Origin of the sequence: Luteitalea sp., assembly GCF_022842525.1 — a bacterium.
GTDB lineage: Bacteria > Acidobacteriota > Vicinamibacteria > Vicinamibacterales > Vicinamibacteraceae > Luteitalea.
The window spans coordinates 1-44224 of record NZ_JALHPM010000036.1 but is presented as its reverse complement, the minus strand read 5'-3'; the positions used below and the strand labels follow the sequence as shown (position 1 = coordinate 44224).

Here is a 44224-nt window from a genome sequence, read left to right as displayed (position 1 = left end):
CCGGTGGCGCTGGAGAAGGGCCTGCGGTTCGCCATCCGTGAGGGTGGGCGTACGGTGGGTGCGGGCACCATCACCGAGATCCTGGCGTAATACCCCGGGTAGGGCCGGCTCTCCGAGCCGGCCGGTGACGGACGCCTCGGAGAGGCGTCCCTACCCACGAAAGAGAACAACATGTCTGGATTTGGCGAAAAGATCCGCATCCGCCTCAAGGCGTACGACGCCCGGGTGCTCGATCAGTCCACCACGGAAATCGTGGACACGGCCCGTCGCACGGGAGCCCGCCTGGCGGGTCCGGTGCCGCTGCCCACCGAGAAGAACAAGTGGACGGTGCTGCGCTCGCCGCACGTGGACAAGAAGTCGCGGGAGCAGTTCGAGATCCGGACGCACAAGCGTCTCGTGGACATCTTCGAGCCGACCCCGCAGACGGTGGACGCGCTGATGAAGCTGGATCTGCCTGCGGGCGTCGACGTCGAGATCAAGGCGTTCGGCAAGGAACACGGCAAGTAAACGATTTCGGATTGGCGATCCGCCTGCCCCCCGGCCAGTGCTGCGAGGGCGTCGGCGAGATACGGATCCAGAGGGTGGTAGACACACGATGGTGACGGGAATCATCGGCAAGAAGATCGGGATGACGCAGGTGTTCGGCGCTGACGGCGTCGTGACCCCGGTCACCGTGATCAAGGCCGGACCCTGCGTGGTGGTGCAGACCAAGACCGCGCAGAGCGACGGCTATGCGGCCGCCCAGATCGGGCTGGTCGAGGACAAGCCGGCCAAGGTGAGCCGGGGCCTGCAGGGCCATTACGCCAAGGCCAACGTGCCCCCGACGCGCGTGCGTCGCGAGGTGACCATCACGGGCGATGGCGTGACCGCCGGCAGTGAAGTGCTGGCCTCGGCGCTGTTCACGGACGGCGAAGTCGTCGACGTGATCGGCACCTCCCGCGGCATGGGCTTCCAGGGTGTGATGAAGCGCCACGGCTTCGCCGGCGGCGCCGCCTCGCACGGCTCGATGTTCCACCGGGCGCCGGGCTCGATTGGTGCGTCGTCGTACCCCTCGCGCGTCGTCAAGGGCATGCGGGCAGCGGGCCACATGGGCTACGACCGCGTGACCGTGCACAACCTGAAGATCGTGCGCGTGGATGGCGACAACCACCTGCTGCTGATCAAGGGGGCCGTGCCCGGGCCGCGCAACGGCATCGTTCTGATCCGCAAGGCGCGCAAGGCCAAGCCGGTGCGTGTGCCGCAGGTCGAGACGAAGAAGGGGAAGAAGTAAATGCATCTCGACGTCGTCAACACCAGCAACCAGAAGGTCGGCGGGCTCGACCTGCGTGACGAGGTGTTCGGCAACCGCGTGCGCACGGACCTGATCTGGGAAGCCGTGCGGCACGAGCAGGCCGAGGGCCGGCGCGGCACGCATGCGACCAAGACGCGCGGCGAAGTCGCCGGGTCGGGGCGCAAGTTGTGGAAGCAGAAGGGCACCGGTCGGGCGCGCGTCAGCGACGTGCGCAATCCGATCTGGCGCAAGGGCGGCACGACGCTCGGCCCGCAGCCCCGCGACTACGGCTACGCCTTCCCGAAGAAGATGGCCAAGGGGGCCCTTCGTGACGCGCTGGCGGCCAAGATTCGCGACGGCCAGATGGTGGTCGTGGACGCGCTGGCGGTGAGCGAGCCGAAGACGCGTGCGGCGGCCCAGTTGCTCAAGGGCCTGGGGCACGTGCGCAAGACGCTCGTCATCGACGTGGAGCCCACCGATGCGCTGGTCCTGTCGACGCGCAATCTCGCGGGTGTCCGGCTGGTGCCGGCCAACCGGGTGACGGCGCGCGACGTGATGGACTGCGCGACGGTCATTGCGAGCCAGGCGGCGCTGACGCGCCTGCAGGAGGCGCTGGCCTGAGGCGCGAGCCGCAGACCCGCGACGAGGAATCATGAAACTCACCGACGTCATCCGCCGGCCCCTTGTGACCGAGAAGAGCACCCTGCAGCGCGAGCTGGGGAACGTGCTGGCCTTCGAAGTGCACATGGACGCCACCAAGGTGGAGATCAAGCAGGCCGTCGAGCAGCTGTTCGGCGCCAAGGTGGCGGCCGTCCGCACGGCGAGCCAGCGCGGCAAGCTGAAGCGCCAGGGCCGCTTCGTGGGACGCCGCAGCGACTGGAAGAAGGCCTACGTTCGACTCCAGGCCGACCAGAAGGTCCCCGAGATCCTGGAGATCGCGTAAGCGAGGACGACCATGCCAGTTCGCACGTACAATCCGACGTCGCCCGGTCGCCGTTTCCAGACGGTCCAGACCTTCGACGAAATCACAGCCACCGAGCCCTACAAGCCGCTCACCGAGCCGCTGAAGAAGTCGGGCGGCCGCAACAACCACGGCGAGTTGACCTCGTGGTGGCGCGGCGGTGGGCACAAGCGGACCTACCGCATCATCGATTTCCGCCGGGACAAGCGTGACATCCCGGCCAAGGTGTCGACGATCGAGTACGACCCGAACCGTTCGGCGCGCATCGCGCTGATCACGTATGCCGATGGCGAGAAGCGCTACATCCTCCACCCGGTGGGGTTGAAGGTGGGCGACACGATCATCGCGGGCGTGACGGCCGACATCCTGCCGGGCAATGCGCTGCCGCTGAAGAACATCCCGCTGGGCACGGTCGTGCACAACGTGGAGTTGCGGCCGGGCAAGGGCGGGCAGATGGCGCGCAGTGCCGGCGCGGCGGTGCAGGTGGTGGCGAAGGAAGGCGAGTACGCCACGCTGCGCATGCCGTCCAGTGAAGTGCGCCTGGTGAACATGGAGTGCTACGCCACGGTGGGCCAGGTGGGCAACGTGGACCACGAGAACGTGTCGATCGGCAAGGCGGGACGCAGCCGGTGGCTGGGCAAGCGCCCTCACGTCCGCGGTGTGGCCATGAACCCGGTGGATCACCCGCTCGGCGGCGGCGAGGGCAAGACCTCGGGCGGCCGTCACCCGGTGACGCCGTGGGGCGTGCCGACCAAGGGCTACAAGACGCGCAACCGCAAGGCGACCGACGCGTTCATCGTCACGCGCAGGCAGAAGTAGGCCGGAATCATGAGCAGATCGCTGAAGAAGGGCCCGTTCATCGACACGCCGCTCCTCGAGAAGATCGAGGCGATGAATGCTGCCAACGAGAAGAAGGTCGTCAAGACCTGGTCGCGGCGCTCGACGGTGATTCCCGAGATGATCGGGCACACGCTGGCGGTGCACAACGGCAAGAAGTTCGTGCCGGTGTACGTGACCGAGAACATGGTCGGCCACAAGCTGGGCGAGTTCGCGGCCACGCGTTCCTTCAAGGGGCACCCCCTGAAGGCCGAGAAGGCCTCGAGGTAGGGAGACGACGATGGTGCAAGCGACAGCGACCTCCCGCAGCGTCCGCACCTCGGCCCAGAAGGCCGGGCTGGTGCTGGAGCTGATCCGCAACAAGGACGTGACCAGCGCGCTGGCGACGCTCAAGTTCTCCACCAAGGGTGTGGCGAAGAGCATCCACACGCTGCTCAAGTCGGCGATTGCCAATGCCCAGCAGGCCGAGGGTTTTGGCGGCGACGTCGAGCGTCTCTACGTGTCGGCCGCGTATGCCGACCAGGGCACGTCGTTCAAGCGCGTCCGCCCGGCCCCGATGGGTCGTGCGTTCCGCGTCGTGAAGCGGACGGCGCACCTGACGGTGCAGGTGGCCGAGCGACCTGTGCGTCGCCGGGCCCCTCAGGCCCCCACCAAGCCGCGGGCGCGCAAGGCCGCTGGCTCCGACAGCAACTAGGAACGAGGACGAAGTTTCATGGGCCAGAAGGTTCATCCCTACGGGTTCCGGCTCGGGTTCAACAAGACCTGGCGCTCGCGGTGGTTCGCGGACAAGGACTACGCGAAGCTGCTCCACGAGGACCTCAAGCTGCGCGACGACCTGAAGAAGCGGTTCGCGCATGCGGGTGTGTCGAAGGTGGAGATCGAGCGGGCCGCCAACAAGTTGAAGATCGACATCCACACCAGTCGGCCGGGCATCATCATCGGCCGCAAGGGTGCGGAGGTGGACAAGCTCAAGGCGCAGGTGCAGAAGCGCACCAACCGCGAGGTGTTCATCAACATCCAGGAGATCCAGAAGCCGGAACTGGATGCGCAGCTCATCGCGGAGTCGGTGGCCATGCAGCTCGAGAAGCGCATTGCCTTCCGCCGGGCGATGCGCAAGGCGGTGGAGTCGGCCCTGCGGTTCGGCGCGCGCGGCATCAAGGTGCGCGTGTCGGGTCGCCTGAACGGCGCCGAGATCGCACGGTCGGAGTGGTATCTGCACGGCCAGTTGCCGCTGCAGACGCTGCGTGCCGACATCGACTACGGCTTCTCCGAGGCGCGCACCACCTATGGCGCCATCGGTGTGAAGGTGTGGCTCTTCCAGGGAGAGCGCCTCGTGCCCAAGTTCGGTCGCGAGGAGGAGCAGTACCGGTCGCCGCGGCGTGCCGCGGGTGGTCGGGGATAGGAACGATTCGCCATGTTGATGCCCAAGAAGGTCAAGTACCGCAAGCAGCAGCGGGGACGCATGACAGGCAAGGCCTGGCGCGGGTCCGATGTCTCCTTCGGTGACTACGGGCTGAAGGCGCTCGAGCCCTGCTGGCTGACGGCGCGCCAGATCGAAGCGGCACGTATCGCGATGACCCGCTTCATCAAGCGCGGCGGCAAGATCTGGATCCGGGTGTTCCCGGACAAGCCGATCACGAAGAAGCCGCAGGAAACCCGTATGGGTAAGGGCAAGGGCGCCCCGGAAGCCTGGGTGTGCGTGATCAAGCCGGGTCGCATCCTCTTCGAGATGGAGGGGGTGGACGAGGTGACGGCACGCCGTGCGATGGAGCTGGCGGCGGCCAAGCTGCCCATCCTCACCAAGTTTGCGACGCGGTTCGCAGCACAGCAGGAGCAGGCGTGATGGCCAAGGTAGCGGAGTTCAAGGACCTCGGCGTCGAGCAGCTTGAGCAGCGCGCGGCGGAGATCGACAAGGAACTGTTCACGCTGCGGATTCGCAAGGCGATGGGACAGCTGGACAGGCCGCTGCAGATCCGGGACCTGCGTCGGGATCTGGCGCGGCTCAAGACCGTGCTGCGGCAGAAGGCCGACGCCCGCTAGGGCGCGCCGCGGAGAGAGCAGGAAGCGAGCTATGGCAGCCAAGGCAGAAATCGTCGGTCGCGTCGTCAGCGACAAGATGGACAAGGGAGTCGTCGTCGCCGTGACGCGTCAGGTGCGTCACGAGGTGTACGGCAAGGGCCAGCGCAAGACGTCACGGTTCATGGCGCACGATGAGGCCAATACCGCGAAGGTCGGCGACACGGTCGCGATCGTCGAGAGCCGCCCGCTCAGCCGCCGCAAGCGGTTCGTGGTGACGCGCATCGTCGAGCAGGCGAAGGTCATCTAGGAGGAACGCGATGATTCAGATGCGATCGATCCTGGACGTGGCCGACAACTCCGGCGCGCGCAAGATCTCGGTGATCAACCCGGTGGGTGGGTCGACGGGACGGTATGCGCGGCTCGGTGACATCGTCACCGCGTCGGTGAAGGAAGCGGCGCCGGACGGCAACGTGAAGAAGGGGCAGGTGGTCAAGGCGGTCATCGTGCGGACGCGCAAGGAACAGCGCCGCAAGGATGGCAGCTACATCCGCTTCGACCGCAACGCCGCGGTGCTGGTGAAGGACGATGGCGAGCCGATCGGCACCCGTGTGTTCGGGCCGGTGGCGCGCGAACTGCGCGAGCGGAAGTTCATGAAGATCATCTCGCTCGCCCCAGAGGTGCTGTAGGCGATGGCTGGCTTGAAGCGGATTCGCAAGAACGACGAGGTCATCGTCATCGCCGGCAAGGATCGCGGCAAGCGTGGACGTGTGACCCTGGTGGATGCCGATCGCAACCGGGTGGTGGTCGAGGGCTTGAACCTCGCCAAGCGGCACACGAAGCCGAACCCCCAGAAGCAGGTGCAGGGCGGCATCGTGGAACAGGAGGCGTCCATTCACGCCTCCAACGTGATGCTGGTGGACCCGGCCTCGGGCAAGCGCACCCGCGTGGGGATGCGCATCGAGAGCGACGGTCGCAAGGTCCGTGTCAGCCGACGCAAGGACGGCGGAGTGATCGACAAATGAGCCGGCTGAAGGAGCGCTACACCGGTGAGGTGGCGCCCGCCCTGCAGAAGGAATTCGGGTACGCCAACGTGATGGCGATCCCGAAGATCACGAAGGTCGTGATCAACCTCGGGCTCGGCGAGGCCACCCAGAACGCGAAGATCGTGGACGTCGCGGCCGACGAACTCATGCGCATCGCGGGCCAGAAGCCCGTCGTGACGCGCGCGAAGAAGTCGATTGCCCAGTTCCGCGTCCGCCAGGGCATGCCCATCGGGACGATGGTCACGCTGCGTGGCGAGCGGATGTTCGACTTCCTCGATCGCCTGATCTCGATGTCGCTGCCGCGGGTGCGCGACTTCCGGGGTATCCCGACGAAGGGCTTCGACGGGCGTGGCAACTACACGCTCGGGCTGAAGGACCAGCTGCTCTTCCCGGAAATCGACTACATGCGCGTGGACAAGCCGCGCGGCATGAACATCACCGTGGTCACCACGGCGAAGACCGACGAGGAATCGCGGCGCCTGCTGCAGCTCCTCGGATTCCCGTTCAGGCAGAGCTGACATGGCGACAACCGCAAAGATTGCCAAGGAACACAAGGTCCAGAAGTTTCAGGTCCGCGCCCGCAACCGGTGCGGCCGCTGCGGCCGACCGCGGGCGTACATGCGCAAGTTCGCCCTGTGCCGTCTGTGTTTCCGTGAGCTCGCCCTGCGTGGCGAGGTCGCGGGTGTGACCAAGAGCAGCTGGTAAGCCACAGCAGGGCCGGGAGTGCAGGCCCGCGACGGTCGCATGACCGCCGGGAACCGCGCTGCCGTGGTGCGCAGGCCGAGGACCAGGGAGTCCCGTGCCGCGCCCGGCCCACCGAGGACAAGGTATGACTGACCCGATTGCCGACATGCTGACGCGGATTCGCAATGCCGTCCAGTCGCGCCACACGCGCGTGGACGTGCCCGTGTCGAAGCTGAAGCTCGAGATCGCCCGCATCCTGGAGGCCGAAGGCTACATCGGCGGCTTCAAGGTGATCGACCACCCGACCACCCCGGACTCGCCGCAGAAGGTGGTGCGGATCGCCCTCAAGTACGGACCGCGCGGTGAACGCGTCATCTCCGGGCTCGAGCGCGTCAGCCGCCCCGGCCGCCGCGTCTACTTCGGCCGCGAGGCCGTCCCCACGGTGCTCGGCGGGCTCGGCACCGCGATCCTGACCACGTCGCAGGGCGTGATGACGGGACGCGAGGCGACCAAGGCCGGCGTCGGCGGCGAAGTGCTCTGCAACGTCTGGTAAGGACTGAGGAACATGTCTCGAATTGGCAAGAAGCCGATCCCCGTCCCCAAGGGTGTGCAGGTCACGCTGAAGGACGGCCTGGTCGAGGTGAAGGGGCCCAAGGGCCAGTTGTCGCAGGTGCTGCCTCCGGGCGTCACGATGGTGCTCGAGGACGGCCAGATCGTCACGAGCATCAGCGAGGCGCGCGAGATGCGGAAGTTCCACGGCCTCGGCCGCACCCTGGTGGCCAATGCGGTCCAGGGCGTGTCGGAGGGGTTCAAGCGGGAACTCGACATCGTCGGCGTGGGCTACCGTGCCGAGGTGAAGGGCCGCGACGTGCACTTCGCGCTCGGGTATTCGCACCCGGTGGTCTTCCCGTTGCCGCAGGGCATCGACGTGGCCATCGAGAAGCTGACGCATCTCACGGTGACGGGCATCGACAAGCAGATGGTCGGCCAGGTGGCCGCCAACATGCGGTCGCTGCGCAAGCCGGACCCCTACAAGCAGAAGGGTGTCCGGTACACCGGCGAAGTGCTCAAGAAGAAGGCCGGCAAGGCCGGCGCGAAGTAACGCGCGCTGAAGCGGAGAAGCTGCCGTGAAGATCGAAACCAAGAAGGACCGACGCGAGCGCATCCGCCTGCGCCTGCGCAAGAAGCTGAGCGGTGAAGCGGTACGGCCGCGGGTCGCCGTGTTCCGCAGCGTGGCGCACATCTACGTCCAGGCCATCGACGATGCCAGCGGTACGACCGTGGCGTCGGCGAGCACGACCGAGGCGGCCGTGAAGGGCCAGCTCGCCGAGGGCGAGCGGGGCGGCAACGTCAAGGGGGCGGCCGCCATCGGCCGCATCCTGGCCGAGCGGCTCAAGGAGAAGGGCATCACCCGTGTCGTGTTCGACCGCGGCGGGTTCCTGTACCACGGGCGCGTGCGCGCCGTCGCCGAAGCCGCGCGCGAAGCCGGCCTCGAGTTCTGAGGACTGACATGTACGAATTCCGCGATCGCATCGACGCGAGCCAGCTCGAGCTGAAGGACACCGTCGTGTCCATCAACCGCGTCACCAAGGTGGTCAAGGGCGGCAAGAACCTGTCCTTCAGCGCCCTGGTCATCGTCGGCGACAATGCCGGCCACGTCGGCTTCGGCGTCGGCAAGGCCAAGGAAGTGCCCTCGGCCATCAAGAAGGGGATCGAGGCTGCCAAGAAGTCGCTGGTCCGGGTGCCGCTCAAGGGCACGTCGGTGCCGCACGAGATCACCGGCCGCTTCGGCGCCGGGCGCGTGCTGCTGAAGCCGGCGCCGGACGGCACGGGCATCATCGCCGGTGGCGCCGTGCGCGCCGTGGTCGAGGCAGCCGGGATCCAGAACATCCTGACCAAGTCGCTCGGCTCGGCCAACCCGCACAACGTGGTGCGGGCGACGATCGCGGGGCTCAAGGGCCTCAAGGACCCGTCGGCCATTGCCCGCCTCCGCGGCAAGTCGGTCGAAGAACTGCTGAACGCCTGAGGACGTGATGTCGGAAACCACTCCCCGTCGACAGAAGCCGGCCACGCTCGCCGCCCCCAAGGGCAAGACCCTCAAGGTCACCCTGGTGCGCAGTGTGATCGGGTACGACAAGAAGCAGGGCGAGATCGTCAAGGGTCTCGGCCTGCGCAAGATTGGGCACACCGTGGAGGTCCTCGATCATCCCGCCATGCGCGGCATGATCCAGAAGGTCCGCCACATGGTCACCGTCGAGTAGCCGGAATCAGATGGCCTTCGGCCTTCGGCCCTGGGCCTTGGGACATGCGAAGGCCGACGGCCGCGTGACGACGGTCGACAGGAAAGAGTCATCATGGATTTGAGCGATCTCAAGCCAGCCAAGGGTGCGACCCACGCCAGCAAGCGCGTGGGCCGTGGCCAGGGGTCGGGCAATGGCAAGACGGCCGGGCGAGGCCACAAGGGCGCCAAGTCGCGCTCGGGCTTCAAGCGCAAGCGCGGGTTCGAGGGCGGCCAGATGCCGCTGCACCGACGCCTGCCCAAGCGCGGCTTCACGAACATCTTCCGCAGCGAGTACGCGGTGATCAACCTCGACCAGCTCGAAGCGCTGTTCGAGGCCAACACCGACGTGACGCCGGAGGTCCTGCATGGTCAGGGGCTGGCGCAGGGCACCCAGAAGATCAAGGTGCTCGGCCGCGGCGAACTGACCAAGACGCTCAACGTCAAGGCCCACAAGTTCAGCGGGGCGGCCGCGCAGAAGATTCAGGCGGCCGGCGGCACCGTCGAGAGCCTGTAGGGCTCGCCGACGCCGCACGTCGCACGTCGAAGGTAGCGGGCGCCCCGCCGGGGCGCCCACGTCGGCCGGCTCGCAAGGCCGGCCCTACCCTCCGAAACATCGAGACCACGACCGATGGATAGCTTGAGGAACATCTTCGCCGTCCCGGAGCTTCGTACCCGGGTGCTGTTCACGCTGGCAGTGCTCGGCGTGTTCCGCATTGGCCACCACATCCCGACGCCCGGTGTGAACACCGAGGCGCTGGCGTTGCTGGCCGAGCAGGCGCGCAATACGATGTTCGGCCTGTACGACCTGTTCTCGGGCGGGAACCTGTCGCGCGTGACGATCTTCGCGCTCGGCGTCATGCCGTACATCAGTGCGTCGATCATCCTGCAGCTGCTGACCGTGGTGTGGCCGACCCTCGAGCGGATCTCGAAGGAAGGCGAACTCGGTCGCCGCAAGATCACGCAGTACACCCGCTACGGGACCATCCTGCTGTCGGTGGTGCAGGCGCTGAGCATCGCCATCTTCCTGGAGCGCCAGACCAACATCGCCGGTGGCCTGCCGCTGGTGTACGACCCGGGCTGGGGCTTCCGCCTGCTGACGGTGCTGACGCTGACGACCGGGTCGATCTTCGTGATGTGGCTGGGTGAGCAGATCACGGAGCGCGGGGTCGGCAACGGCATGTCGCTGATCATCTACTCGGGCATCGTCGTCGGCCTGCCGCGGGCCGTCATGACGACCCTCGATCAGCTGAAGACCGGCGAGATCGGCCTGCTGCGGCTGGCGCTGCTGGTCCTGGTGATGGTGGTGGTGGTGGCGGCGATCGTGTACGTCGAGCGCGCCCATCGGCGTGTCACCGTGCACTACGCCAAGCGCGTCGTCGGTCGCCGGATGTACGGCGGATCGAGCACGCACATCCCGCTCAAGGTCAACACGGGCGGCGTGATGCCGGTCATCTTCGCCTCGTCGCTGCTGGCGTTCCCGGCGACCATCGCCGGGATGTTCCCGCCGGAGAGCTGGGTGCAGCGCGCGGCGCAGCAGTTGATGTGGGGCATGCCGCTCTACAACCTGCTGACGGTCGCCCTGATCATCTTCTTTGCGTACTTCTACACCGCCATCGTCTTCAACCCGGACGATGTGGCGGAGAACATGCGCAAGTACGGCGGGTTCGTGCCGGGCATCCGCCCGGGCAAGCGGACGGCCGAGTACATCGACCTGATCCTGACGCGGATCACGCTGGTGGGGGCGCTGTACCTCGCCGCCGTGGCGCTGCTGCCGGAATTCCTGATCAGCGGCTTCAAGGTGGCGCCGATTCCCTTCATCGGGGAGTCGCTGGACGCCGCGCTGCCTGGCTGGTTCACCAACGGTCTCGGCGTGACGTTCTTCTTCGGGGGCACGTCGCTCCTGATCGTCGTCGGCGTGGCCATGGACACCGTGCAGCAGCTGGAGTCGCAGCTCATCATGCGGCACTACGACGGGTTCATGAAGAAGACCCGCATCCGCGGACGGAGAGGGTAGGCCGCCCGTTGGCTCGTCCAGGCCTCAATGTGGTGATGCTCGGTCCGCCGGGCGCGGGGAAGGGCACGCACGCCAGCCGGCTGGCGCGCCACTACCACGTGCCCAAGATTTCGACCGGCGACATTCTCCGGGAGTCGGCCGCGGCTGGCACCCAGCTCGGGCTCGAGGCCCGGGCGCGCATCGATCAGGGCCATCTCGTCAGCGACGAGGTCGCCATCGCCATCGTCCGGGAACGACTCTCTCGACAGGACGTCGCTTTAGGGTTTATCCTTGATGGTTTCCCGCGGACGGTCGGACAGGCCGCGGCGCTGGATGAGATGATGGAGGGACGGTCGCCGTTGACCGTCCTGCACATCGTGGTTCCGGTCGAGGTGCTGGTGGGCCGACTGCACGCCCGGCGCGTGTGCGGGGTTTGCGGCACCAACGCCGATCCGACCAAGCCGGATGTCGGGGTGTGCGCCAGTTGCGGCGGCGCGCTCGTCACCCGGGCAGACGATGACGAGCAGGTGGTGCGCAACCGCCTGCAGATTTACGAGGATCGGACGGCGCCGCTGGTGAACTACTACCAGGACCGCCCGACGTTCTTCACGATTGACGGCAACGTCTCGCCGGACACCGTGGCGGGCGCCATGAAGGACGCCCTGGCGTCGGCGATGGCGGTGGCTGAGGGGGGCACGCGGTGATCACCTGCCGGTCGGCGGAAGAGCTCGTGAAGCTGCGGGCCGCCAACCAGTTGGTGGCGCGGATCCTCGAGGACCTGCGGCGGCTGGTGGTGCCGGGGGCGACCACGGCGGGCATCGACGCCGAGGCCGAGCGCCTGGTGGGCGTGGCCGGGGCGCAGCCGGCGTTCAAGGGGTATCGCGGGTTTCCCGCGACCATCTGCGCGTCGCGCAATCACGAGGTGGTGCATGGCATCCCCTCGTCACAGGCGCTGGTGGAGGGCGACATCCTCTCGATCGACATGGGGGTGAAGCTCGACGGGTGGTATGGCGACTCGGCGGTGACGGTGGGTGTTGGGGCGATTGCCCCCGAGGCCCAGCGCTTGCTGGATGTGACCGAGGCGTCGCTGTACAAGGGCATCGACGCAGTGCGGCCGGGGGCGCGGGTGTCCGACATCGGCCAGGCCGTCCAGGCGTACGTGGAGGCCCAGGGGTTCACGGTGGTGCGGGAGTTCGTGGGGCACGGCATCGGCACGAAGTTGCACGAAGAGCCGCAGATCCCGAACTACGGCCCCGGGGGACGCGGGCCGCGTCTGGCGGAGGGCATGGTCCTGGCGATCGAGCCCATGGTGAACGCGGGACGCGCGGCGGTGCGGGTGTTGTCGGACGGCTGGACGGCCATCACGGTGGACGGGACGCTGTCGGCGCACTTCGAGCACACGGTGGCGGTGACCGCGGACGGCGTCGAGATTCTGACGCTGCGGCCGGCGGCGATGGCCAGCGGCCGCTGAGGCGGCATGAGTGAGGGACTGCGCGGCACGGTCATCGAGCAGTTGCCGCAAGCCCTGTATCGGGTGCGCCTGGAATCAGGGCACGTGATCATGGCGCACGGCACCGGGGACATCCGTCGCAACTTCGTGCGGATCCTGGTGGGAGATCGGGTGGTTGTGCGGGTGTCGCCGTTCGACGTCACGCGCGGCCGGATTATCGGGCGGCTCGCACCGGGTGGCCGCCGTCAGAACGGAAGCGACGGTAGCGAGACATGAAGGTCAGAGCATCGGTCAAGCGCATTTGCGTGAAGTGCAAGATCGTCCGGCGACGCGGTGTCGTGCGGGTGATTTGCGACAACCAGAAGCACAAGCAGCGGCAGGGATAGGGCATGGCACGTATCGCAGGCGTGGATCTTCCGCGGACCAAGCGCGTCGAGATCGGACTCACCTACATCTACGGCATCGGACGCAAGCGTTCCGGTGACATTCTCAAGGCCTCGGGCGTCAGCCCGGACATCCGGATCAAGGACCTCACCGAAGAGGACGTCCGGGCCATCTCGAAGGTCATCGAGGACGTGGGTGGCGTCGAGGGCGATCTCCGCAAGGAGATCTCGCTCAACATCAAGCGCTTGATGGAAATCGGCTGCTACCGCGGCCTGCGGCATCGCCGCAGCCTCCCGGTCCGCGGTCAGCGCACGAAGACGAACGCGCGCACGCGGAAGGGCCCGCGCAAGGGCGCCATCGCCAAGAAGAAGACGGTGTAGGACATGGCAGACGAGAAGAAGGGCGCGGCAGGCCGGAAGAAGGTCTTCAAGAAGCGCGGCGAGAAGAAGGTGGTCCACAGCGGTGTGGCCCACATTCAGGCGTCGTTCAACAACACGCTGGTCACGATCACGGATGTCGACGGCAACGTCGTGTCCTGGTCGAGTGCCGGGGCGATTGGCTTCAAGGGGTCCCGCAAGGGCACGCCGTTTGCCGCCACTCAGGCGGCCATGAATGCCGGCACGGCTGCGAAGGGCGTCGGGATGCGCTCGATCGAGGTTCGTGTGAAGGGACCGGGTGCGGGTCGCGAATCGGCCGTCCGCGCTCTTTCCAACGTCGGGTTGGATGTCAAGACCATCCGCGACGTCACGCCGATTCCGCACAACGGCTGCCGGCCGCCCAAGAAGCGTCGCGTCTAGCGCGCCGGGCGTCCACGGTCGTCAAGAGGGAGGGCACGCCCATTTTGCGTGCCGATCCGCGCGCTCCGGCGCGCGTCGTGAGAAGGACACGAAGGCTACATGGCTCGATACATCGGACCCGTCTGCCGTCTCTGCCGGCGAGAGGGCATGAAGCTCTTCCTCAAGGGAGAGCGCTGCTACACGTCGAAGTGCGCCATCGAGAAGCGCAACCTGCCCCCGGGCCAGCACGGCAAGGCGCGCAAGGCGAAGATGCTCGGCTACGGCCTGCAACTGCGCGAGAAGCAGAAGGTCAAGCGCACCTACGGCGTGCTCGAGAACCAGTTCCGCCGCTACTTCGAGGCGGCCGACCGCCAGCGCGGGATCACGGGCGAGACGCTGCTGCAGTTGCTGGAGCGCCGCCTCGACAACGCCGTCTACCGGCTCGGGTTCGCCTCGTCGCGTCCCCAGGCCCGGCAGCTCGTCAAGCACGGCCACTTCCTCGTCAACGGCAAGAAGGTGGACATCCCGTCCTACCAGCTGCGCCAGGGCGACGTCGTGAGCATCCGCGCCTCGAGCGAGAAGAATCCGGCGATTCTGCATGCGTTCGAAGAAGTGAAGGGCCGCGGCGTTCCCGAATGGCTGTCCGTCGACACGGCGGCCGGGACCGGGCGCGTGGTGTCGCTGCCGACGCGTGAGCAGATCAACCTGCCCGTGCAGGAGCAGCTGATCGTCGAGCTCTATTCGAAGTAGCTGCCGGACGCGTTCGGCACTCTGCCGAACGGTTCGTCAGCCTGCCGGGGCGACCGGCGGCGGCCAGGAGGGGCTCAGGCGCGCAGGCGCGGGGTCCCCGGCCCATTTTTGACTGGAAAGGACTACATCGATGCTGTGGAAGGGGTTCCAGCGCCCGAAGCGACTCAACGTTGAACGCGAGAGCCAGACCGGCCGGTTCGGGCGGTTCACCGCGCAGCCGTTCGAGCGCGGGTGGGGTACCACCATCGGCAACGCGATGCGCCGGGTGCTGCTGTCGTCCATCGAGGGCGCGGCGATCACTGCGGTGAAGATCGAGGGTGTCCAGCACGAGTTCTCGCCCGTCGAGGGCGTCGTGGAAGATGCCACCGACATCATCCTCAACCTCAAGCAGGTCCCGTTCAAGCTGCATGGGGACGAGACCAAGATGCTGTACCTGCGCATCGACAAGCCGGGGCCGGTGCACGCCCGCGACATCGAGGTCGACCACACGGTCGAGGTTCTCGATCCGGATGCGCACATCGCCACCGTCTCCGAGGGCGGCAAGCTGTACATGGAGATGCGCCTCAAGAACGGGCGCGGCTACGTGTCGGCCGACCGCAACTTCGACGAGGATCTCGGCATCGGCTGGATCCCCGTGGACTCGGTCCACTCGCCGGTCCGCAAGGTGAACTACCTGGTCGAATCGGCGCGCGTGGGCCAGAACACGGACTACGACAAGCTGACCCTCGAGGTGAACACCAGCGGGGCGCTGTCGCCGACCGAGGCCATCGAGCTCGCGGCCCAGTTGCTGCGCGATCACCTCTTCATCTTCGGCGGCGACGATGACGACGATGTCGTGGTCGGCGAGGGTGGCGACGCCACGCCTGCGACGCTCACCGAGGAGAGCAACGAGCACCTCGACAAGAGCATCGAAGAGCTCGAGCTGTCGGTTCGTTCCTACAACTGTCTGAAGAACGCCAACATCCGGACCATCCGGGAACTGGTGGCCAAGACGGAGAACGACCTGCTCAAGACCAAGAACTTTGGCCGCAAGTCGCTCAACGAGATCAAGGAGATCCTCCAGACGATGGGTCTCAGCCTCGGCATGAGCGTGGAGCAGCCAGCACAGTAGGGAACAGGCTCCAGCTCACGGCTCTCACGGCTCACGGCACGCTGCCGCAGCCTCTGGTGAGCCCTGAGCCATGAGCCGAGAGCCTGCAGAGAACGGACCATGAGACACGGTGTTGCCCATCGCAAGCTCGGACGCGTAACCGAGCACCGCATCGCCCTCCTGCGCAATCAGGCCCAGGCGCTGCTCCGCCACGAGCGGATCCAGACCACGCTGCCCAAGGCCAAGGAACTGCGCCCGTACGTCGAGCGCATCATCTCCATCGCCAAGCGCAGCCTCGTGACCGATGGCACCGACGAAGAGCGTCGGATCCGTCGCATGAACGCCGAGCGTCTCGTCGCCCGCGACGTGGCCGACAAGAAGGTCGTCACGAAGCTGTTCGACACGCTGGCACCGCGCTTCGTCGAGCGTCCGGGTGGCTACACCCGCGTCCTCAAGCTCGGGCACCGTCGCGGCGACGCGGCGGAGGTGGCGCAGATCGAACTCGTCGGCAGTGAGTTCGATCCCAACGCCGGCACGGTCGAGGCCGGCGAGACCGCCGAGCAGCCGACGGGCCTTCGCGGCCGCGCCCGCGCGGCGGTGAAGAAGCTGCAGGACGAAGGCGCCACGACGGGCGAAGACAAGCCCAAGCGCGCCCGGAAGTCGGCCAAGAAGGCCGAGTAACCGGCACGGTCGACGGGACCCCGTCCCGGCCGCCGTCTCGTTCGCTGGAAGACACGAAAGGGAGCCCCGCCGTCAGGCGAGGGCTCCCTTTTCGTTTGCTGGACGCCTCGGCGGGCCCTCCGCGGGCTCGGTCGAGCCCCGCCCCTCCCCCAGAGACTCCGATCCAGCCGGACGGCTCAGCCGTTCGACGCGCGCGCGGCCGTCGTTGATGAGGGCATGCCCCGACACCTCCGTGACAACGCCTGGCCGCAGCGGGTCCAGCGCGCGGAGCGGCTGACCTGATGGCCGGGGCCCTGGTGTCGTTGCTGGGCCGCGTGGGCGCTGGGCGTGGGGCCTGGGCGGTCGTCTCGTTCCTGTTTCCGGCGTTCGCCATCGTCGAGGACGGGCGCGTCGCCGTCGCGATGCTGCTCTTCGTGATGGAGACGCTGCTGGCCTCGACCCTGCTCGGCGTCCGGCTGGGGGTCGCGACCCGGCACGCCCAGGACGAGCCCGACGTGCAGACGCGCCTCCGTGAGGTCCGCAGGCTGCTGCTGATCCTGGTCGTGCCCTTCAGTCTCGTCTGTGGCGTGATGCTCGGCGTCGTGACGCTGATCGAACACGCCAACACCGGCCGCTTCGAGGGCGCGCTGGAGATCTTCACGTCGCGTGCGACGTGGATGGCGGGGGCGTTGCTGGCATCGGCGGTGCTGGACGCCGTGGTCGCACCGGTGCGGACCGTGCACTGGCTGGAGACGACCGCCGCCTGGCAGTGGAGCCGGACGGCCGTCCTCTTCCTGACGATGCTGATTGGATGGCCGGTGATGCTCTTCACCGGCACCTCGCAGGCCTTTGCGTGGATCTTCTTCGCGTTCCGGCTGCTCACGGACATCGGGTCGATGAGGCCCGGGGAACGCGAGCGCATCCGCGGGGTCGTGTTCGACGGGCCGACCACCCCCGACGGAGCCGTCAGAGACACGGCCAAGGCACCGCCACGCCACTCGGCGGCGCACGCACGCCATCGGCGTGGCCACGACGACCCGCGGCGCCTTCCCGACTGAAGCGCCCTGAGCCGTGAGCCCTGAGCCATCGGTGCCGAGCCGAGAGCCCTGAGCCCAGAGCCCTGGCTAGCGCCCGAGCATCACCGGCTGCGTCCAGGCGGCCTTGCCGTCCGACTGGGTGATCTTCGCGCGCACGTAGCCTTCGCTGCCCTTGACCGTGTACGTGGCGTCGGTCCCCTCGACGTCCTGCAACACGGCGCCACCCGTGCCGATGAACTGGATGCGGTAGCCCGCCTTCATGCTGTCCTCGGTGCCGTTGCCCCAGAACTTCTGCTTCACCTTCACGGTGATCGCCGCCGGCGACGCCTGGTAGTCCGCGAGTTCCACACCCGTCGACGCGTAGAAGTCCCCGCGGTCGAGCGCCTCGACGATGGCCTTCGCGTCGAGCGTCTCGGCGCGCACCATCACCCACCCCATCCCGGGGCGCGACGACGACAGGTCGTCGAGCTTCTTGAACTCGTGCGCGTCGTCGGTGGCCAGGCCGAAGAGGAGGATGCCGCGCGAGAGCAGCGCGTCCCAGGTCTGCTCGAGGCTCGGGTGCCCGGAGCCGCCGACGTTGTTGACCATCGGGTGCGCGTTGTAGATCTCGAACAGCTTGTTGTTGCGGACCTGTGCGAGGTCGTCCGCGGTGATCGCCCAGCCGAAGTTCGGATGGTTGATGTGCGGCACGCCGTTGGCCATGCGGATGGCATCGACGTTCTTCTGCACCACCTCGGCGACGCTTGCGCCCTCGCGGATCGGCACCACGAGCCGGTCCGGATTGAGGCCGTTGATGTGGAGCGGCTTCGCCTGGAAACCCGAGGACACCTCCTCGCCCTTGACGACGAGGAACTTGTCGTCGGCGCCATGCAGCGCGTTGAGTCCGTCGACCGAGGTCAGGTAGTTGTGGTCCGTCAGGACGACGAAGTGGTACCGGTGGTCGCGATACCAGCGCACGACCTCGTCTGGCGTGCTGTCCCCGTCGCTGTTCAGGGTGTGGGTGTGTGTGTTGCCCTTGAACCAGCGCAGGGTGGACGACTGGGTTGGCGCCGGCGCCTGCGCGCCGGTGGCGACAGCGAAGGCGGCGGCGCCCAGAAGGATCGACGAGAGCAGGAGGCGGCGAGTCATCGGCACCGGCTATGCGTCCGAGTGCTCGACGCCGTGGTCGGTCTTGTGGGCGGCCACGATCTTGGCTTGCTGATGCGCCGGCACTTCCTCGTAGTGGGAGTGGGTCATGCGGTATGAGCCGCGTCCGCCGGTCGCCGAGGTCAGGTGTTGTTCGTAGGTGAGCATCTCGGACATCGGCACCTGCGCCTTGATCGTCGTCGCGTGGCCGCGGGCTTCCATGCCGCTGATGCGTCCGCGTCGGCCGTTGAGATCGCCCATGAGGTCGCCGGCACACTCGTTCGGCGCGTAGACCTCGACCTGCATGATGGGCTCGAGCAGCACCGGCCTGGCCCTGGTCATCGCGTCACGCAGGGCGAGCGAGCCGGCCATCTTGAACGACATCTCGTTGCTGTCCACCGGGTGGAACGATCCGTCGAACACGGTCGCCTTGAAGTCGACGAGAGGGAAGCCGGCCAGGAAGCCGCGCAGCCGCGCTTCCTGGATGCCCTTCTCGACGGCGGGGACGAACTGACGCGGGATCGAGCCACCGAAGATGTCGTCCTCGAACTGGAAGTCCGAGCCGCGCGGCAGGGGTTCGACGCGGATCTTGCAGTCGCCGAACTGGCCGTGGCCGCCGGTCTGCTTCTTGTGCCGTCCGTGCGCCTCGGTGCTGGCGGTGATCGTCTCGAGATAGGGGATGCGCGGCAGCTTGAGCGTGACGTCGACGCCGAAGCGCCGCTTCAACTTCGCGACGGTCACTTCGAGATGCAGCTGACCCTGGCCCGAGATCAGCTGTTCGTGCGTCCGCGGGTCGCGGTCGGTGCGAATCGTCGGGTCTTCTTCCTGGAGGCGATGCAGCGCCGTGCTGATCTTGTCCTCGTCGCCGCGCGTCTTGGGCTCGAGGGCGTACGACAGGAGCGGCGCCGCGAACGCGATCGGGGGGAAGGTCAGATCGGTGGCCTTGTCCGACAGCGTGTCGCCGGTCTGGGCCTCCTTCAGCTTGGCGATGGCGCCGAGGTCGCCGGCGTGCAGTTCGTTCACCTGCGCCTGCGTCTTGCCCTGGAGGGCCATCAGGTGGGCGATGCGCTCCTGGGATCCTCGCGTCAGGTTGGACAGCGTGGTGTCGTTGCGGATGACGCCGGTGACGACCCGGAACAGCGAGATCCGGCCGGCGAACGGGTCGGCCACGGTCTTCCACACGAACACGCGGGTCGGCGCCGTGTCGTCGGCGCTGACGGTGACCGCTTGCGCGTCCGCCGCCTGGATCGCCGGCAGGGGCCGCTCCACCGGGGAGGGGGCGTATTGCGTCAACGCCTCGAGGAGGCGATCGGCACCGATGTTCTCGGCACCCGCCGCGCAGAACACGGGGACCACGGCGCCCTTGCCGACCGCGGTGCGCAGGCCGGTCACGAGTTCGTCGTCGGTCAGCGTGCCTTCATCGAAGAAACGCGACATCAGCGCATCGTCGGCCTCGGCGACCAGTTCGACGAGGGCCTCGCGGGCGTTCCTCGCCTCGGCGGCGATGCTTTCGGGGATGGCGACGGCCTTGCCGCGGCCGGTGCCGCCGTCATAGGTGTAGGCGCGCTGGCCGACGAGGTCGATGACGCCCCGAAAGCCCTTCTCCTCGCCATAGGGCAACTGCACCGGCACGAGCGTGCGGCCGAAGGTGGCGTGCAGGTCCTCGAGGGCGGTGGCGAAGCTGGCGCGCTCGCGGTCGAGGCGATTGATGACCACGAAGCGGGCGAGCTGCTGGTCGGACGCCAGGCCCCACACGCGCTCGGTCTGCACTTCGACGCCGGCGACCGCATCGACCACCACGAGGGCCGCGTCGGTCACCCGCAGGGCCGCGCCCGTCTCGCTGAGGAAGTTGCCGAACCCCGGCGTGTCCACGAGGTTGACCTTGGTGCCCTGCCACTCCAGCCAGGCCGGCGTGGCGGCGAGGGTGTGCTTGCGGGCGATGGCTTCGTCGTCGAAATCGGTCGGCGCGGTGCCGTCGTCGACGCGTCCGAGGCGAGTCGTGGCCCCGGCGGTGAACAGCAGGGCGGAGATGAGCTGGGTCTTGCCGGAGCCGTTGTGGCCGACGACTGCCACGTTGCGAATGGTCGCCGCTGCATAGGTGGGCATGAGCACCCTCGAGGGGGAAAAGAGCTACACGCCCGCGATGCTATGCCAGAGCCGTGACGCGAACAAGGGGCGGACGGCTCGGCATTCGCCAGGCCGCCCGCCCCCTGGTCGCGAATGCCGCGATGCCGCGAATGCCGAATGCCGGAAGGACGAAGGCCCAAGGCCCAAGGCCCAAGGCCCAGAACCCAAGGCCCAGGCGCCGAAGGCCGTCCCTACTCGTACCGGAGCGCTTCGATGGGATCGAGCTTGGCGGCCTTGATGGCGGGCAGCATCCCGAAGAGGATGCCGACAGTCGCCGAGAAGCCGACGCCGATGGCGAACGACCACAGGGGAAGCGCGACGGGGAAGCCGGCAAAGACGTTGATGGCGTACCCGATGGCGGCGCCCAGGGCAATCCCCAGCAGTCCGCCCAGCATGGTCAGGAAGACCGCCTCGATGAGGAACTGGATCAGGATCTCGCGCCGCCGCGCCCCGAGGGCCTTGCGGACGCCGATCTCCCGTGTCCGCTCGGTCACCGAGATGGTCATGATGGCCATGACCCCGATACCGCCCACCATGAGTGCAATCGACGAGATGACGAAGAGCGCGAGCACCACGGCCTGCGTGAACTGCCGCAGGAAGCCGACGATGAAGTCGGCCGTCACCGTGTCGAAGTCGTTCTCCTCCCCGAGCTTGAGGCGATGTCTGGCCCGCATGATCGTCTCGATCTCGGTGAGCAGAGCCTCCACCTTCACGCCGGGCGCCGCGGCGACGACCAGCGTGAGGGGACGGAACACGATGCCGCGCAGCCGCGGGGTCGGGTAGCGCTTTTCGTACGTCGTCCACGGGATGACGGCAAAGCCATTGGCGTCGCCAAGGGCGGCCGGCCGCTTGTCCATCACGCCGACCACCGTGTAGTTGTCCCGCCCGACTCGCACGACCTTGCCGATCGGATCGATGCCGCGCGTCAGGAACAGCGCCTCGGCAGGGGAGTAGCCGAGCACGATGACGTTGCGCTTGGCCTGGACCTCGAAGTCGCCGAAGAAGCGGCCGGCCAGGAACGGGATGAAGTTGAGCTCGCCGAAGTTGGACGTCGCGCCGATCACCGCAAACGGCTTGGTGGCCTCGCCGGCGAAACTCATGCGCTCGATGGCGGCAAACGGCCCCCCGCCGCCCAACTGCAGCCCGACGTCCGCCACGAGCGGCGACTCGGCGATTGCCTTGGCATCGTCGTTGGTCAGGTTGGGGCGCTTGATGACTTCGAGGAAGCTGCGGCCGCTCGAGAAGCTCTGGAAGCCCAGCTTCTGCACGAACACGGTGTTGCTGCCGAAGGCGCGGATCTGGTTCTCGAGCGAATCGCCGAAGCCCTTGATCAGGGCCGTCATGGCCACGATCGACATCACGCCGATGACGACGCCGAGGATCGTCAGCGCCGAGCGCAGCTTGTTGGCGCGCAGCGTATCGACCGCGATACGGAGGATTTCCCAGAGCATGCCGACGCGAAGAGCCATGTGTCTACTCGCGCCTCAGCGCTTCGATCGGGTCGAGCTTTGAGGCCCGCACCGCCGGGTACAGGCCGAAGAAGAGCCCGACGATGGCCGTGATGCTGATGCCCATCACGACCGCCCAGAGCTCGATCTTGGCCGGAATGGGCGAGAAGTACGCCACCAGCGAGGCCACCACGAACCCGAGCACGGTGCCGATGATTCCGCCGACCACCGACAGCGTCGTCGATTCGGTCAGCACCTGCCAGACGATGTCGCGGCGCCGCGCGCCGAGCGCCTTGCGCAGGCCGATCTCTCGCGTCCGTTCGCTGACGACCATCAGCATGATGTTCATGATGACGATGCCGCCGACCAGCAGCGACAGCGAGACGAGCCCGATCAGCACGGCGAAGGCACCGGAGCTGAAACTCTTCCACAGCTCCATGAAGGTGTCGGAGGTGACGATGCCGAAGTTGTCCTTGTCGCGCGGCTTCAGCTTGCGCGAGATGCGCAGGGCGAGCCTGGCCTCTTCCATCGCCTGGGGCACCAGCGACGGATCGACGGGCTTGACCGTGATCTCGAAGCTGCGGCGCGACCCGAACATCTTCTGGAAGGCGCCGAGCGGGATCAGCACGAAGTCGTCCTGCGAGTTGCCGAACAGGCTGCCCTTCTTCTCGTTGACGCCGGCGACGCGGAAGTGCACCCCGTTGACCATGATCACCTGGTCGAGGGGGTTGCGGCCCTTGAACAGCTTCACGGCGGTCTCGTTACCGATGTAGGCCAGGGGACGTGACCGCTGGATCTCGATGCGGCTGATGGTGCGGCCCCGCTCGGCCTCGTAGCCGCCGAACTGGTCGTAGTCGGCCGACACGCCGCGGACGCTGACGCCCTCGAGCGTCTCGCTGCGGAAGGTGACGTTGGCCTGGCTGTTGGCCTGCGCCATCACGGCGTCGATGGTGCCGCCGCTGCCCCGGATCGCCCGCAGGTCGATCATGGAGACGTCCGGATTGCGCCGGCGCGCCTCCTCTTCCTCTTCCTCGTCGGTGATGACGCCGACCCGCGCCACCTGGAACGTGCCGACGCCCACCTCCTGCACGATCGAGTCGGCGACGTAGCCGTTCATGCCCTGGATGAGGGCGACGACGGCGATGATCGAGGTCACCGCCACCACGTTGCCGAGCACCATCATGAACGACCGGAGCTTGTTGGCCCAGATCGAGGAGAGGGCGAGGCCGACCGCGTCGAGGAACTTGTTCATGGTGCCTGCGACTTACGACTTCTTCTTGGCGGCGTCGGTCTCCGACAGTCGCACTTCGTCGCCGTCCTGCAGGTCGCGCACCGAGTTGAAGGGCCCCGTGATGACCTTGTCGCCGACCTTGATGCCCGACAGCACCTCGAAGTAGCGCTCGCCGGCGATGCCGGTGCGGACGGGAATGAACTCGGCGTTCTTCTCGCGCATCACGAAGACGCCCTCGGTCTCCTTGCGGGTCTGGCCCTCGGGCAACTCGGCCATCGGCGTCGGCGTCGGGGCCTTCGTCCTGCCGTCCTGCTTGGGCGGCCGGACGATGGCGCCCGCCTTGTCGTAGACGAGGTCGCGCACGGCCATGGCCTGGATGGGCACGGCGACGGCCTTGCTGCGCGTCGCGGTCTCGATCTCGGCCGAGCACGTGAAGCCGGGGCGCACTTCGTCGATCGTCTGATCGAGCTGGATCGTGACCTTGAAGTTGGTCGCGGCCTGGCCGGCGCTCGCGGCCGCGCCCGTCGCGTTCTGGATCGGGCTGTTGCCGATCTCGGTGACCTTGCCGGTGTACTCCTTGCCCGGCAGCGCGTCGATGGTGACCTTGGCCACCTGGCCGAGCCGGACGGTGGGGATGTCGGTTTCGTCCACCTCGACTTCCGCCTCGATGATCGACATGTCGGCGATCGTCAGCAGCACCGTGCCGGCGTTGTTCATCGTGCCGATGACCACGGTCTCGCCCTCCTCGATGTTGCGGCGCGAGACGATGCCGTCGATGGGCGACTCGATGCGGGCGCGGCTCAGGTTGTACTGCGCCTGATTCAGGGTGGCGCCTTCCTGACGGATGCGCTGCTCCTGCGTCTTGATGTCGACTTCGCGCTGGCGGAGCTCGGCCTCACGGACGGTGACGGTGTTCTCGGCGCGATCGAGCTCCTGACGCGTGGTCAGCTGCTGCGCCCAGAGCTCCTGCTGGCGCTTGAGTTCGGCGCGGGCCAGGGCCAGGTTCTCGCGCGCCGTGACGATCGACAGGCGCTGCTGCTCCAGCTGTGACCGCGCGGCCGACTGCCCGGCTTCACCGGACTGCACGGCAGAGGCCAGGTTGCGGGGGTCGATCTGCATGAGGAACTGGCCGCGCGTGACGCGATCCCCTTCCTCGACCGACAGCTGCGTGACGCGGCCCATGTTGTCGGCGCTGATGTTCACGGTGCGCTTGGCCTGGATCTTCCCCGAGGCCGCGACGATCGCCGTGAGATCGCGCGCCTGGATGGCCTCGACCGTGACTTCCTTGCCGGTCTTCTTGCGAAACGCGAAGTTCGCGTAGGCAAGGCCGGCGACGATCGCCAGCACCACGGCGGCGCCCAGCCACCGCTTGGTCGAACGTTTCATCTTCCCCCCAGGACCGCTTTGATGGCCGCAATGGCCAGACCGATGACGATGTAGACGACGAACAACCCACCCGCGATCGGCGTCCACTTGCGGCGATAGACCGCCGCCAGCCCGATGGCGAGCACGACCAGATACCAGACGATGAACAGATCGATGAAGCCCAGCAGCGACGCGAGGAACGAACCCTCGGCGAGATCCGGGAAGAACACGGCCAGGTTCGTCGCGCTGCTCATCGACTGCCGCATGTAGTTCATGGGCAGCGCGAAGACCTGCTGCAGCACGGTGATGACGCCCGCGTGGGCCACCACGGCGACGACCTGTTTGAACGTCGCCTCGCCGCCGAGCACCGTGAACACCCCGAAGAAGATGCCCGCGAAGATCGCGGTGAACACCGGCCCGATGAACAGCATCGACAGGCCCTGCACCACGGGCGCGTAGGCGGCCTGCTGCTGCATGCCGGCGTACATCTCGGGCGTCACCGTCCGCCCGAACGACTCGATGGTCGCCACGCCCTGGTCGACGTAAGCGGTCTGCCCGATCTCGGTCGAGAAGAACAGGGCGAAGCCGCCGGCGACCAGCATCGTCGTGAAGATGAGCACGTCGACCCAGCGGGGGGTCGCGGCAACCCGCGCCATGGTCTCGCCTGGAGAGACCACCACGCCGACGATGCGCTGGACGAACGAGAGCGGCGGGGCCGCGGGAGACGACGAATCCTGAGACATGAAGAGAGACCGATGTGACCAACGGGATGCACCCGGCGAGGCGGCGCCTCGTCCAAGTGCTCCGGTCGTCACGCGTATAGTACGCAACCCATGTGGCGGATGTTCGGAAGCGGACACCCGCACAGGGGGCGGGCCGGCTCTCCGAGCGGGCTGGGAAGGGGAGGTCCCGCTCTCCGAGCGGGCCGTCACCGGCCAGAAGGTACACTGACCCGATGACTGTGGCCCGAGTGTTCCTGTCGGGGTGTGCTCTGCTCCTGTTGCTGCCACGGCCGGCTCTGGCGCAGGGCATGGAGGTGGTGGGCATCCGGGCCCTCGGCATGGGCGGCGCCTTCGTGGCGGTGGCCGACGACGCCACGGCCACCTACTGGAATCCGGCCGGGTTGGTAACGGGGTCGCTGTTCTCGGCGGTCGCCGAACTGGGCCGGGGCGATCGCGAGATCACGCGCGCCGAGGCGGGCGGTCCCGGCACCTTGCTGGCGTCGGGAGCCGGCACGGGCACGCTCGTGGCCGTCGGCACCTGGCCCGTGGGGGCGACGTTCTATCGGCTCTCCTCCGCGTCTGCCCTTGTGGACACGCCAACGGCGGACGGGCGACCCGTGCGCCCGGGAGCGTTCCTCGACCGCCTCACCACCACCCATGTCGGCGTCAACCTGCTGCAGACCATCGTCTCGGGCCTGCATGTCGGGACGACGGTCAAGTACGTGTACGGCAGTGCGGCCTTCGACGCCGTGCAGCCGGTGCCGGGTGACCCACTGGGCGCGGCCGGCGACCTCCCGACGCGCGGCAGCCACCGGTTCGACATGGACGCCGGCGTCATCGCGGACTTCGAGACCGTCAAGCTCGGGTTGACCGTCCGCAACCTGTTCGAGCCCGAGTTCGACACCCCCGTCGAGGGCGCGCGAAGGCAATTGACCCGCCTTGCGCGCGCCGGCGTGGCGATTCGCCCCGCCAATGGGCTCATCGTCTCCCTGGATGCGGATCTGACCCGGACCCCGGACGTCACGGGCGAGTGGCGGTCGCTGGCCGCGGGGGCGGAGCAGCGGTTCTGGCAGGATCGGGCGGCGGTCCGCGGCGGCTTCCGGATGAGCACGACGGGGGAGACCCGTCCGACGGTGACGACGGGCGGCAGCCTCAGCCTGCGCAGTGGAATCTTCGCCGATGGCTACGTGGCGCTCGGGCTCGGTGCCGCGTCCTCGGACAGCCTCGGTGTCGGGCTCCGGATCGTCTTCTAAGTTTCTGCGCGTCGCCTGCCGATTGACATAGCGGAGAATGCACTCCTCCGACCGGGACAGCCAGGTTCCGGCGTGCCTGCGGCATCCCACCGCTCGGCATTCGGCGTGCATGCTCGTCAGGGGAACATGGCGGTCAGAATCGGTGAACTCCTCCTGAAGGAGAAGAAAATCACGCCGACGCAGCTGCAGGAGGCTCTGGGCTACCAGAAGGCCAACGGCGGCAAGCTGGCGATGAATCTCGTCAAGCTGGGCTTCGTGCGCGATGAGGAAATCACCGCGCTGCTGAGCCGGCAGTACGGGGTCCCGTCCATCGATCTCGGCAAGTTCGAGATCGATCCGGCGGTCGTGAAGCTGATTCCGGCCGAGACCGCCCAGAAGTACCAGGTGGTGCCGCTCAGCCGCGCCGGCGCGACGCTGACGCTGGCGATGACCGATCCCACCAACGTGTTCGCCATGGACGACATCAAGTTCATGACGGGCTACAACGTGGAGCCGGTGGTGGCCTCCGAGCAGGCGGTCGGCGACGCCCTGCTGAAGTACTACACGACGCCGACGCGCGTGACCGCGCTGCCCAATACCCTCGAACTGGCCAATCGGGCCCTCGAGGATGCCCAGCAGGCGTCGGACCTGGCGGGCGAGGCGGTCGAGGTCCTCGACGACCTCGAAGAGATCGACGTCAACGCCCTCGAGAAGCAGACGGGCGAGGCGCCGGTGATTCGCATGGTGAACATGGTGCTCACGTCGAGCATCCAGAAGGGCGCCAGCGACATCCACATCGAGCCGTACGAGCGCGAGTTCCGCATCCGGTTCCGCGTCGACGGCATCCTCTATCCCGTCATGCAGCCGCCCATGAAGTTCAGGGACGCGATCATCTCGCGCCTGAAGATCATGGCCAAGCTGGACATCGCCGAGAAGCGGCTGCCGCAGGACGGCCGCATCAAGATCCGCATCAACGACCAGGGGCACAGCAAGGAGATCGACTTCCGCGTGTCCTGCCTGCCGACGCTGTTCGGCGAGAAGGTGGTGCTCCGCCTCCTCGACAAGGACAAGTTGATGCTCGACATGACCAAGCTGGGCTTCGAAGCGAGCTCGCTGGCCAAGTTCAAGACCCAGATCGAGAAGCCGTGGGGCATGGTGCTGGTCACCGGCCCGACCGGCAGCGGCAAGACCAACACGCTCTATTCGGCCATCTCGCAGCTGAATACGCCGGAAACCAACATCATGACCGCGGAGGACCCGGTCGAGTTCAACCTCGCCGGCGTCAACCAGGTCAACGTGCGCGACAACATCGGCCTGACCTTCGCGGCGGCCCTGCGGTCCTTCCTGCGGCAGGACCCCAACATCATCCTGGTGGGCGAGATTCGTGACTTCGAGACGGCCGAGATCGCCGTCAAGGCCGCGCTGACCGGGCACATGGTCCTCTCGACGCTGCACACCAACGACGCGCCGAGCACGGTCAGCCGGTTGATGAACATGGGCATCGAGCCCTTCCTGGTCGCGAGCTCGGTCAACCTGATCTGCGCCCAGCGTCTGGTCCGCCGCATCTGCACCAAGTGCAAGGTGCCGCATCCGCTCCCGCCGCAGGCGCTCATCGACATCGGCTTCACGCCCGAGGACGCCGCCACCGTCGTGCCGATGCGCGGCACCGGGTGTGACGGCTGCAACCACACCGGCTACAAGGGCCGTGTCGGTCTCTATGAAGTGCTCGAAGTGACCGACGACCTCCGCGAGCTGGTGCTGACCGGGGCCTCCGCGCTCGACCTGCGCCGCAAGGCCATCGAGGAGGGCATGATCACCCTCCGCCAGAGCGGCCTCCTCAAGGTGAAGGAAGGCGTCACCACCACCGAGGAAGTCACCCGCGAGACGGTCAAGTAGCCGTCGGACGTCGGGGCGTCGGGAGTCGGACACGGTTGCAGAACTGTCGATCCTCCGTCAGCCCCGGCACGCAATTCCCGCACTCCTCGCGCCACGGCGCGCCCGTCCGGTTGTGTCGCCGGTCTCGTAAGTCCAATCTGGACAACATTTTGTGAGGATCGTTCGGTGTCGGGCCCGGGGCCGCCGATGCTGGCGTCGAGGTTGCACTTCCCGGCGGCAGACGTTCACGCCCTCCTCCCGGCCTGCCGATTAGCAGGCCGGCGCGTGAGCGCTGTGAGCGGTCCACGGCCGGATGTGCCGGGACCGCACATTCCTGTCTGCGGCGCGTCCGCAGGCGCGTCCGCTGACGGCACTGGAACACCATGGCCTCACTGCCCGAACTGCTGAAGACGACGGTGGAGCTGGATGGCTCCGATCTGCACCTGACGACGAGCGCCCCGCCGACCGTGCGGGTGCACGGCAAGCTGGTGCCGCTCAAGCTGCCGCCGCTGACGGCCCCCGAGACCAAGCAGCTGGCCTACAGCGTCTGCACCGACGCGCAGAAGAAGCGGTTCGAGGAGAGCCAGGAACTCGACTTCTCGTTCGGCATCCGCGGGGTCGGCCGCTTCCGCTGCAACATCTTCAACCAGCGTGGCGCAGTGGCGTCGGTCTACCGTCTGATTCCCGAGAAGGTGCGCAGCTTCCAGGAACTGAGCCTGCCGCCGATCCTCGCCAAGCTCTCGGAGCGCCCGCGCGGCCTGGTGCTGGTCACCGGCCCCACCGGCAGTGGCAAGTCGACGACGCTGGCGGCGATGATCGACAAGATCAACACCGAGCGGAACGAGCACATCCTCACGATCGAGGATCCGATCGAGTACATCCACCAGCACAAGGGCTGTCTGGTGAACCAGCGCGAAGTGCACAGCGACACGCAGGGCTTCGGTCTGGCGTTGCGCGCCGCCCTGCGCGAGGATCCGGACGTCGTCCTGATCGGCGAGATGCGCGACCTCGAGACCATCGAGTCGGCCCTGCGCATCGCCGAGACGGGCCACCTCACGTTCGCGACCCTGCACACCAACTCCGCCGCGCAGACCATCAACCGCATCATCGATGTCTTCCCGGCGCACCAGCAGTCGCAGATCCGCACGCAGTTGAGCCTCGTGCTCGAGGGCATCGTCTGTCAGACGCTGCTGCGCAAGGCCAACGGGCCGGGCCGCATCGTCTCGCTGGAAGTCCTCGTGCCGACCCCGGCGATCAGGAACCTGATTCGCGACGACAAGGTGCATCAGATCTACTCGATGATGCAGGCCGGCCAGGAGAAGTTCGGCATGCAGACGATGAACCAGAGTCTGGCGTCGCTGTACATGTCGCGGCAGATCTCGCTCGAGACCGCGATGCTGGCGTCCTCGATGAAGGAAGAACTGCAGGAGATGATCGCGCGCGGCAGCGGCATCGTGCCCGGTGCCGGGCTGAACCGCGCCTCGGCCGGCGTGCCGGTGCGGCGATAGGTCTCAGGGCTCAAGTCTCAAGTCTCGGGGTTCAGGACGATCGGTGTGTTGACGAAGGCCCACGGCCCAAGGCCCACGGCCCACTGTGAAGGATGACGTGATGCAGGCTTTTGCATTTTCCGGACGGACCCGCGCGGGTGAGACCGTCAGCGGCGAGCGGCAGGCCGATTCGCTCGAGGCGGCAGTCGCCTCGCTGCGCCGCGAGCAGATCCTGATCACGCGCATCGACCCGGTCAAGGCCAAGGCCGCCAAGGCCGCGGCCAAGCCCGGGGGCAAGGTGCCGGCCAAGAGCCTGGCCATCTTCACGCGTCAGTTCAGCGTGATGATCGATGCCGGCCTGCCGCTGGTGCAGTGCCTCGACATCCTCGGGCGGCAGGAGCCGAACCCGAAGTTCGCCGCCACCATCCTCAAGACCCGCGAGGACGTCGAGAGCGGCATGTCGCTGGCCGACGCGATGCGCAAGCATCCGCGCACGTTCGACGCCCTGTTCACCAACATGATCCAGGCGGGCGAGGCCGGCGGCATCCTCGACACGATTCTGAAGCGGCTGGCGACCTACATCGAGAAGAACGTCAAGCTGATCTCGCAGGTCAAGTCGGCGATGATCTACCCGGTCGCGGTCATCGTCATCGCCGCACTCGTGGTGTCGGTGATCCTGTGGAAGGTCATCCCGACCTTCGCGCAGATGTTCGCCGGTCTCGGCGCCAAGCTGCCGCTGCCGACCCGCATCGTCATCGCGATGAGCAACGGGCTGGTCACCTACGGTCCGATCATCATCATGGCCATCGCCGCGGTCATCTTCGCGGTGCGCACGTACTACAAGACCAACCAGGGACGGCATGTCATCGACGGGCTGCTGCTGCGGGCGCCCATCCTCGGCCTGATCCTCCGCAAGGTGGCCGTGGCGCGCTTCTGTCGCACGCTGTCGACGCTGATCAGCTCCGGCGTGCCGCTGCTCGATGGCCTCGAGATCACGGCCAAGACCGCCGGCAACGCCATCATCGAGGACGCCATCATGGAGACCCGCTCGAGCATCGAGCGCGGCGAGACGGTGTCCAAGCCCCTGCAGGACACCAAGGTGTTCCCGCCGATGGTCACGCAGATGATCGGCGTCGGTGAGGCGACCGGTGCACTCGACATGATGCTGGCCAAGATCGCCGACTTCTACGAAGACGAGGTCGACACCGCCGTGGCCGGCCTGCTGACGCTGCTCGAGCCGATCATGATCTCGTTCCTCGGCGTCATCGTCGGTGGCATCGTCATCTCGATGTACCTGCCGATCTTCGACCTCATCTCGCAGCTGACCTAGCGATGGCGATGCCGCAGATGGTGCCCGTCCCACCTGGTACCCCGGCGCCCTGGCCACCGCGGCCAGGGGGGCCGGCCCTCGTCTGGCTGGCCGGGCTTCGCGCCCTCGTGGCGGTGGCGCTGCTGGCGCCCCTGGCGGCCTTCACCGCCGGGCAGGGCCAACTCTCGCAGGCTGCCTGGCTGGCGCTGTTGCCGCTGGCGCCCCTCGCCAACAGTGCGCTCGGGCTGTTGCTCGGGCCCCGGCTGTCGCCGCGGGGCCTCACCCTGCAGTTCCTCGCCGATGCCCTCGTGGTGCTGGCGGTGGTCTGGAGCACGGGGGGCCTGCTGAGCGCCTACACGCCCCTGATGCTCCTGCCCGTGCTGGCCGCCAGCGTGCTCGGTGGCCGGCGTGCCGGCATGCGTGCGGCCGGCGTGCTCGGCACCGGGGTCGTGGTGCTGTCGGCCGTGCAGTACGGCTGGCTGCCCGCACCGACGGCGCTCCGTGATCCGCTGCAGGTCGCGCTGTTGCCGCCGCTCCCACTGACGGCCTATACGCTGGCCGCCAACGTCGGCGGCTTCGTGGCCACGGCCCTGCTGGTGGGGCATCTGTCCGAGTCGCTCAGTCGCACCGGCGCCGACCTGGCGCGAGCGACCACGAGCCTTGCCGATCTCACCACGCTGAGCCAGCGCGTCATCGACAGCATGACCGGCGGGCTGATCGTCACCGACGCGCACGGTGGCGTCGTCCTCTTCAACAGGACCGCCGAGACCATCACCGGCCGACGCGCCGAGGATGTCCTCGGCGAGCCTGTCGACCGCGTCCTGCCGCTGCCGGCGGGCGAGTCCGACGGTGGGATCCCGGTTCGTCTCGAGTGCTCGTTCACGCGCGTCGATGGCAGCGTGATCGAACTCGGCGCCACGGTGGCCCCGCTGCTCGGCGGCGGGGGGCAGCGTGCGGGGCAGCTGGTCACCTTCCAGGACCTCACGCTGATCAAGCAGCGCGAGGCGGAGCGGCAGCGGCAGGAGCGTCTTGCCGCCGTCGGCGAGATGGCGGCCGGCATCGCGCACGAGATCCGCAATCCGCTGGCGTCGATGAGCGGGTCCATCCAGTTGCTGCGTCACGAGCTGACGCTGCGCGACGACCAGGCGACGCTGCTGGACATCGTCATGCGCGAGTCGCAGCGCCTCAACGACATCATCAAGAACTTCCTGTCGTATGCCGGACCGCAGCGCGTCAGCCGCTCGCGGGTGGACGTGGCCTGCCTCGTCACCGAGGTCGGGGCGTTGCTGCAGCAGCAGGCGCAGGGGCCCGGGGTCGTCACCATTCGCGTCGATGCGCCCGCACCGGTCTTCCACGACGTGGACGAGTCGCAGCTGCGCCAGGTGCTGTGGAACCTCGCCACCAACGGCATCAAGGCGATGCCGGAGGGGGGCGTGCTCCATCTCGGCGTGGTGGCCGTGCCGGACTCGGGCGGTGCGTCGCTGCAGGTGTCGGTGCGTGACGAAGGGGTCGGCATGGCGCCGGCCGACATCGAGCGCATGTTCCAGCCGTTCCAGAGCGGCTTCCGGCAGGGCAGCGGTCTCGGCCTGGCGATCGTCCGCCGCATCGTCACCGATCACGGCGGTCGCGTCAGTGTGCGGTCGACACCCGGGGCAGGCACCGAAGTGACGGTGTCGCTGCCGGCGCCGGTCGCGCGTCCCCAGATCGTGCCCATCCTCAGGAGTGCCTGAGACATGGCCGCCCCGGCACCGCAGGTCCTGACGCCCACACCCTCCCGCATCCTCGTCGTCGACGACGAGCGGTCGATGCGCGAGTTCCTCGCGATCATGCTCACGCACGAGGGGCACGAGGTGGTGGCGGCGGCCAATGGGGCGCAGGCCATCGCCGCGCTGCGCCAGCGACCGTTCGACCTGCTGATCTCCGACATCCGCATGCCCGACTGCAGCGGCATCGATGTCCTGCGCGAGGCCAAGGGATTGCAGCCGGACCTGCCGGGCATCCTGATGACGGCCTTCTCCTCGACGCAGACCGCGATCGAGGCGCTGCGATCCGGCGCGCTCGACTACGTCAGCAAGCCCTTCGACATCGACGAGATGAAGCGCGTGATCGCCCAGGCGCTGGAGCGTCGCCACCTGCGCGACCTCGCGCCGGCGCCAGGCGACGTCGCCACCGGGGCCGACGACGGGCGCCCGCACGCGTGCGACTCGATGATCGGGCGCGGCCCGGCCATGCAGCGCGTCTTCGCCCTCATCGAGGCCATTGCCGGGACGTCGAGCACCGTGCTGGTGACCGGTGAGTCCGGCACGGGCAAGGAGATGGCGGCGCGGGCGATTCACCGGCTGTCGCAGCGTGCCGAGCGGCCATTCGTGGCCATGAATTGCGGCGCGCTCACCGAGACCCTGCTGGAGTCCGAGCTGTTCGGGCACGAGAAGGGCGCCTTCACGGGCGCCATGCACACGACGCGGGGCCTCATCGAGCAGGCCGACAAGGGGACGATCTTCCTCGACGAACTCGGCGAGATGAGTCCGCTGATGCAGGTCAAGCTGCTGCGGGTGCTGCAGGAGCGACGCTTCCGTCGCGTCGGCGGCCACGAGGAACTCGCCGCCGACATCCGCATCATCGCCGCCACCAACCGCGATCTGTCGAAGATGGTGGCCGAGGGCACGTTCCGCGAGGATCTGTACTATCGCGTCAACGTGATCCCGGTGGCGCTGCCGGCCCTGCGCGAACGCCGCGAGGACATCCCCGTGCTCGCGCGCCATTTCGTGCAGCGCTTCGCGCGGGAGATGCGCCGGCCCGGCGCCGAACTGTCGGCCGATGCGCTCGAGGCCCTGCTGCGCCACGCGTGGCCCGGCAACATCCGCGAACTCGAGAACGTCATCGAGCGCGCCGTGGCCCTCGAACCCAGTGCGTCGATCACGCTGGCCAGCCTGCCGGACCACATCCAGCACGTCGCGCCAGCCAGTGCGCCCCCGATGACCCTGGTGGCTGGCCCCACTCCCACCGGCTCGTCGTCGACCGCGACGGCGTTCCCGGCCCAGGGGTTCGATCTGGAACGCCACGTCCAGGACATCGAACGCGAGTACCTCGCCGAGGCGCTGCGCCGCGCCGACGGCGTCAAGATGCGCGCCGCCGAACTGCTCGGCATGAGCTTCCGCAGCTTCCGGTACTACGCCAAGAAGTACAACCTCTAGGGGCGGGAACCGGGAACCGGCAACCGGCAACCGGCAACCGGCAACCGGGAGTCGGCAACCGACTCGGGAGTCGGGAGTCGCCGTTTCTCGTCCGCCGTCCTCGCCCGCCCCCCCTCCTCGCTCCTACCTCCGCCCCCCCTCCTCGGTCCTCCGTCCTCTCTCCTACCTCCGTCCTCCCTCCTCGATCCTCGGTCCTCCGCCCTCTCTCCTACCTCCGTCCTCTTTCCTCGGTCCTCCGTCCTCCTCCGTCGCTCTCCTGGCTGACAACTTCCGGCACTCCAGGGACCGTGAGTTGTCGCTCCTGACAGGATTCGTCACCGGTTCACCGATACTGGTGAGGGCCGTTGACGGCCAGCCGACCCTGACTATCGTCAGATTGAGTGGTTTTCGGCCGGTCTGGGCCGATCCGCGCGTTTGGGCACGAGTGGCACCGCGCTTGCTATAGGGAATGGCACGCAGGTTACGGGGGAAGCGGGTTGCGACCTCCACACACGGGCCACACGCAGGACGCTCAGAGGAGACAGGACATCATGAAGATTCGGAACACCAAGGGCTTCACGCTCATCGAACTGCTCATCGTCGTTGCCATCATCGGCATCATCGCCGCCATCGCCATCCCGGGCCTGCTGCGCGCCCGCATGTCGGGCAACGAGGCCTCGGCCATCGGCTCGCTGCGCTCGATCAACAGCGGCCAGGCCACCTACGCCGCCAGCTGCGCGGCCGGCGGCTTCGCGCAGGACCTGAACGACCTGGTGCTGGCCCCGGTGGGCAGCACGGCGGCCTTCATCAGCCCCGACCTCGACCCGGCCAACAACGCTGCGGGCGGTGCCATCGGCGCCCTGCCCAACAGCTCGGGCAAGAGCGGCTATGACGTCGGTCTGCAGGGCTCGGCAGCCGGTGTCCAGGTGACGCTCGCGGCCAACACCTGCAACAACTCGGGTACCGCGGCGTGGTCCGGCTACTACGCCCTCGCGATTCCGCAGCAGGTCGGCTCGACCGGTCAGCGCTCCTTCGGGACCGACGAGCGCGGCACGGTGTTCCAGGACACGTCGGGCGCGGCCATCGCGGAAGGCTTCGCGGTTGGCGGCACGGTGACCCCGGTCGAGTAACACGGGACGCCCCCTCGGATGGACCAGAAGGCCGGCCTTGCGCCGGCCTTCTGGCGTTTGAGGGCGCCGCATCTGCGGCAGGGACGGCGGCGAATGCGCGCCTGCATCAGCGCGAGGCGGCTCGTCCTTGGCGTACTTCTTGCTTTGAAAACGAGCATGACGCCAGGAGGGCTCTGTCCCATGCATGCCGCTCGTCGCACCCGAGGATTCACGCTCATCGAACTGCTGATTGTCGTTGCCCTCATCGGCATCCTGTCGGCCATGGCCGCGCCCTTCCTCATCGCGGCCCGCTCGTCGGCCAACGAGGCTTCGGCGATTCAGTCGCTGCGCACCCTCGTCAGTGCCCAGACCACGTTCTCCAACGTGTGCGGCAACGGTGGCTACACGACGTCGCTGAACACCCTGGTCACCGAGCAGTTCGCCTCGCCCAATCTCGACATCACCCCCAAGAGCGGCTACAACTTCCAGCTCGTCGCCGCCCTCGGCTCCAACGCGGCCCCCGCGGACTGCACCGGACAGCCGACACAGACGGGGTATTACTTCCGGGGGGAGCCGCTGGCCGCCAACTCGGGCCGCCGCGGGTTCGCCACCAACCACGTCGGCACCATCTGGCAGGACACCACGGGCGTCGCGCCGCCGGAGCCCTTCGCACCAGCGGCGACGATCTCGCCGCTCGACGCGCACTGAGGCCCTCGGCGGCCGTCGCCGAGGGACGCGCGCGACCGCCCGAATCGCTCGGGCGAGCGTGCTAGGATCCAGCCGATCCCATGTCTTCGCGCGCCCACACTGCCGCTCTCGTCTGCGTTCTCGTCGGTCTGGTCGCCTCCCTCGCGGCGGCCGTCGTGCACTTCCAGCTGGCCACGACGCCGGGGTACGAGAGCTTCTGCGACGTCAACGCGACGTGGAGTTGCACGCAGGCCTACCAGAGCGCGTACGGCCGCCTGTTGGGCGCTCCCGTCTCGATCCTCGGTGCCGGCTACTTCGCCGCGCTGCTCGCGCTGCTGACCCTCGGCCGCCGCCTCGAGACACTGGCCAGCTATCTGCTCGCGGCCTCGGTCATCGGGCTGGCCTTCGTCCTCTATCTCGCGTGGGCGACGATCTTCGTCCTGGGCACGTTGTGCCTCCTGTGCCTGACGACCTATGCGGCGGTCGTCGGCCTGTTCTTCATTGCCGGTGCCGCGGCGACCGTTCCGATGATTGACGTGCCCGACCGCCTGTCGAGAGACCTGCGCCGCCTCGGCGCCAACCCGATGGCCCTGGCCGTCATCGCCTTCGTGCTCGGGGGCACCGTCGCGTCCGCCGCTTTCTTCCCCCACGATCCCGAGACCGCGGCGTCCCCGACCGCCACCGGCACGGCGCGGGCCCAGGCCCCGGTCGAGCCGCCCCTGACCGACGAGCAGAAGGCCCAGCTCCGGGCGTCGTTCGATCAGCAGCCGCGCATGATCGTCCCCGCCGACGCCGAGGGCGCCGCCGTCGTGGTCGTCAAGTTCAACGACTACCAGTGCCCGCCGTGTCGGCAGACCTTCGAGCTGTACGAGCCCATCTGGGAGAAGTGGGCCCAGAAGGCGCCGGGCAAGGTGAAGTACATCTCCCGTGATTTCCCGCTCGAAGGCGAGTGCAACGCCAGTGCCCCCACGGGCCAGCATCAGGCGGCCTGCGAGGCCGCGGCCGGCGTCCGCATGGCCCGCACGGTGGGGAAGTCGAAGGAGTTCGAGCGCTGGCTGTTCGCCAACCAGTCCACGCTGTCACCCTCCTCGGTGAAGGCCGGCCTGCAGGAGGTCGCCGGGATCGGCGATTTCGACGCCCGCTACGCCGCGACGCTCCCGGGCGTCAAGAGCGACACCGCCCTCGGCGCGAGCCTCGGCGTGCAGTCCACCCCGACGTTCTTCATCAACGGGGTGCGCATCCCCGGCGGGATCGCGCCGCAGGTGCTCGACTACATCCTCGAGTACGAGCTCGAGAAGGTCGCGGCCCCCGCCGTCAAGTGATCCGCGTCGGCGGCCGATAACGCAGGCGCCTGGCTCCGTGCCGCCGGGCTCTGCTGGCACACATGACGGAACCGGTCATCGTCGTCGATCGCCTCACGAAGGACTACCCGGTCGGATTCTGGCGACCGCGTCCCTACCGCGCCCTGGACGCCCTCAGCCTCGAGGTCGCCCCGGGCGAAGTCTTCGGATGCCTCGGACCCAACGGCGCCGGCAAGAGCACCACGCTCAAGTTGCTGCTCGGACTCGTCACCCCGACGTCCGGCACGGCGCACATCTTCGGCCGCCCCGTGTCGAGCGTCGCCTCGCGCGAGCGGGTGGGGTTCCTGCCGGAGAATCCGGTCTTCTACGACTACCTGACCGGTGAGGAGTTGCTGACCTACTTCGGGCAGCTGTGCGGCCTGCGCGCCTCGGAGGCCCGCCGTCGCGGCACCGCGCTCCTGGATCGCGTCGGCCTCGGTGCGGAACGCCGCCTGGCCATCCGCCGCTACTCCAAGGGCATGGTGCAGCGGCTCGGCGTCGCCCAGGCGCTCGTGCAGGACCCCGACCTCGTCATTCTCGACGAGCCCATGTCGGGCCTCGATCCGATCGGCCGACGCGACGTGCGGGCCCTGATCCTCTCGCTGCGCGATGAGGGCAAGACCGTGCTCTTCAGCAGCCACATCCTGTCGGACGCCGAGACGCTGTGCAGTCGTGTGGCCATCCTCGCCGCCGGTCGGCTCCAGGCGCTCGGCAGCATGACGGACCTGGTCCAGTTCTCGGTCCGAGCCTGGGAACTCCTGCTCGACGGCGTCGATGCCACGCTCGCGCATCGCCTTCGCGAGACGGGCGCGACGATGACGACGCTGTCGCCGGGACGGGTGCAGGTGCACCTGCCGGGCACGCAGCCCCCGGAGCCGCTGCTGCAGTGGGCCAACGGCGCCGGCGCCCGCGTGCTGGCCCTGCAGCCGGTGCGCGAGACCCTCGAGGACGTCTTCCTGAAGCACGTCGAAGGCAAGCGCCGCGACGTCCCGGGGACGACGGGAGGCGCATGACCATGGGACTGCTGCGTGCCGTGGCCCTCAACACGTTTCGCGAGGCCGTGCGCGATCGCGTCTTCTACAACCTGCTGCTCTTCGCCGTGCTGCTGGTGGGGACGTCGCTGATCATCGGGCAGCTCGCCGCCGGGCAGGACGTCAAGATCATCAAGGATCTCGGCCTGGCCGCGTCGCTGCTCTTCGGTGTGGGGATTGCCGTGTTCCTCGGCATCCAGCTGGTGGCCCGCGAGGTCGAGCGGCGCAGCGTGCACGCGACGCTCGCCAAGCCGGTGAGTCGCCCGGTCTTCCTGCTCGGCAAGTACGTCGGGTTGCTGCTCACGCTCGGCGTCAACATCACGGTGATGGCGGTGGCCCTGTTCGCCGTGCTGGCCGTCTACCAGTCGGTGACGCCCGCCGGCGTGCAGGCCACGTGGACCGCACCCGCCCTGGATCCACGACTGCTCATCGCGCTGGGGTTGATCTACGTCGAACTGGCCGTGGTCACCGGCGTGGCGCTGCTGTTCTCGACCTATTCGTCGGCGCTCCTGTCGGCGACGTTCACGACGGCGATCTGGGTGGCCGGACACTTCGTCGGCGACTTGCGCACCGTGGAGCAGATTGGCGCCTCGGGCACGACGGTCTGGGTGGCGCGCCTGGTGTCGTGGGTGCTGCCCAACCTCGCCCTCTTCGACGTCAAGGCCGAGGTGGTCCACGGCCTGCCGGTCCCGGCCGGGCAGGTCGTGGCCGCCGTCGGCTACGGCGCGGCGTACGGCGCGGCGATGTGGCTCATCGCCGTGGCCATCTTCCAGCGACGGGACTTCAAGTGAGCGGTCTCCGGGCGCGCGCGCGTGGCGGACGGCTGCCGTGGCTGCTGGCCGCCGCGGCCCTGCTGGTCGCGGCCACCGGCTTCCAGATGGCGTCGCTGTCGCAGCGGCCCGTCCGCGACCTGCCGGCCGTGCTCTACCTGCAGTCGCCGACCGTGGCCCGCCGGGCCGTGCTGTCGTTCGACATGCTGGCGGCCGACCTGTACTGGCTGCGCGCGCTGCAGCACTTCGGGGCCACACGCCTGCAGACGTCGGGGCCGCGCACCTTCGAGAACCTGTATCCGTTCCTCGACCTGGCGACGTCGCTGGACCCCAGGTTCGTCGTGGCGTACCGGTTCGGCGCGATCTTCCTCTCCGAGTCGCCCCCAGGCGGGCCGGGCCGACCCGATCTGGCCGTGCGGTTGCTGGAGAAGGGCGTCGCCGCGACGCCAGACCGCTGGCAGTACTTCCAGGACATCGGCTTCGTGCACTACTGGTGGACGGGCGAGTACGACAGGGCCGCCGACGCCTTCTCGAAGGGCGCGGCGATCGAGGGCGCGCCGTGGTGGATGCGATCGCTCGCGGCCGTGACGCTCAGCGAAGGCGGCGATCGCCAGACCTCACGGCTGCTGTGGCGGTCACTGTCGCAGACCGCCGAGAACGACTGGCTGCGGCGCGACGCGCAGCGGCGCCTCACGCAGCTCGATGCCCTCGATCACCTCGACCAGTTGCAGGCCGTCGTGGCGCGCGGTCGCCTGTCCGGGCTGTCGGCGCCGTGGTCGTGGGCGCAGCTGCTGCAGGCCGGACTGCTGTCCGGCGTGCCGATCGATCCGACAGGAGTACCTTACGTGATTGACATCAACACGGGCCGGGTCGACCTCGACCGTCGCTCGACGCTCTGGCCCCTGCCCACCGAACCGCGGGGCCTGCCCGGCCTGGCCCGGGAGCCGCGATGAGCCCGGACCTCGGCCTGCTCGTCGTTCTCGGGGTGCTGGGCCTGCTGGTGGGCAGCTTCCTCAACGTCTGCATCTACCGGTTGCCGCGTGATCGCTCCGTGGTCTTCCCGGCGTCGCACTGCCCGAGCTGCGAGCATCCCCTCCGCTGGTATCACAACGTGCCGGTGATCAGCTGGCTGCTGCTCGGCGGGCGGTGCGCGTTCTGCCGGGCGCCGATCGCCTGGCGCTACCCCGCGGTCGAACTGCTCAATGCCGGGCTCTGGGTTCTCCACGGGCTGCTCTTCCCGCTCGAACCCCTGCTGTTCGTGCGGATCGCCTTCGCCTCGGCGCTGCTCGTCCTGTTCTTCACCGATCTCGACTGCCGGATCCTGCCCAACGAACTGACGGTCGGCGGCACGGTCGCGGGGTTGGTGGCCGCCGCGTTCGTGCCGCCGGGCCTGCGCTCGGCCGTCATCGGCGTCCTGCTGGGCGGCGGTGTGCTCTGGGCCACGGGCGCGGCCTACGAGCGGCTGCGCGGCGTCGAAGGGATGGGGATGGGCGACGTGAAGATGCTGGCGATGATCGGCGCCGTGCTGGGCTGGCCCCTCATGCTCCTGACGCTGGTGTGGTCGTCGATCGCCGGCGGACTGCTCGGCGCGGTGCTGCTGGCCTTCAAGGCGGACGCCCGCACCACGGCGCTGCCGTTCGGCTCGTTCCTGGCGCCGGCCGCCCTGGCGGCCTCGCTGGTGGGACAACCCGTCGTGGACTGGTATCTTGGGTTCTATCGCTGATGCCGATCGTGACCTTCATGTGGCTGGTAGGCCCCCTCGTGCTGTTCTGCTTCGTCCTGGCGTACTCGATGCGCCGGGCATCGAGGCGGCAGGAGCAGCTCGAGACGGCGCGCTTCCGGGGGCGCACCGGTGAGACGGGCCTCGCGTCGGCCATGACCGATGCCCTCACGCGCATGCGCGGGCAGGAACTCGCCAATCAGGCGCGGTACGAGGCCCTCGACGAGTTCCTCCGACAGGTGGTCGAGAGCCTGCCACACGGGCTGTTCGTCCTCGGCCGTGACGGCAACCTCCGCGTCGCCAACGGCGAAGCCCTCCGCTGGCTCGGCCTTCACGACTCGGTCGAAGGGCAGGTCCTCTGGACGCTCGACGGCACGGAGCCCCTGCGCGCCGTCGCCCAGGCCTGCCTCGAGGCCGATGCGCGTCGCGACGTGTCCCTGGTCGGGCCAGGCGCCCCGGGGGCCGCCGTCCCCGTCACGGCGCTGCCGCTGCGGGCTGCCGACGGCGATGTCGACGGGGTGCTCTACCTGGTCCACGTCGAGCGCGTCGCGTAAGCATCGTCCTCCACATGCCCCAGGGGGGCGGTGGCAGAAGTTGCCGTGTGCCTGAAGCGCCTCGATCGCGCTTTTCGCCATCCGCGCGGGACTCCCGCCTGAAATCGCGTGTCCTGGCGCCTGTGTGGCGCTGGCGTGGCGCTTGCCTGCATGGCAGGCATGTCTGCACGAGTGCTCCACGCCACCCGCGGATCGTCGCTGCTGGAAGCCGTCGTGGCCGCCGGTCTGCTGGCCACGGTCCTCACCGCCATCCTGCCGCTGGTCACCGCCTCGGTCTCTGGCACCGCGGCCTCGCGGGGGGACCTGATGGCCGCACACCTCGCGCGACAGCGCCTCGCGCACCTGCAGGCGCTCACGCACGTCCGCACGCCCGCCGGCGTGCTGGTCGACCAGATGTCGAGGCTCGACGACGCGAGTCCGTTCGGCGTGGGCGGGCCAGGGCTGACGGCGTCTGGCCTGGGGCCTCTTCAGGCCTCGGCCCCGCTGTGGGTGGACTGGCTGGACGCTCACGGCGCCTGGCAGGGCGGAGGCGCCATGCCCCCGGCGCGGGCACGCTATCGCCGGCGGTGGGCCATCCTGGCGACCGGGCAGGACACGTGCGTGCGCCTGTGGGTCGAGGTCGTGCCGCTCGGTCCGTCCGTCGGTCATCGCACGTCGCTGGCGGGTGGCATCCAGTGCCCTTGGGGCGTCACGCCATGAGTGTCGTCTTCATGCCGGAGTCCGATCCGCCACGCTGGACAGACCGCGCCGGCCTGACGCTGCTCGATCTCCTCGTGGCCACCTGTGTGGCGCTGGCGACGATCGCGGCCGTGGGGATGGCGCTGCCGCCGGTCCTCGACGTGGCGCGCGCCGTGCCCGAGGCCACGGACCTGCAGCAGCGGGCGCGTGCCACCGAAGTCGTGCTTGCCGGCCTCATCGGCAGCGCCGGCGCTGGCGCCGACCTGCTGGGCCACGGGCCCCTGCCGCAGGCCGTCCCCGCCGTGTGGCCCCGCCGTGTCCTCGTTGGCGCCGACGCGCCCGACACGGCATGGGCGGATCGCCTGTCGCTCTGGCAGGTCGAGGCCCGTGCGGCGCAGGCACCGGTCGCCAGCGCCATCGCCGCAGGGACCCAGTCGGTCTCGATCGTCTGGCATCCGGCGTGCGGCACGCATCCCTCCTGCGGCTTCCGGCCGCGGGACCTCGTTCTCGTCCATGGCCGGAACGGCGCGATGGTGGTCACCAGCCTCGCCGACGTGCAGGGCCTGCTGCTCACGCTGGCAACGCCGCCTGACCAGACCATCGACCTGCCCGCCACCGCCGCGGCGCTCACTGCCCGGACCCTCAGCCTCGACGCCGCTCGTCGTCAACTGCGGCGTGCAGACGATGACGGGACCTGGCAACCGGTCACAGACGATGTGGTGGGGATGCGGGTGAGGTACTACGGCAATGCGGCGGCACCGAGGTGGCCGGCCGTGCCGGGCGTGGACACCTGCGCCGTCGCCGCCGATGGCCTGCCGAAGCTCGGGCTGCTGGGCCCAGTGCCTGGCCCGCCGGTGGAACTGACCGCGGCGGACTTCATCGACGGGCCGTGGTGTGGATCGGGCCGGTGGCGCTTCGACGCCGACCTGTTGCGGGTGACGGCAGTCCGCGTCGCCCTGCGTCTGCAGGCCTCGTCCGCGGCCGTGCGCGGGGCGTCGGTCGAGTGGTTTGCGCAGCCCGGCGAGGCACGCCGGGCCGGACAGGAGGTGCGTGATGTGGAACTCGACGTGTTCGTGGCCGCGCCGAATCTCTCACGCGCGCAGTGATCGAGGGATCGCCTTGCCGGGCGTGTTGCTGTTGGCCGCCTTCCTGGTGGGCGTGACCGGGTGGCTCGTCGGCCACGTGCGCACGGACCTGGCGTTGGCGTCGGCGCAGGAGGACGCGACCACCGGCGTGCTGGTCGCGGATGCCGCTCTCCAGGCCGCAGCCGCAGCGCTCGGAGACCAGGTCGACTGGACGCAGGTCGCCGCCCTCGCGCCACCCGTGGCCTGTCCGGGCGTGCCGGCGGCGCTGGCCTCGCTGGACGAGCCGACCGAGCGGGCCTGGCTGCAGGCCGAGGTGGATGCGGGCAGTCGGTGGGCGGCGGATACGCCACAGTGGCAACTGCTGTGGGTGTGTCATGGTCCGGGCGTCCTCGGGCACTGGGCGGGGCGCGGCGCGGTGCCCGCGGTGGCTGTCTGGGTGGCCGACGAACCGGAGGGCGACGGCCAGCCCCTCGTCAGCACGAATCAACGCCTCCTGCTCGCCTCGGTGGCCCGGGTGGCCGGCGACGCGCGGGGCGCCGTGAGTGCCACCGTGGTGCGTCAGGCGCCGGGCGCCCCCGTCGAGCTGGCCGCGTGGAGGGCCTCGCCGGGGTGGTGACTCAACCCGTGGCGATTTTGGCCGATCATCCGTGGAAGGACTGCCCGGGGCACGGCTCGCCCCGGTGACACAGGAGGCGTGCGATGACTGGACGGATCGCCGGCGTACTGGCCGGCATTCTCGTGGGCGTGATGGCAGGACCGGCGACGGCGCAGTCGCTCGGCGATGTCGCGCGTCAGGAGGCGGCGCGCCGGGAGCAGGTCAAGGCGGGCAGCAAGGTCTTCACCAATGCGGATCTGCCGCCCTCGGCAGTCCTGGCCCCCGCCCGCGACACGACATCAGCGGGCGACGAGGCGCCGGCCCCC

Annotated in this window: 57 protein-coding genes; 51 read left to right on the top strand and 6 right to left on the bottom strand. The window is 68.4% G+C overall.

The window, feature by feature from the left end; translation table 11 throughout:
* The 33 genes from Q0C41_RS10005 to Q0C41_RS09845 form a co-directional block, all read left to right on the top strand.
* The coding region (locus Q0C41_RS10005) for a hypothetical protein (RefSeq protein WP_367079191.1) at positions 1 to 90 on the top strand (90 nt) is incomplete at its 5' end.
* A gap of 81 nt (positions 91 to 171) precedes the next feature.
* Entirely contained in the window at positions 172 to 507 is a 336-nt protein-coding gene (rpsJ, locus tag Q0C41_RS10000) for a 30S ribosomal protein S10 (RefSeq protein ID WP_110173163.1), read from the top strand.
* 88 nt (positions 508 to 595) lie between these two features.
* Positions 596 to 1270, top strand: a complete 675-nt coding sequence (gene rplC, locus Q0C41_RS09995; protein ID WP_291983380.1) for a 50S ribosomal protein L3 — start codon at positions 596 to 598, stop codon at positions 1268 to 1270.
* Entirely contained in the window at positions 1271 to 1891 is a 621-nt protein-coding gene (gene rplD, locus Q0C41_RS09990) for a 50S ribosomal protein L4 (protein WP_291983378.1), read from the top strand.
* A 31-nt stretch (positions 1892 to 1922) separates the two neighbouring features.
* Positions 1923 to 2213, top strand: a complete 291-nt coding sequence (locus tag Q0C41_RS09985) for a 50S ribosomal protein L23 (RefSeq protein ID WP_291983376.1) — start codon at positions 1923 to 1925, stop codon at positions 2211 to 2213.
* 12 nt (positions 2214 to 2225) lie between these two features.
* Positions 2226 to 3050: a 50S ribosomal protein L2 gene (gene rplB / locus Q0C41_RS09980; RefSeq protein ID WP_291983374.1), complete on the top strand. Its 825-nt coding sequence runs from the start codon at positions 2226 to 2228 to the stop codon at positions 3048 to 3050.
* A 9-nt stretch (positions 3051 to 3059) separates the two neighbouring features.
* The gene (gene rpsS, locus Q0C41_RS09975; RefSeq protein WP_291983372.1) at positions 3060 to 3338 is read left to right on the top strand and encodes a 30S ribosomal protein S19; all 279 of its coding nucleotides are present in this window, start codon (positions 3060 to 3062) and stop codon (positions 3336 to 3338) included.
* A gap of 10 nt (positions 3339 to 3348) precedes the next feature.
* Positions 3349 to 3762 (top strand): 50S ribosomal protein L22, encoded by a 414-nt coding sequence (rplV, locus tag Q0C41_RS09970; protein ID WP_367079190.1) that lies wholly within the window; start codon positions 3349 to 3351, stop codon positions 3760 to 3762.
* A gap of 18 nt (positions 3763 to 3780) precedes the next feature.
* Entirely contained in the window at positions 3781 to 4470 is a 690-nt protein-coding gene (rpsC, locus tag Q0C41_RS09965; RefSeq protein WP_291983370.1) for a 30S ribosomal protein S3, read from the top strand.
* A 12-nt stretch (positions 4471 to 4482) separates the two neighbouring features.
* The gene (gene rplP, locus Q0C41_RS09960; protein ID WP_291983367.1) at positions 4483 to 4911 is read left to right on the top strand and encodes a 50S ribosomal protein L16; all 429 of its coding nucleotides are present in this window, start codon (positions 4483 to 4485) and stop codon (positions 4909 to 4911) included.
* Positions 4911 to 5108: a 50S ribosomal protein L29 gene (gene rpmC, locus Q0C41_RS09955; protein ID WP_291983365.1), complete on the top strand. Its 198-nt coding sequence runs from the start codon at positions 4911 to 4913 to the stop codon at positions 5106 to 5108. Before rplP ends, rpmC begins: the two co-directional genes overlap by 1 nt.
* 31 nt (positions 5109 to 5139) lie before the next feature.
* Entirely contained in the window at positions 5140 to 5394 is a 255-nt protein-coding gene (rpsQ, locus tag Q0C41_RS09950) for a 30S ribosomal protein S17 (protein WP_291983363.1), read from the top strand.
* A gap of 10 nt (positions 5395 to 5404) precedes the next feature.
* Positions 5405 to 5773, top strand: coding sequence for a 50S ribosomal protein L14 (gene rplN, locus Q0C41_RS09945; RefSeq protein ID WP_291983362.1), 369 nt, complete (start codon positions 5405 to 5407; stop codon positions 5771 to 5773).
* Between the two features lie 3 nt (positions 5774 to 5776).
* Positions 5777 to 6109, top strand: coding sequence for a 50S ribosomal protein L24 (gene rplX / locus Q0C41_RS09940; RefSeq protein ID WP_291983360.1), 333 nt, complete (start codon positions 5777 to 5779; stop codon positions 6107 to 6109).
* The gene (gene rplE / locus Q0C41_RS09935) at positions 6106 to 6648 is read left to right on the top strand and encodes a 50S ribosomal protein L5 (RefSeq protein WP_291983358.1); all 543 of its coding nucleotides are present in this window, start codon (positions 6106 to 6108) and stop codon (positions 6646 to 6648) included. The genes rplX and rplE overlap by 4 nt, the downstream gene beginning before the upstream one ends.
* Before the next feature lies 1 nt (position 6649).
* Positions 6650 to 6835, top strand: a complete 186-nt coding sequence (locus Q0C41_RS09930; protein WP_291983356.1) for a type Z 30S ribosomal protein S14 — start codon at positions 6650 to 6652, stop codon at positions 6833 to 6835.
* 124 nt (positions 6836 to 6959) lie between these two features.
* A complete protein-coding gene (rpsH, locus tag Q0C41_RS09925) occupies positions 6960 to 7367 on the top strand; it encodes a 30S ribosomal protein S8 (protein WP_291983354.1) in 408 nt (135 codons plus the stop codon).
* 12 nt (positions 7368 to 7379) lie between these two features.
* Positions 7380 to 7916 (top strand): 50S ribosomal protein L6, encoded by a 537-nt coding sequence (gene rplF, locus Q0C41_RS09920; protein WP_291983352.1) that lies wholly within the window; start codon positions 7380 to 7382, stop codon positions 7914 to 7916.
* Between the two features lie 25 nt (positions 7917 to 7941).
* Positions 7942 to 8316 (top strand): 50S ribosomal protein L18, encoded by a 375-nt coding sequence (gene rplR, locus Q0C41_RS09915; protein WP_291983350.1) that lies wholly within the window; start codon positions 7942 to 7944, stop codon positions 8314 to 8316.
* Positions 8317 to 8324: 8 nt separating this feature from the next.
* On the top strand, positions 8325 to 8840 hold the full coding sequence (gene rpsE / locus Q0C41_RS09910) for a 30S ribosomal protein S5 (RefSeq protein WP_291983349.1): 516 nt from the start codon (positions 8325 to 8327) through the stop codon (positions 8838 to 8840).
* 82 nt (positions 8841 to 8922) lie between these two features.
* Entirely contained in the window at positions 8923 to 9075 is a 153-nt protein-coding gene (rpmD, locus tag Q0C41_RS09905; protein ID WP_291983386.1) for a 50S ribosomal protein L30, read from the top strand.
* Positions 9076 to 9168: 93 nt separating this feature from the next.
* Complete coding sequence (gene rplO, locus Q0C41_RS09900) at positions 9169 to 9609, top strand: 50S ribosomal protein L15 (RefSeq protein WP_291983347.1); 441 nt, start codon at positions 9169 to 9171, stop codon at positions 9607 to 9609.
* Between the two features lie 114 nt (positions 9610 to 9723).
* Entirely contained in the window at positions 9724 to 11109 is a 1386-nt protein-coding gene (gene secY, locus Q0C41_RS09895; protein WP_291983345.1) for a preprotein translocase subunit SecY, read from the top strand.
* A 35-nt stretch (positions 11110 to 11144) separates the two neighbouring features.
* On the top strand, positions 11145 to 11792 hold the full coding sequence (locus Q0C41_RS09890; protein WP_291983344.1) for an adenylate kinase: 648 nt from the start codon (positions 11145 to 11147) through the stop codon (positions 11790 to 11792).
* Positions 11789 to 12559: a type I methionyl aminopeptidase gene (map, locus tag Q0C41_RS09885; RefSeq protein WP_291983341.1), complete on the top strand. Its 771-nt coding sequence runs from the start codon at positions 11789 to 11791 to the stop codon at positions 12557 to 12559. The genes Q0C41_RS09890 and map overlap by 4 nt, the downstream gene beginning before the upstream one ends.
* A 6-nt stretch (positions 12560 to 12565) precedes the next feature.
* Positions 12566 to 12814: a translation initiation factor IF-1 gene (gene infA, locus Q0C41_RS09880; protein WP_291983339.1), complete on the top strand. Its 249-nt coding sequence runs from the start codon at positions 12566 to 12568 to the stop codon at positions 12812 to 12814.
* Complete coding sequence (gene rpmJ / locus Q0C41_RS09875) at positions 12811 to 12924, top strand: 50S ribosomal protein L36 (protein WP_110173142.1); 114 nt, start codon at positions 12811 to 12813, stop codon at positions 12922 to 12924. Before infA ends, rpmJ begins: the two co-directional genes overlap by 4 nt.
* Positions 12925 to 12927: 3 nt before the next feature.
* The gene (gene rpsM, locus Q0C41_RS09870; protein ID WP_291983334.1) at positions 12928 to 13302 is read left to right on the top strand and encodes a 30S ribosomal protein S13; all 375 of its coding nucleotides are present in this window, start codon (positions 12928 to 12930) and stop codon (positions 13300 to 13302) included.
* A 3-nt stretch (positions 13303 to 13305) separates the two neighbouring features.
* Positions 13306 to 13719: a 30S ribosomal protein S11 gene (gene rpsK, locus Q0C41_RS09865; RefSeq protein WP_291983332.1), complete on the top strand. Its 414-nt coding sequence runs from the start codon at positions 13306 to 13308 to the stop codon at positions 13717 to 13719.
* Positions 13720 to 13818: 99 nt separating this feature from the next.
* Positions 13819 to 14448 (top strand): 30S ribosomal protein S4, encoded by a 630-nt coding sequence (gene rpsD, locus Q0C41_RS09860; protein WP_291983330.1) that lies wholly within the window; start codon positions 13819 to 13821, stop codon positions 14446 to 14448.
* A gap of 130 nt (positions 14449 to 14578) precedes the next feature.
* A complete protein-coding gene (locus Q0C41_RS09855; RefSeq protein ID WP_291983327.1) occupies positions 14579 to 15559 on the top strand; it encodes a DNA-directed RNA polymerase subunit alpha in 981 nt (326 codons plus the stop codon).
* 99 nt (positions 15560 to 15658) lie between these two features.
* The gene (rplQ, locus tag Q0C41_RS09850) at positions 15659 to 16219 is read left to right on the top strand and encodes a 50S ribosomal protein L17 (protein ID WP_367079189.1); all 561 of its coding nucleotides are present in this window, start codon (positions 15659 to 15661) and stop codon (positions 16217 to 16219) included.
* 281 nt (positions 16220 to 16500) lie between these two features.
* Positions 16501 to 17256 carry a DUF6498-containing protein gene (locus Q0C41_RS09845; RefSeq protein ID WP_291983326.1) on the top strand — a complete coding sequence of 252 codons (756 nt, stop codon included), beginning with the start codon at positions 16501 to 16503 and terminating at the stop codon, positions 17254 to 17256.
* A 66-nt stretch (positions 17257 to 17322) separates the two neighbouring features.
* Here the strand turns inward: Q0C41_RS09845 and Q0C41_RS09840 are convergent, their stop codons facing one another.
* The 6 genes from Q0C41_RS09840 to Q0C41_RS09815 all read right to left on the bottom strand — a co-directional run bounded on the left by Q0C41_RS09840 (position 17323) and on the right by Q0C41_RS09815 (position 25274).
* Positions 17323 to 18363 (bottom strand): PHP domain-containing protein, encoded by a 1041-nt coding sequence (locus Q0C41_RS09840; RefSeq protein ID WP_291983324.1) that lies wholly within the window; start codon positions 18361 to 18363, stop codon positions 17323 to 17325.
* A gap of 9 nt (positions 18364 to 18372) precedes the next feature.
* Positions 18373 to 20466, bottom strand: coding sequence for an elongation factor G (gene fusA / locus Q0C41_RS09835; RefSeq protein ID WP_291983322.1), 2094 nt, complete (start codon positions 20464 to 20466; stop codon positions 18373 to 18375).
* 212 nt (positions 20467 to 20678) lie between these two features.
* The gene (locus Q0C41_RS09830; RefSeq protein WP_291983321.1) at positions 20679 to 21956 is read right to left on the bottom strand and encodes an ABC transporter permease; all 1278 of its coding nucleotides are present in this window, start codon (positions 21954 to 21956) and stop codon (positions 20679 to 20681) included.
* Between the two features lie 4 nt (positions 21957 to 21960).
* Positions 21961 to 23187, bottom strand: a complete 1227-nt coding sequence (locus Q0C41_RS09825; RefSeq protein ID WP_291983320.1) for an ABC transporter permease — start codon at positions 23185 to 23187, stop codon at positions 21961 to 21963.
* A gap of 12 nt (positions 23188 to 23199) precedes the next feature.
* On the bottom strand, positions 23200 to 24552 hold the full coding sequence (locus Q0C41_RS09820; RefSeq protein WP_291983298.1) for an efflux RND transporter periplasmic adaptor subunit: 1353 nt from the start codon (positions 24550 to 24552) through the stop codon (positions 23200 to 23202).
* Positions 24549 to 25274: a YIP1 family protein gene (locus Q0C41_RS09815; protein WP_291983296.1), complete on the bottom strand. Its 726-nt coding sequence runs from the start codon at positions 25272 to 25274 to the stop codon at positions 24549 to 24551. The genes Q0C41_RS09820 and Q0C41_RS09815 overlap by 4 nt, the downstream gene beginning before the upstream one ends.
* A 212-nt stretch (positions 25275 to 25486) precedes the next feature.
* Between Q0C41_RS09815 and traF the strand changes: the two genes are divergently transcribed.
* The 18 genes from traF to Q0C41_RS09725 all read left to right on the top strand — a co-directional run.
* On the top strand, positions 25487 to 26506 hold the full coding sequence (gene traF, locus Q0C41_RS09810) for a conjugal transfer protein TraF (protein ID WP_291983294.1): 1020 nt from the start codon (positions 25487 to 25489) through the stop codon (positions 26504 to 26506).
* 126 nt (positions 26507 to 26632) lie between these two features.
* Positions 26633 to 28381, top strand: a complete 1749-nt coding sequence (pilB, locus tag Q0C41_RS09805; RefSeq protein WP_291983292.1) for a type IV-A pilus assembly ATPase PilB — start codon at positions 26633 to 26635, stop codon at positions 28379 to 28381.
* A 362-nt stretch (positions 28382 to 28743) separates the two neighbouring features.
* Entirely contained in the window at positions 28744 to 29868 is a 1125-nt protein-coding gene (locus Q0C41_RS09800; RefSeq protein WP_291983291.1) for a type IV pilus twitching motility protein PilT, read from the top strand.
* Between the two features lie 100 nt (positions 29869 to 29968).
* Positions 29969 to 31177, top strand: a complete 1209-nt coding sequence (locus Q0C41_RS09795; protein ID WP_291983289.1) for a type II secretion system F family protein — start codon at positions 29969 to 29971, stop codon at positions 31175 to 31177.
* Positions 31178 to 31179: 2 nt separating this feature from the next.
* Positions 31180 to 32886: an ATP-binding protein gene (locus tag Q0C41_RS09790; RefSeq protein ID WP_291983287.1), complete on the top strand. Its 1707-nt coding sequence runs from the start codon at positions 31180 to 31182 to the stop codon at positions 32884 to 32886.
* A 3-nt stretch (positions 32887 to 32889) separates the two neighbouring features.
* Positions 32890 to 34350, top strand: coding sequence for a sigma-54 dependent transcriptional regulator (locus tag Q0C41_RS09785; protein WP_291983285.1), 1461 nt, complete (start codon positions 32890 to 32892; stop codon positions 34348 to 34350).
* Between the two features lie 530 nt (positions 34351 to 34880).
* Complete coding sequence (locus Q0C41_RS09780; RefSeq protein WP_291983283.1) at positions 34881 to 35459, top strand: prepilin-type N-terminal cleavage/methylation domain-containing protein; 579 nt, start codon at positions 34881 to 34883, stop codon at positions 35457 to 35459.
* A 180-nt stretch (positions 35460 to 35639) separates the two neighbouring features.
* Positions 35640 to 36146, top strand: coding sequence for a type II secretion system protein (locus tag Q0C41_RS09775; RefSeq protein ID WP_291983280.1), 507 nt, complete (start codon positions 35640 to 35642; stop codon positions 36144 to 36146).
* Positions 36147 to 36226: 80 nt separating this feature from the next.
* On the top strand, positions 36227 to 37447 hold the full coding sequence (locus Q0C41_RS09770; protein ID WP_291983278.1) for a vitamin K epoxide reductase family protein: 1221 nt from the start codon (positions 36227 to 36229) through the stop codon (positions 37445 to 37447).
* 62 nt (positions 37448 to 37509) lie between these two features.
* On the top strand, positions 37510 to 38478 hold the full coding sequence (locus tag Q0C41_RS09765) for an ABC transporter ATP-binding protein (RefSeq protein ID WP_291983276.1): 969 nt from the start codon (positions 37510 to 37512) through the stop codon (positions 38476 to 38478).
* On the top strand, positions 38475 to 39287 hold the full coding sequence (locus Q0C41_RS09760; protein ID WP_291983274.1) for an ABC transporter permease: 813 nt from the start codon (positions 38475 to 38477) through the stop codon (positions 39285 to 39287). The genes Q0C41_RS09765 and Q0C41_RS09760 overlap by 4 nt, the downstream gene beginning before the upstream one ends.
* Positions 39284 to 40219 (top strand): hypothetical protein, encoded by a 936-nt coding sequence (locus Q0C41_RS09755; protein ID WP_291983272.1) that lies wholly within the window; start codon positions 39284 to 39286, stop codon positions 40217 to 40219. The genes Q0C41_RS09760 and Q0C41_RS09755 overlap by 4 nt, the downstream gene beginning before the upstream one ends.
* On the top strand, positions 40216 to 40989 hold the full coding sequence (locus Q0C41_RS09750) for an A24 family peptidase (RefSeq protein ID WP_291983270.1): 774 nt from the start codon (positions 40216 to 40218) through the stop codon (positions 40987 to 40989). Before Q0C41_RS09755 ends, Q0C41_RS09750 begins: the two co-directional genes overlap by 4 nt.
* Before the next feature lie 17 nt (positions 40990 to 41006).
* A complete protein-coding gene (locus Q0C41_RS09745) occupies positions 41007 to 41540 on the top strand; it encodes a PAS domain-containing protein (protein WP_291983384.1) in 534 nt (177 codons plus the stop codon).
* Between the two features lie 159 nt (positions 41541 to 41699).
* Positions 41700 to 42239 carry a hypothetical protein gene (locus Q0C41_RS09740; protein WP_291983268.1) on the top strand — a complete coding sequence of 180 codons (540 nt, stop codon included), beginning with the start codon at positions 41700 to 41702 and terminating at the stop codon, positions 42237 to 42239.
* Entirely contained in the window at positions 42236 to 43324 is a 1089-nt protein-coding gene (locus Q0C41_RS09735) for a hypothetical protein (RefSeq protein WP_291983266.1), read from the top strand. The genes Q0C41_RS09740 and Q0C41_RS09735 overlap by 4 nt, the downstream gene beginning before the upstream one ends.
* A 13-nt stretch (positions 43325 to 43337) precedes the next feature.
* Positions 43338 to 43919, top strand: a complete 582-nt coding sequence (locus tag Q0C41_RS09730) for a hypothetical protein (protein WP_291983264.1) — start codon at positions 43338 to 43340, stop codon at positions 43917 to 43919.
* Positions 43920 to 44002: 83 nt separating this feature from the next.
* On the top strand, positions 44003 to 44224 hold a 222-nt coding region (locus Q0C41_RS09725; RefSeq protein WP_291983262.1), incomplete at its 3' end, for a hypothetical protein.

What these genes read in the sequence shown, in the direction of transcription:
- Q0C41_RS09985 (WP_291983376.1), top strand. Translation starts at nt 1,923, where the DNA reads ATGAAACTCACCGACGTCATCCGCCGGCCCCTTGTGACCGAGAAGAGC.
- Q0C41_RS09890 (WP_291983344.1), top strand. Translation starts at nt 11,145, where the DNA reads ATGCTCGGTCCGCCGGGCGCGGGGAAGGGCACGCACGCCAGCCGGCTG.
- rplB (WP_291983374.1), top strand. Translation starts at nt 2,226, where the DNA reads ATGCCAGTTCGCACGTACAATCCGACGTCGCCCGGTCGCCGTTTCCAG.
- rplV (WP_367079190.1), top strand. Translation starts at nt 3,349, where the DNA reads ATGGTGCAAGCGACAGCGACCTCCCGCAGCGTCCGCACCTCGGCCCAG.
- Q0C41_RS09830 (WP_291983321.1), bottom strand. Translation starts at nt 21,956, where the DNA reads ATGGCTCTTCGCGTCGGCATGCTCTGGGAAATCCTCCGTATCGCGGTC.
- Q0C41_RS09825 (WP_291983320.1), bottom strand. Translation starts at nt 23,187, where the DNA reads ATGAACAAGTTCCTCGACGCGGTCGGCCTCGCCCTCTCCTCGATCTGG.
- Q0C41_RS09780 (WP_291983283.1), top strand. Translation starts at nt 34,881, where the DNA reads ATGAAGATTCGGAACACCAAGGGCTTCACGCTCATCGAACTGCTCATC.
- rplP (WP_291983367.1), top strand. Translation starts at nt 4,483, where the DNA reads ATGTTGATGCCCAAGAAGGTCAAGTACCGCAAGCAGCAGCGGGGACGC.
- Q0C41_RS09735 (WP_291983266.1), top strand. Translation starts at nt 42,236, where the DNA reads ATGAGTGTCGTCTTCATGCCGGAGTCCGATCCGCCACGCTGGACAGAC.
- rplF (WP_291983352.1), top strand. Translation starts at nt 7,380, where the DNA reads ATGTCTCGAATTGGCAAGAAGCCGATCCCCGTCCCCAAGGGTGTGCAG.
- Q0C41_RS09795 (WP_291983289.1), top strand. Translation starts at nt 29,969, where the DNA reads ATGCAGGCTTTTGCATTTTCCGGACGGACCCGCGCGGGTGAGACCGTC.
- rplX (WP_291983360.1), top strand. Translation starts at nt 5,777, where the DNA reads ATGGCTGGCTTGAAGCGGATTCGCAAGAACGACGAGGTCATCGTCATC.
- Q0C41_RS09750 (WP_291983270.1), top strand. Translation starts at nt 40,216, where the DNA reads ATGAGCCCGGACCTCGGCCTGCTCGTCGTTCTCGGGGTGCTGGGCCTG.
- Q0C41_RS09855 (WP_291983327.1), top strand. Translation starts at nt 14,579, where the DNA reads ATGCTGTGGAAGGGGTTCCAGCGCCCGAAGCGACTCAACGTTGAACGC.
- Q0C41_RS09745 (WP_291983384.1), top strand. Translation starts at nt 41,007, where the DNA reads ATGTGGCTGGTAGGCCCCCTCGTGCTGTTCTGCTTCGTCCTGGCGTAC.
- rpmC (WP_291983365.1), top strand. Translation starts at nt 4,911, where the DNA reads ATGGCCAAGGTAGCGGAGTTCAAGGACCTCGGCGTCGAGCAGCTTGAG.
- Q0C41_RS09845 (WP_291983326.1), top strand. Translation starts at nt 16,501, where the DNA reads ATGGCCGGGGCCCTGGTGTCGTTGCTGGGCCGCGTGGGCGCTGGGCGT.
- Q0C41_RS09760 (WP_291983274.1), top strand. Translation starts at nt 38,475, where the DNA reads ATGACCATGGGACTGCTGCGTGCCGTGGCCCTCAACACGTTTCGCGAG.
- rplE (WP_291983358.1), top strand. Translation starts at nt 6,106, where the DNA reads ATGAGCCGGCTGAAGGAGCGCTACACCGGTGAGGTGGCGCCCGCCCTG.
- fusA (WP_291983322.1), bottom strand. Translation starts at nt 20,466, where the DNA reads ATGCCCACCTATGCAGCGGCGACCATTCGCAACGTGGCAGTCGTCGGC.
- rplC (WP_291983380.1), top strand. Translation starts at nt 596, where the DNA reads ATGGTGACGGGAATCATCGGCAAGAAGATCGGGATGACGCAGGTGTTC.
- rpsK (WP_291983332.1), top strand. Translation starts at nt 13,306, where the DNA reads ATGGCAGACGAGAAGAAGGGCGCGGCAGGCCGGAAGAAGGTCTTCAAG.
- rpsD (WP_291983330.1), top strand. Translation starts at nt 13,819, where the DNA reads ATGGCTCGATACATCGGACCCGTCTGCCGTCTCTGCCGGCGAGAGGGC.
- secY (WP_291983345.1), top strand. Translation starts at nt 9,724, where the DNA reads ATGGATAGCTTGAGGAACATCTTCGCCGTCCCGGAGCTTCGTACCCGG.
- rpsH (WP_291983354.1), top strand. Translation starts at nt 6,960, where the DNA reads ATGACTGACCCGATTGCCGACATGCTGACGCGGATTCGCAATGCCGTC.
- rpsM (WP_291983334.1), top strand. Translation starts at nt 12,928, where the DNA reads ATGGCACGTATCGCAGGCGTGGATCTTCCGCGGACCAAGCGCGTCGAG.
- rpsC (WP_291983370.1), top strand. Translation starts at nt 3,781, where the DNA reads ATGGGCCAGAAGGTTCATCCCTACGGGTTCCGGCTCGGGTTCAACAAG.
- Q0C41_RS09770 (WP_291983278.1), top strand. Translation starts at nt 36,227, where the DNA reads ATGTCTTCGCGCGCCCACACTGCCGCTCTCGTCTGCGTTCTCGTCGGT.
- Q0C41_RS09790 (WP_291983287.1), top strand. Translation starts at nt 31,180, where the DNA reads ATGGCGATGCCGCAGATGGTGCCCGTCCCACCTGGTACCCCGGCGCCC.
- rpsE (WP_291983349.1), top strand. Translation starts at nt 8,325, where the DNA reads ATGTACGAATTCCGCGATCGCATCGACGCGAGCCAGCTCGAGCTGAAG.
- Q0C41_RS09820 (WP_291983298.1), bottom strand. Translation starts at nt 24,552, where the DNA reads ATGAAACGTTCGACCAAGCGGTGGCTGGGCGCCGCCGTGGTGCTGGCG.
- Q0C41_RS09765 (WP_291983276.1), top strand. Translation starts at nt 37,510, where the DNA reads ATGACGGAACCGGTCATCGTCGTCGATCGCCTCACGAAGGACTACCCG.
- Q0C41_RS09840 (WP_291983324.1), bottom strand. Translation starts at nt 18,363, where the DNA reads ATGACTCGCCGCCTCCTGCTCTCGTCGATCCTTCTGGGCGCCGCCGCC.
- rplN (WP_291983362.1), top strand. Translation starts at nt 5,405, where the DNA reads ATGATTCAGATGCGATCGATCCTGGACGTGGCCGACAACTCCGGCGCG.
- Q0C41_RS09785 (WP_291983285.1), top strand. Translation starts at nt 32,890, where the DNA reads ATGGCCGCCCCGGCACCGCAGGTCCTGACGCCCACACCCTCCCGCATC.
- traF (WP_291983294.1), top strand. Translation starts at nt 25,487, where the DNA reads ATGACTGTGGCCCGAGTGTTCCTGTCGGGGTGTGCTCTGCTCCTGTTG.
- pilB (WP_291983292.1), top strand. Translation starts at nt 26,633, where the DNA reads ATGGCGGTCAGAATCGGTGAACTCCTCCTGAAGGAGAAGAAAATCACG.
- Q0C41_RS09815 (WP_291983296.1), bottom strand. Translation starts at nt 25,274, where the DNA reads ATGTCTCAGGATTCGTCGTCTCCCGCGGCCCCGCCGCTCTCGTTCGTC.
- rpsQ (WP_291983363.1), top strand. Translation starts at nt 5,140, where the DNA reads ATGGCAGCCAAGGCAGAAATCGTCGGTCGCGTCGTCAGCGACAAGATG.
- rpsJ (WP_110173163.1), top strand. Translation starts at nt 172, where the DNA reads ATGTCTGGATTTGGCGAAAAGATCCGCATCCGCCTCAAGGCGTACGAC.
- rpsS (WP_291983372.1), top strand. Translation starts at nt 3,060, where the DNA reads ATGAGCAGATCGCTGAAGAAGGGCCCGTTCATCGACACGCCGCTCCTC.
- infA (WP_291983339.1), top strand. Translation starts at nt 12,566, where the DNA reads ATGAGTGAGGGACTGCGCGGCACGGTCATCGAGCAGTTGCCGCAAGCC.
- rpmJ (WP_110173142.1), top strand. Translation starts at nt 12,811, where the DNA reads ATGAAGGTCAGAGCATCGGTCAAGCGCATTTGCGTGAAGTGCAAGATC.
- rplQ (WP_367079189.1), top strand. Translation starts at nt 15,659, where the DNA reads ATGAGACACGGTGTTGCCCATCGCAAGCTCGGACGCGTAACCGAGCAC.
- Q0C41_RS09740 (WP_291983268.1), top strand. Translation starts at nt 41,700, where the DNA reads ATGTCTGCACGAGTGCTCCACGCCACCCGCGGATCGTCGCTGCTGGAA.
- Q0C41_RS09800 (WP_291983291.1), top strand. Translation starts at nt 28,744, where the DNA reads ATGGCCTCACTGCCCGAACTGCTGAAGACGACGGTGGAGCTGGATGGC.
- rplO (WP_291983347.1), top strand. Translation starts at nt 9,169, where the DNA reads ATGGATTTGAGCGATCTCAAGCCAGCCAAGGGTGCGACCCACGCCAGC.
- Q0C41_RS09775 (WP_291983280.1), top strand. Translation starts at nt 35,640, where the DNA reads ATGCATGCCGCTCGTCGCACCCGAGGATTCACGCTCATCGAACTGCTG.
- rplD (WP_291983378.1), top strand. Translation starts at nt 1,271, where the DNA reads ATGCATCTCGACGTCGTCAACACCAGCAACCAGAAGGTCGGCGGGCTC.
- Q0C41_RS09930 (WP_291983356.1), top strand. Translation starts at nt 6,650, where the DNA reads ATGGCGACAACCGCAAAGATTGCCAAGGAACACAAGGTCCAGAAGTTT.